Genomic DNA, 57,671 nt, shown 5'->3' on the forward strand with positions numbered 1-57,671 from the left:
TGCGCAAAGTGATCTACACGACCAACGCCATTGAAAGCGTGAACGCCCAGCTACGCAAGATCGTCAAGACGCGTGGGCACTTCCCGACGGACGAGGCCGCGACCAAACTGCTGTGGCTGGCCTTGCGCAATATCACGGCTGACTGGAGCCGTGCCGCACATGACTGGAAAGCCGCGATGAACCAGTTCGCGATCCTCTACGAGGATCGCTTCACCAGGCATCATTTGTAGAATGCAATTGACGACCTGTCAGACGGCAGGTTTTTATCTGCCTTGCACACAAAAATTCAGACACTCCCTCAACGTGTGCAGCCTGACCGAGGCTTATGGTAACGGCGCACCTTACTACTCCCGGTCGACCAATATGGACAAGTGGACTGATCCTCTGCCCATACTCGGCGCCCTCGACGGCGTAGTACTGTTTGGCGTTGTCCTCTGCGCATGGTGGTGGAGGCGCACCACTCGCCGGACATAGATTCGGACCAATGACGTTCAAGACAGACTCATCAGGTCTTCCCCGTCATATTCCTGCCGACCGCCGTCATGGCCGGCTGCTTCTGCGTGGTCGAGCGTGCCATGATGCCAGCGGACTGAAACACGAGGGCTAACCGCCAACCCCGCGTTACCGCCTATGTCGCCGCGCCGGCACCGTCGACACGACGTCTAGGCGGCTTCGACCACACCATGCGCCGCGCCGCGCTTACGACGCTCCAGCGTGCCGATACACACGAGCGAGACCCCGGCCAGAACACTATAAAACACCGCCAGCGGCCACCATGCGCCCGGATAACGATGCGCGAGCAACGTCCCGATCAGCGGCGTCAGGCCGCCGGCCAGCGCGGCACACACCTGGTACGACAGCGAAATCGCCGAATACCTGACGCGCACCGGGAACGCGGTTGACATGAACCCGGCCATCACTGCGTACGAACTCGACATGCACATCACCGCCAGCGCAATGCCGATCACGATCGCCACCGGCCGCCCGGTCGAAACGAGCGCGAACATCGGATAAGGCGAGAGCATCGCCAACGCGGCCGCGCCCTTCAGAAACCGCCCTGTGCCGATGCGTTGCGCGAACCAACCCGAGCCCAGTTGCGTGAACAACTGGATGAAAGCCACTACGAACAGGCAATCGAGAATCAACGAGCGGTCGAGGCCGAGCGTTTGCGTCGTGTAATTGAGCATGAAGGTGTTGACGAACCATGCGCCGGCCACGCCGATCACGTTCGCGCCGAGGCACAGCAACAGCGTGCGCCACGCGTCGCGCACGACCTCGGCGACCGGCAGCGCGGCCACCCGGCGTTGCGCCTTGAGCGCCTTGAACTCCGGCGATTCGTCGACGCCCGCGCGGATCAGCAGGCCGACCACCAGCAGCACCGCGCTCGCGAGAAACGGCAGGCGCCATCCCCAGCTGAGAAACGCGTCCTTGTCCATCGAGGCCACCGCGCGGAACGCGAGGAGCGACAGGATCAGACCCGCCGGACTGCCGAGTTGCGCGAACGACGCGAAGAACGTGCGCCGTCCTTGCGGTGCATGTTCGCTCGCCATCAGCACCGCGCCGCCCCACTCGCCGCCGATCGCAATGCCCTGCGCGACCCGCAGCAACACGAGCAGCACCGGCGCCCATACGCCGGCGCTCGCATAAGTCGGCAGGAAACCGATGCCGACGGTGCCGATGCCCATGATCGCGAGCGTCGCCACCAGCGCTTTTTTGCGGCCGATGCGGTCGCCCAGGTGGCCGAACACCAGCCCGCCGAACGGTCGCGCAAAGAAGCCGACCGCGAAGGTGCCGAACGAAGCCAGCGTGGCGAAAAACGGATCGCTGCCGGGAAAGAACAGCTTGCCGAATATCAGCGCGGACGCCGTGGCGTAGATATAAAAGTCGTACCACTCGATCGTGGTGCCGACAAAAGCCGCGGCTGCGGCGCGGGTCGGTTGCCGGCCGGCGGCGTGGTCGTCTTGCTCGCGATTCATGTCTCTGTCTCCAAGGTCTTTCTTCTGGATGTGGCGCGGCTTCTGCGTGCCGTCGCCGGGAACTGCGCGGTCTAAGCTTTGAGCACGCCCGCTTCGAGCAAACGCTGCTGGGTCGCGGCGTCGATGCCCAATTTATCGAGCACGTCGCGCGTATCGGCGCCGAGCGACGGCGGCGCGCTGCGATAGGTGGCCGGCGTGCGCGACAACTTGATCGGCGACGCGGTGCCGCGATACTCGCCCATCTCGACCACCAGCCCGCGATGCAAGGTATGCGGATGGCGCGCCACGACATCGACGGTTTGCACCGGTCCGCATGGCACGCCTGCGTTGATGAGCGCATGCGCGAGCGGCTCGCACTCGTGCGCGGCGAGCAGGCTTTCGAGCGCGGCCTTCAGCGGCTCGCGATGCGCGCAGCGGCTGCGGTTGTCGACGTAACGCGGATCGTCGGCGAGTTCGGGCGCGCCGAGATGCGCGCACAGTTTCGCGAACTGCCGGTCGTTGCCGACCGCGAGAAAGATCGGCGCGGTCGCAGTGCGATAGCTGTCGTACGGCGTGATGTTGGGATGCGCGTTGCCGCTGCGCTGCGGCGTGCGGCCCGAGCCGAAATAGTTGGGCAGATGCGGATGCAGCAGCGAGACGCCGCAGTCGTACAAAGCGATATCGATCGACTGGCCGCGGCCGCTCTTCGCGCGCTCGGCGAGCGCGAGCAGAATGCCGGCGAGCGCGTTCAGTCCGGTGACCATGTCGACGACCGGCAAGCCGACGCGCGTGGCAGGACCGTCGCGCTCGCCGTTCACGCTCATCAGGCCGGTCATCGCCTGAATCGCGGCGTCGTAGCCGGGCAAGCCGCCGAGCGGACCGTCGGGACCGAAGCCCGACACGGCGCAATGAATCAGCCTCGGGAAACGTTCGCGCAGATCGCGCTCGTAGTCCATGCCCCAGCGTTCGAGCGTGCCGGGTTTGAAGTTTTCGACCAGCACGTCGGCGTCTTCCAGCAGCTTCCACAGGATCGCTCGGCCTTCTTCACGCGAGAGATCGACGGCGATGCCCTGCTTGTTGCGGTTCACGCCCGCGAAGTACCACGCAGTGTCGCCGTAGAACGGCGGCCCCCAGCCGCGCGTTTCATCGCCGTTGGGCGGTTCGAGCTTGATCACCTGCGCGCCGTGATCGGCGAGCGCTTGTGTGCAGTATGGGCCGCCGAGCACGCGGCTCAGGTCGATGACCTTGAGGCCTTGCAATGCGCCTGTCGCACCATCATTTCGAAGCGATGCGGTCATTGCGCGCTCCCTGCCGGCAGTAGTTGCAGCGCCTGGTCGAGCGTGACGCCGCGGCCATTGACCAGCGCGTCGATCACTTCGCTTTCATCCGTCTCCGAATGCAATGCCAGCGGATCGGCTGGCAGCAGCTTGTGACGCACCACCAGATGAGCGAGCGCGAGACGCCGGTAATCCGGCGCGAGTCGTACGCCCTCACACGCCATCAACACGGCGGTGCTCGCGTGATACAACGCGGTGCCCGCTTGCCGGACCCATTCGTCACGGCCCGAATCCGCGACGCTCGCCAGCGCATCGCACGCACGCGCGAGTGTCGCGCGCAGCAACGCGAGACTGGCCGCCGGCAATCCCGCAGCGCCGAGCAGATCCTGCAGATACGTACGTAACGGTTCCAGCGCGCCGTCGCGTTTCGCGGCTCGCGCGATGTCGAGCGCGACGATGTTGCTGGTGCCTTCCCAGATCGAGCCGAGATGCGCGTCGCGCACGAGCCGCGCGTCGCTCCATTCTTCGATATAACCGGTTCCGCCACGCACTTCCATCGCGTCGCCTGTCACGCGGCGCGCGTCGCGGCACGCTCGGAATTTTATGAGCGGCGTGAGGATGCGCACGCACTTTGCCGCTTGCCGGTCGCCGGCGTCGGCTTGCTCCAGCAACAGCGCGATGCGCATGAACATCGAGCGCGCCTGCTCGGCAGGCAGCATCATCTTGAGCAGCTGACGCTGCATGAGCGGCATGTCGATCAGCTTGCGGCCGAACGCTTCGCGATGACGCGCGATATGCAGCGCCTCGGTCAGCGCGCGGCGCATCAAGCCCGCGGCGCGCACGCCGTTCGACAGACGCGACATGTTGATCATGTCGGCCATTTGATGAAAACCGCGCCCCACCTCGCCGATCAGATACGCGAGCGCGCCTTCCAGCACGATCTCGCCGCTCGCCATGGAACGGCTGCCGAGCTTGTCCTTCAGACGCACGATCCGGTAGCTGTTGCGCGAGCCGTCCGGCAGCGTCTTCGGCAACAGGAACAGTCCGAGTCCGTTGATGCCGGCGGGCGCCGTGTCGGGACGCGCGAGCACCATCGCGAGGTCGGCGTCGGCGTTCGAACAGAACCATTTGTCGCCATACAGACGCCACGTTTCGTCACCGTTCGCATCGGTTTCGAGCGACGCGCGCGTGGCAATGCGTGCGACGTCCGAGCCCGCCGCCTGCTCCGTCATGAACATCGCGCCCTGAAACAGCGTGTCGAAATCGCGCGAGGCGAGCATCGGCAAAAAACGCGCGACCAGTTCCGGCGCGCCGAATTTGCGCAGCGTGCGCGTGAGCGAATCGGTCATGCTCACGGGACAGCACAGGCCGAATTCCGCCTGCACGAACAGGAAGGTCAGCGCGTATTTCACGAGCGGCGGCGGCGATTTCTTGCCGTCGCGAGTCTCGTGGCTCATTGCGGCGAGTCCCAACTCCGCGTAAGCCACCCGTTCCAGCGCGACGTAATCCGGATGCTTGTCGATGCTTTGCAGCGCTTCGCCGCGCCGCGTGCGATGGTGCAATTGCGGCGGATTCTTGTCGGCGGACAGCGCCCACATGTCGAGTTCGCCGGAAGCGCGCTGGCCCAGCGAGACGAACTGGCTTTCGAGTTCGTGAAACAGCGTGTCGCCGAGATGCAGTTTCAGCAGGCGTTCGAAGTCGGGATCGCTGGTGAATAAATTGATGCCCCGGCTGTCGGGAATGTTGGACGAGCCGTGTGGCGGCTGCGCGCTGATTTCGCTCATGCGTGTCTCCTTGCTCTGCTGTGCACGTTCGTGCTTGTGAGAGGAGCATATGAGCGCCGTCGATAATCGTCTAATACAACTTATATCCGGTACGATAGACGCAGCTTATCGATAAGAAATCGGGAGACAGCCGTGGACCTGAAGCAATTGCGCTATTTCGTGGCCGTCGCCGAAGAGCTGCATTTCGGCCGCGCGGCCAAGCGGCTGTTCATTTCGCAGCCGGCGCTCAGTTTCGACATCCGCAAGTTCGAGGAGCAACTCGGCGTGCAGTTGCTCGCGCGCACCAACAAAACGGTGTCGCTGACCAATGCCGGCCAGGTGCTGCTCGGCGAAGCGCGCCGCCTGTTATTGCAGGCGAACGAGGCGGAACGCATGACGGTTCGCTCGGCGCACGGCCTTGCCGGCCGCCTGCGCATCGGCTTCGTGAACTCGATGTTGTATCGCGGCATGCCGCAGGCGGTGAAGCGTTTCGAGGCCGATTACCCCGGCGTCGAAATCGTTCTGAAGGAAATGAACACCAGCGAACAGGTACACGCGATCCAGCGCATGCAAATCGACATGGGCTGCGCGCATTGGGGCAATTTCCCGGCCGACGTCATTTCCACGCCGATCTTTTCCGAGCCGTTTCTGTGCTGCCTGCCCGCCGCTCATCCGCTGGCACGCAAACGCAAGGTCGATCTGCGCGCGTTGGCGCAGGAGCCGTTCATTCTGTTTCCGCGCACCGTGTCGCCGCATTATCACGATCTGATCATCGCGCAGTGCGTGGGAGCGGGATTCAGTCCGTTGATTCGCCACGAGGCGCGCTTGTGGCAGACCGTTGTGACGATGGTCGGCTTCGGCATGGGCGTGGCGCTGGTGCCGTACACATTGCGTCAAATGCAGGATCCGCGCGTCTCTTTCTTGCCGCTAATGAGCGAGACGCTGATGTCGCAAGTGCTGTTGTTGCGCCGGAGCGGCGACGCGGAACCCGTGGCGGACCGCTTCGTCGAGTATCTCAGGGACGCCGGCGGCAAGCCGCCGGGCACCGCTCACTCATCCGCTTCGCGGCGGCCTTCGTAAGCCGTCAATAGCTTGTGGGCGACCATGTCCACGGCCGGTTTGACGAGTCCGTTCTTGTCGGTCCAGACTTTCGGCGTCAAGGTGCCGCTCAGCGCGACACTGTCCGCGTCGCTCAATGCGAGCAATGCGGTTTGCACGTCGTCGTCGAAGGCGATTACGTTGACGAAAATCGTGTCGCCGTCGTTGGTGGCCGCACGCACCTTGCAGGTCACGAAACGCCTGCCGTTCTGCCCCGTGCGAATCTGCGCCTCGCCGTACAACCGCCCGCCCACCAGTCCATCGATCATCGCCCTGCTCCTCTTGTTTCGTACCGTGCGCGAGGCTGAATCGCCCGGCACGGCGCGTATGATCCCACGAGAAGCGGCTGCGGCTGCATAAAAAACGCCGCTCGGGCGCGAACCAACAGTACGAACATCACGCGCCGATCGTCATATCGACGCCGCGCACGAGGCGCTTCGCCAGCCGCGCCTGCCGCAACTGTTCGAGCCACCACTGCAAGGCGCGCCCTTCATGATCGCCGCGCCACGCGACGTACAGCACGTTCGGCTCGCGCGGGTCGGCCGTCGCCTTCTCGATTAGCTCGCCCTGCTTCAACAGCGACGCGACGCGCTGACGCGGCAACCAGCCCACGCCCAGGCCGTCGCGCTGCGCGAGGATTTTCGCGCGCATCGACGGCACGGCCAGCGACGCCTGTCCGCCGATCAAACCATAAGCACGCCCCGCCGTCGTACGCGATGAATCCGCCACCACCACCGCGCGATGTTCGAGGATCCGTTCGCGGCCGAGCGGCCCTTCGACGGCTGCGAGCGGATGGCGCGGCGACACCGCGAACACCCATTCCATCACGCCGAGTTCGAACCAGCGCAAGCCGGGAATCGCCGGCGGCTCGTTGGTCGCGCCCACGATCAGATCCGCGCGGCCGTCGCGCAACGCCTCCCACGTGCCGCTCAGGACTTCGTGCGTGAAGCGCAGCTTGACGCCGGAGTCGAGCGTATCGAATGTGCGCACCACCGGCATCAGCAGTTCGAATTCGATGATCTCGTCCGTGACGATCCAAAGACGGTCCTCCCAACCGCTCGCGATCTGCTTCACCCGCTGCGTCATGCGCGACATGTCGAGCATCAGACGCGCGGCTTCATCGGCGAGCAGTTGGCCGGCGGGCGTGAGTTGCAAGCGGTAGCGGCGCCGGTCGAACAGCAGCGCGTCGAAGCGCGTCTCAAGTTGCCGCGCGGCGTGCGAGACCGTGGACGGCGCCTTGCCGAGGCGCGCCGCCGCGCGCGACAGACTGCCGGTCTCGCGAATCGCGTCGAGTAAAGCCAGTTCGTCTTCCGACAACATGTTCCATTCCTTCGAACGAGTTCGACGGAACGATGGTACGGCAAAGCGCCGATGCTAGTCCACTATAGCGATATGGCGGCGGTTTTGGCTGCAAGCACAGTTGGCGTGTGTTTTCGCAAAAACCGCACGAGCCACCGATGAATCACCGCCGGCGCAGCCGGCGCCGCGCGTCTGGAACATTCATTGCACACGGTCGTGACACGGCAACGCACACGCACAAGGAGCAGCGACATGGGACTTTTAGTGGACGGGAAATGGCAGGACCGCTGGTACGACACTAAGTCGACCGGCGGCCGTTTCGTGCGCAAGGACGCGGCGTTTCGCAACTGGGTCACCGCCGATGGCTCGCCCGGTCCGAGCGGCAGCGGCGGCTTCGAAGCGCAAGCGGGACGCTACCATCTGTACGTGAGCCTCGCCTGCCCGTGGGCGCATCGCACCCTGATCGCGCGGGCGCTCAAAGGCCTCGAGGCGATGATCGACGTCTCGGTCGTGCACTGGCTGATGCTGGAAAACGGCTGGACCTTCGCGGACGGCCCCGGCGTCGTGCCCGACGGCGTCAATCATGCGAAGCTGCTCCACCAGGTCTACACCGCCGCAATCCTCACTACAGCGGCCGCGTCACGGTGCCGATCCTGTGGGACAAGCAACGGGCCACGATCGTCAGTAACGAATCGTCGGAAATCATTCGCATGCTGAATTCGGCATTCGACGGCATCGGCGCGAAGCCCGGCGATTTTTATCCGGCGCCGTTGCGTCCGCAAATCGATGCGATCAATGCGCGGGTCTATGACACGCTGAACAACGGCGTCTACAAGGCAGGTTTTTCCACCACGCAGCAAGCCTACGAAGAAGCCGTCACGCCGCTCTTCGAAACGCTCGACTGGCTCGACGCGCAACTCGCGACGCAGCGCTATCTGACCGGCGCCCAACTCACCGAAGCCGATATCCGGCTGTTCACGACGCTGATCCGCTTCGACGCCGTGTATGTCGGCCATTTCAAGTGCAATCTGCGCCGCATCGCCGATTATCCGAATCTGTCCGCCTACACGCGCGACATTTACCAGTTGCCCGGCATTGCGCAGACGGTCGATTTCGCGCACATCAAGCGGCATTACTACGATAGCCATCGCGGCATCAATCCGACCGGCATCGTGCCGCTCGGTCCGGTGCAGGATTTCTCCGCACCGCACGATCGGGCTCGCCTCGCGAAATCCGGCTCATTAAACGCCGCTGTTAGTTAGCAGCCGCATTCTGTTCAGGAGTAGAAGACATCATGCAAGACAGTTCCGGCGCACGGCCGCCCGTTCAAGGTTTGCGCCTCGACAACGTGGCGCTTGCCACCAGCGATCTGAATGCGTCGATCGCCTGGTACGAAACGGTGTTGGGCTTTACGGTAATCGAGCGTGGCCGCTTCGACGCGGTCGGCGCGGACTTCGCGATGATCGAAGCGGCGGGCGTGCGCATCGAACTGGTGTCGCGTCCTTACGCCGAGCATCAACGGGTGGATCGCACGGCGCCGCCCCATCATCTGGACGTGCTCGGCTATAAGGCCATCGTGTTCGAAACCGACGACCTCGCCGCCGCGACGGCCACGCTCAAACAACACGGTGTGGAATTGCTGTGGGCCGACCAGCCGCTCAACGCCGAACGCAGTTCGACCATGTTGCGCGATCCCGAGGGCAATCTGATCAACATCTTCGGCCCCCGCCGCGCGGCCACCTGAGCGAGCGCTTTCACGACGCGCCGCCTGTCGCTACCGCAGCCGCCTCGAAAATATCGCGCAGCCACTGCGCGAACACCCGCACCCGCGACGACAACTGACGGTTCTGCGGATACAGCACGGACACCGGCATGGCCGGAGGCGGAAAGTCGGCGAGGATGATTTTCAGCCGCCCTGTCGCCAGTTCGGCCGCCACCCGGTATTGCGGCACCTGCACGATGCCGAGCCCGGCAAGCGCCGAGCCGGTATAAAGCTCGGTGCCGGTCACCGACACCGCCGAGGGCAGGACCATCGACACCTCGCGGCCCGCCACGTTGAATTCGAGCGGCACGGCCTTGCCCGTCGCGCTCGACACGTAATTGACCGCCCGATGCGTGGACAGCGCCGACGGCTCGGCCGGCTCGCCATATGCTGCGAGATACGCCGGACTCGCGACCGTTACTTGCGGCAATTGCGCGACGCGCCGCCCCACCATCGACGAATCCTGCAGATTACCCGCGCGCAGCACGCAGTCGACACCCTCCCGCACCAGGTCGACGAGCCGGTCGTCTTCGCCGATGGTCAGCTCGATTCCGGGAAAACGCGCGAGAAACGCCGGCAGCGCAGGCACCACGAAGTGCCGCGCCAGCGTGCCCTGCAAGTTCACGCGCAACAAACCCTTCGGCGCGAGGTTCGAAAACGAGCCCTCGGCCTCCTCCATGTCGGCGATGAGACGCACGCAGCGGCGGTAGTACGCCTCGCCGTCGTGCGTGAGACGCACCGTGCGCGTGGTGCGTTCGAGCAGCCGCGCGCCGAGCCGCTGCTCCATGCGCTTCATCAGGTTGGTGACGGTGGCGCGCGGAATCTGCAAATCGTCCGAGGCGCGCGTGAAGCTTTGCCGCTCGGCGATCCGGATAAAAACCCGCATTTCTTCAAAGCGATCCATGGTTGCGGCCTGTCGTTGCCTGTCTGTGAGGCCGGTCGGACGGCCGACGCGCCAATTGTTAAAGTAAATGGAATGATGATGCTCAGTCTAACCCGATTATCCAGGCGCCGAAAGCGTCCATGATTCACCTCACCCATCCAACGCACTCAAGGAAACGAATCATGAACACGCTCAACAACGCCCAGGTCGCAATCGTCACCGGCGCATCGCGCGGCATCGGCGCGGCGGTCGCGCAACGTCTGGCCAAGGACGGTTTCGCCGTCGCGATCAATTACGCATCCAGTTCGGCCGAAGCCGATCAGCTCGTCGCCGAACTCACGGCGGCCGGCGCCAAAGCCATCGCGGTGAAAGCCGACGTGTCGAACGCCGACGACGTGCGCCGCCTGTTCGAGATCACCGAACAGCAGCTCGGCAAGGTGGACGTGCTGGTCAACAACGCGGGCGTGCTCAAGCCCGTGCCGCTCGCCGACACCAGCGACGCGCTCTACGACCAGACCTTCGACATCAACGTGCGCGGCACCTTCAACACCTTGCGCGAAGCAGCCGCGCGCATGAACGACGGCGGCCGCATCGTCAACTTTTCGAGCACCACGCTGGCGCTGAACATGCCGGGCTACGCGATCTACAACGCGACGAAAGCTGCCGTCGAAGCGTTCACGCACGTGTTCGCCAAGGAACTGCGCGGCCGCGACATCACCGTCAATGCCTTGGCGCCGGGTCCGATCGCGACGTCGCTGTTCCTCGACGGCAAGACCGAAGAACAGATCCAGACCTTCGCGAAGATGCCACCGCTGCAACGCCTCGGTCAGCCGTACGACATTGCGTCGGTGGTGGCGTTCCTCGCCGGTCCTGACGCGGGCTGGGTCAACGGCCAGATTCTGCGCGCCAACGGCGGTATTGCTTAAGGCGTTCGCTGCGCGTGTCGCGCAGCGTGCTTTCACACCCAAGCATGCTCACACCGCCTTCGGATTGCGCTCCACGAACCCTTCCTGATGCCAGTACGGATAAGCAGGACGCACGGCGCTCGCCGCGTCGAGCCTGGCCATCTGCTCGGGCGTCAGATTCCAGCCCACCGCGCCAAGGTTCTGCCGCAACTGTTCCTCGTTGCGCGCGCCGATCAGCACTGTCGACACCGTCGGACGCTGCAGCAGCCAGTTCAGGGCGATCTGCGGCACGGTCTTGCCCGTTTCTGCGGCGATCTCGTCGATGGCATCGAGCACGCGGAACAGATACTCGTCCGGCACCGGCGGGCCCATGTCAGCGGTTTTATGCAGCCGGCTCGAATCGGGCAGCGGCTGGCCGCGCTTGATCTTGCCGGTCAGCCGCCCCCAGCCGAGCGGACTCCACACCACCGCACCCACGCCTTGATCGACGCCGAGCGGCATGAGCTCCCACTCGTAATCGCGCCCGACCAGCGAGTAGTACGTCTGATTAGCGATGTAGCGCGGATAGCCGTAGCGGTCCGCCACGTCCTGCGATTTCATCAGATGCCAGCCGGAGAAATTCGACACGCCCGTGTAGCGGATTTTGCCCGCGCGCACCAGATCGTCGAGCGTTGACATGACTTCGGCGACCGGTGTTCTGGCGTCGAAACCGTGCAGTTGAAACAGGTCGATGTAATCGGTCTGCAAACGTTTGAGCGCCGAGTCCACGGCCTGAATCAGATGGAAGCGCGACGAGCCGACGTTGTTCGGGCCGTCGTCGAAACGGAAGGTCGCCTTGGTCGAGATGATCGCCTTGTCGCGCTTGCCCTTGAGCGCCTCGCCGAGCACCGACTCGGAAGCGCCGCTCGAATAGATGTCCGCGGTGTCGAACATGGTGACGCCCGCATCGAAGCAGATGTCGAGCAGACGCCGGGCCTCGGCGACGTCGGTCGCGCCCCACGCCTGGAAGAACTCGCCTTTGCCGCCGAACGTGCCCGTGCCGAAACTCAGCACCGGCACCTTGAAACCCGATGCACCCAGATGTCTGTATTCCATTGATGACTCTCCATGGCCTAGCCGTCGATAAACGGACGTTCAGTCTACGCGCGTCCGGGCGATCCCGTCGGCCAGCGCGCAGCGAACGTGGCGGGTGCGAACGGGATCGTTATCGTAGATGTACCGCTCCCGCCACCATTGCGTTCAGCGCATCACGCGCGGCCTGGATCACACTGTCCCAATCGCCGAGCACCGGTTGCCGGAACAACCGGGCACGCGGATACCACGGCGTATCCGTGCGTTCCAGCATCCACCGCCAGCAGGTGTCGAAGCGGTTCAGAATCCAGACCGGTTTGTCGAGCGCGCCGGCCAGATGCGCGGTGGACGTGTCCACGGAAATCACCAGATCGAGATTCGCCACCAATGTCGCGGTGTCGGCGAAGTCGTCGAGTTCTTCCGTGTAGTCGATCACATGTTTGCTCCGCACGTCGCTTTCGAGTTGCTGCGCCGCCGGTCCTTTTTGCAGGCTGAAGAACTGCACGTTCGGCACGTCGAGAAGCGGCGCGAGTCGTGCGAATGCGATCGAACGGCGCGCATCGTTCTTGCGAAGTTCGGCGACATGCGGACGGTTTCCGCCCGCCCACACGAGTCCGACTTTGAGACGCGCGTCTGCAGGCGCGTGAAGCCGCTCGCGCCATTGGCCAGCCGCTTCGGGGTCCGCGTAGAGATAAGGCGTTGTCGATGGAATGCTATCGAGACCGGTCTTGAATGCCAGCGGCAAACTCAGCAGCGGACAGTGACAATCGAACATTGGCAGCGCATGGCCGGCTTCGATCAACTGGTCCACACCGTCGAGCGTGGCCATGAGACGCATCAATTCGCGCGGCACTTCGAGCACGACCTTCGCACCGAGTTTCGACACCAGCGCGGCATAGCGGCAAAACTGCAGCGTGTCGCCGAGACCCTGCTCCGCGTGCAACAGAATCGTCTTGCCGCCGATCGAAAAATCGCCGAGCCAAAGCGGTTGCGCAAAACTGCGCCGGCTCGCCTTGATGCGGCTGCGCTCCCAGCGCCATTCATATTTTTGCCAGCCGGCTTCGAGCTGTCCCATTTGCAGCAGGCACAGCGATTCATTCCAATGTGTTTCCGCGCCATCGGGATTCACGGCCAGAGCGCGTTCGTAACTCACGAGTGCTTGCGCGTGCTGGTTGAGATCGATCTGCGTGAGGCCGAGGTTGTTCCAGGCGTCGGCGAATGCCGGCGCCAATTCCAGCGCGTGACGGTAGCAGCGCTGCGCTTCTTCCGGCTGGTTCAGGTCGCTGAAGGCATTGCCGCGATTGCTCCACGCGTCGGGATAACCCGGTTGCAGCGCGAGCGCGTGATCGCAGCTTGCGAGCGCGTCGGCGGGACGGCCCAGATCGCGCAGCACGCACGCGCGGTTATTCCAGGCCTGCGCGAAATCCGGATTCCACCCAATCGCGCGATCGAAGCTGCCGAGCGCATCGAGCGGCCGATTCAGGCCGGCTTGCGCGTTGCCGCGGTTGTTCAGTGCGTCGGGAAATTTGGGCTGCAAGGCGAGCGCCCGATCGGCGCTCGCGAGGGCTTCGTCGAAACGCTGCAGGACATTCAATGCATAGGCGAGATTGGAATGAAGCGGCGCCTGTTTCGCGTTGATGGCAAGCGCTTTTCCGAGCAACTCGACGCCCTCTTGCAGGCGGCCCGCTTGCAGCGCTAACGCGCCGAGCAATTGCAGCGCGTCGAAATGACGGGGCTTGAGTTCGAGGATCTCGCGATAGAGTTCTTCAGCGTCGTCGAATGCGCCGTTCTGCTGAAGCGCGACGGCTTGCCGAAGCATGTGGTCCAGCTGTTGCGGCAAATTGGCGGGCTTGCTCATGCGGGGAGCTTTGATCGAATGCGCGTGAAAACCGTGGGAGCTTTCGAGTTGCGGGGCGTCGCGCAAGACCAGCGCGCAGCGGACTCGAAAGAGCGAAGCCGATTATCGCCGAAAACCGCGCATCCGCACGCCCGCGCGTCACGCCGCAACGTGACGCGCGTTTAGCCGCTTACTGCGCGGCCGGCAGATGCTTACGCTTGGCAAGATCCTGCGCCATTGCGTAGTGTTCCTGGATCGTCGGCAATGCCTTCTTCGCCGCGTCCTTCAACTGCTCGTCACGGCCCGAGGCGATTTCCGCCTGGAATGCCGACAGCGCTTTCTGTTCGCCGGCGAGCGCGACCTGTTCGATATAGGCCTTGTCGAATTCGGCGCCACGCAGGTTGTTGATGCTCGCGAGCACCGCTGCGTCGGGATCGTTCTTCGGCACATCGACGCCGCGCGGGCTCGCCGCGCGCAGTGCGTCGGAGATTTTCGCATTGTCGGTCGAGACGCGCTCGGCGAACGCCTTGACGTCGCGGTCGGTCGAGCGCGAGGTCGCGATGCGCGCGGCGTCGCGTTGCGTCGCGACGGCCTTGGTGCCGTCCGCGATGAACGTCTGGTCGGCGGCATGCAGACGGCCGGCGTCTGCCGCGGCCGCCGCCGGCGTAGTTTGAGCGTTGGCCGCGCCGGCGACGACGAGCAGTCCAGCCATGCAGGCGCTGGTGATAGTGGCGAGAGGCAAGCGGATCATACGTTCTCCTTGAGGTGGAAGCGAAACGGCAGCGATGCGTGTGCGCCTCAGGCGTCGGGCTGACTGCGCGCTTTCCTTGCAGTCAGCTTGCGAGCCGCTGACGGCGCCACGCTTTAATCGCTGTGAATTCTAGGAGCCGTGTCCCGCGGCATGTGATACGACGCTGTCGCTTCTGTAACGTTAGGTAACCTTCATATGAATGCCTTGACAGGCCTGTATTGCGGCCAAATGTGCTCGTGCCGCCTCGCGCCCTCGGTATTGCTTGCGTGTTAACCAGAGCATGCGAGGAAAACCGTGCGGAAACGCTGAACTTTCCGTCCGCCGCGCCGATAACAGAAAGGTAAGGCGCGCGCCAGGATCGATTGACACGGTTGGGTGGCGCATCACACGCACCGTAATCCTGGAGAGATTCGATGGCAGTAGACAACCGCGCGAACGATGAACGCAGCAACCTGACGAGTTCCAACAAGTTCGAGTTGTTGCTGTACCGCCTGGGCTCGGTGCCCGGCAGCGACGCGCACGAGCTTTATGGCATCAACGTCTTCAAGGTGCGGGAAATCTCGACCATGCCCGCGGTTACGCCGATTGCCGGTTCGTCGCCGTTCGTGATGGGCGCCGTGGATATTCGCGGGCAGATCATTCCTGTGATCGACTTGCCGCGGTTGATGGGGTGTGAGCCCACGCGCGGACTGAATATCTTGCTGGTGACGGAGTTTGCGCGGTCGACTCAGGCGTTCGCGGTCGAGGAAGTCGACGATATCGTGCGGCTGGAGTGGAACCAAGTGTTGTCCGCTGAAGGTGCGGCTGGGGGCAATCTGGTTACCAGCATTGCACGGATAGATGGGAATACCGGGGACTCGCGGTTGGCGCAGGTGATCGATGTGGAGCAGGTGTTGCGCGATGTGTTTCCGTCACAGCATCCTAGTGTGGATCCGACTTCCGTTGGCGATGCGTTGGGGATTCCGCGCGGGGCGAAGATTCTTGCGGCCGATGATTCCGGGTTTGCCCGGAAGCTTATCGAGCAGGCTTTGAGTGCTATTGGCGCGGATTATGTGATGACCAAGACCGGGGAAGAGGCCTGGAATACCTTGCAGCAGATTGCGCGTGAGGCGCAGGCTAATGGGACTCGTGTTAAGGACAGTATTGCGCTTGTTTTGACGGACCTCGAGATGCCTGAGATGGATGGGTTTATGCTGACTCGGCAGATTAAGGCTGATGAGCGGACTCGGGATATTCCGGTCATTATTCATTCCTCTCTTACCGGGGCGGCTAATGAGGCGCATGTGAAGAATGCCGGGGCTAATGGGTATGTGGCGAAGTTTGCTGCGTCGGAGTTGGCGGATGCTATTCGGAATGCGATTGGGGTTTTGCCTTCCCGGGTTGCTGCTTGAGTGCGTTTTTTCCGGTAGTTGACCAGGCCCGCGGCGATCGCAAGATTGCCGCGGCAGATCGTTCCCGTCACACGAGGGGAATGTAGATATCGGTTTGCCACTGGTCCTGCGGCGTTTCTGGAAAGACGCTCAGGTAGTGAAAGAACAACGGATGGTCCCGAAGCTCCTCGCCGCTTGCGGGAAGCCAGTCGCGATAGATCGGATAGATTGTCTCGCCGACGTGCTCGGTCGATCCGATATGGCGGACCACTGCACATCGACCGCCCGGAATGACGAGTTCGTGGATACCGAGGACGTTCGACGCGACCGGCTCGTCAATTTCTCCGCAGATGTCGAAGCGAAATGCATCCGCCGGTGTCGTGTCCGGGTTATTGCGCGGGATACCAAAAGTTCTGCTCGATGCAATCGGAGATTGCCCGCTCTGCTTCCGCCAGTCAACGAACTTGCGCACGCTCTCGTTGAGGAGCCCACTCGGTCCGCAGTGTTCGAGCGCGGCGACGCGAGTTTCCGAAAAATCGACAATTTGTACTAGCATGGTGAGTTTCCTTAAAAGATAGGGGACGACAAAAGTCGCACTCCAGATCTGCCAGTTCGGATGCCGCCGAAACGAACTCGGCGCCGTGCCGAAAGCGCGCTTGAAAGCGCGACTGAAGGCTTCGGGGCTGTCGAAGCCCGCGTCGAACGCGGCATCGAGCACCGAGCAGAACTCACGCGAAGCCAGGCGATGGGCAGCCTTGCGCAAGCGCATCAGTTGCACGTAGCGTGCGACTGGCACTCCCACATAGGCGGCAAACTGCCGATGAAAATGGAACTTCGAGAAGTTCGCGATGCGACTTAGCGCTTCCACCGACAGGTCGCCCTCGATGTTCATCTCGATGTACGCGAGTACGGCATCGAAGCGCTTCGTGTAAGCGCGAGTGGCGTCAACATGAGCTTGCATGGTCTGGATATCTGGATCGTGCGACTGCGTTATGGTCGCTTAGGGTAGAGACATCGCGCCTAGCCGGTCTTGCTCAATCTCCAGACGGCCTGTCCGATAAGGCCTCGGCTCATCAAGCCAGTCTTGCGGAGGAGCCGGGTGCGCAGTGCTAAATCTCGTTTTGTCGAAGCTGGTGCGAGCGCGGAATCGATTGTCGATGATTTGAGCAGGAGTGTAGAACGACCGCTTCCGGCCTGGGTAGGGTGTTTGCTCTTGCACTGTGCGGACGCCACTTATGCGCCCTATCCCCGCTCGTCCCGAGCAACCACGGCTCCCCGTTTCTACCGAGCCAATCGACGCCGTGTGCGCCGCCAGGCTCACCACGCGGAAACGTCTCGTCGGGGCACGCCATGACTGAGTCACCGAACACCGATCGACTGGATGCTGTCGCCTCGCTCGACGCCGCGGTAATCCGCCTTGACCAGTTGCGCGCTTGCGGCATTGCTGAGCCTTGATGATGTGACAGGAGAGTTCAAAGGGCTCACGTTGCCGGAACAGGTGTCGATTTTTGGCCTCTTTGAGGTTGGACTCGGCGACGTGCATGCGGCGCTGACTCAGGATACGTTAGAGACAACACGCTGACCGACGGAGCGATCATTGACCGGACTTGCCCGTCCGCACATTGATCGTATTCCTTACTTTGTAGCCCATTTTTTGGCCCGCTTCGCGCGGGCTTTTCGTATGTGCGCTACTTCATGTCCCGTTCGCGCCCGATAGGAAAAATCCGATTTTGCTAAAACCGTTGCGTCTGTAGGAATCTTGAAGTTTGTTCATAGATTCGGTTCGGAATGTTCTGTAGGTTACCGACCTTTACCGTTTCAGCATCAGAACAAATGAACAGAAGAACATACAGGCTGGTGTACAGCCGACTGAGAAACATGCTTGTCGCCGTCGAGGAAACCGCCACGGCAACGGGAAAGAATTCCGGTGAGACCACCGTTTGCATGCGTGCCCCGGGTGTCGCCCGCACGATGCATTACACACTTCACCAGATCGCGTTTGCCGCGCTTGCGCTACTCGGCGCACTGCCCTCTTTGTCGTTCGCACAGATCGTGGCAGGCGGCTCGCACGCGCCCAACGTCATCCAGACGCCGAACGGTCTCGATCAGGTGAACATCAATCGCCCGTCCGGAGCGGGCGTGTCCGTCAACACCTACAACCGGTTCGACGTGCCGCAGCGCGGCGCCATACTGAACAACTCGCCGACGATGGTCCAGTCGCAACTCAGCGGGATGATTAATGGCAATCCGAACTTCGCGCCGGGACAGGCTGCGAAGGTCATCGTCAACCAGGTCAACAGCGCGAGCGCGTCGCAGTTTAACGGCGCGCTCGAAGTCGCGGGCCAGCGCGCCAACGTGATTCTGGCGAATCCGTCAGGGATTTCCGTCAACGGCGGGACGTTCATCAACACGAGTCGCGCAACGCTGACGACGGGCACGCCGAACTATGCGGCAGACGGTTCGGTGTCGGGCTTCAACGTCACGGGCGGCAACATCACGGTCAGCGGCACGGGCATGAATGCGTCCGGAGTGGATCAGGTCGATCTGCTGTCCCGTGCCGTGCAAGCCAATGCGGCGGTCTATGCGAAGAACCTGAACGTCGTGACCGGCGCGAACAGCGTCGACTACAACACGCTGAATGCCACGCCGATTGCCGGCGACGGCCCCGCACCGGGCGTCTCCATCGACCTGAGCAATCTCGGCGGCATGTACGCCAACCGTATTGTTCTGACCGGTACGGAGTCAGGCGTCGGCGTGTCGCTCAAGGGCATCACGGCGGCACAATCCGGCGACGTCGTGCTGACCTCGGCAGGCAAGCTGGTACTCGCCGGCCAGGCCAGCGCGAGCGGCAATATCGTCGCCAACGCGCGCGACGGCATCGACAATACCGGCACGACCTACGCGCAGCAGAACGCCAGCCTGAGCACGTCGGGCGCGCTGACGAACAGCGGCATGATTGCCGCGCAGCAGAACACGACGATAAGCGCCGGTTCCGTGAATTCAACCGGCACGCTCGCGGCGGGCCTGAACGGCGACGGCTCGCTGGCGCAGACCGTCGACCTGAATGTGAGCGCATCCGGCGCTGTCACGGCAACCGGCCGCAACGCGGCGGCCGGCAATGCAACCATGCAGGGTGCAGCGGTCTACCTTGCGGGCAGCAGCACGTCGGCGAAAAACAACCTTGTGCTGACCGCGACGGGCGGCGACCTGAACCTTTCGGCCGCGACGACAACCGCGGGCGGCACGCTGGCAGCAGGAGCAGCAGGCACGCTGACCAACGACAGCGGCGCGCTTTCGTCAGGCGGCGGGCTCACGGTCAACGCAGGCGCCCTATCAAACCGCAACGGCAAGATCGTATCGGGCGGCGCGCTATCCGAAAACGTCACGGGCGCAGTCTCCAACGCGGGCGGCACGATGCAGGCGGCGGGCGCATTGACGGCATCCGCGGGTTCCTTCGACAACACGGCCGGACACGTCGCATCGCTGAATGCCGACGGCCTGATCCTGTCCTCTGTCGGCCCGCTGAACAACGGCGCCGGCGGCATGATCGGCGGCAACGGCAATGTGACCGTGCGGGCCGGCCAGATCGCGAACGCCGGTTCGATCAGTGCTGTCCAGAACCTGATTGCGGCGGCGACACAGACGCTGTTCAACAGCGGCACGCTGGCGGCGAACGGCAACCTCAACGCGTCGGCAGGCACGACGCTGACCAACGCGAACCAGATATCTGCAGGCGGCGCACTGGCACTGTCGGCCGCGATGTTCGACAACAGCCACGGCACGGCGAGCGCCAGCCAGTTCACGCTGCATGCGGTGAATCTCGTCAACCATGGCGGCACAATTGCGCAGACAGGCAACGGCGCCACACTCGTCGACGTAGCTGGCACGCTTGATAACTCGGCGGGCGGCACGTTACAGACCAGCAGCACGGACCTGACACTCGGCCCCGCCACGTTCGATAACGACGGCGGCACGATCACGCACGCCGGGACCGGCACGCTGTCGATCAATGCGGGTAGCGGTGCTGGCGCGCTTTCCAACGTGGGAGGCAAGATTGCCAGTAACGGCCAGATCGCGCTTCAGGGCGGCACGCTCAACAATGCATCCGGTTCTGTCGCGGCACAAAACGCGCTGACCGCGACGATTGGCGACGCGCTCACTAACGCGAACGGCAAACTGCTTTCGAATACGGACACAGCCATTGCGAGCGGTACGCTGAACAACAACGGCGGCCAGATTGGTGCGGGTACGAGCGAAACCATCCGCACGGGGACGCTGACGAATAGCGGCGGCTCGATTGTCGCACCGAACCTCACGCTCACTGGCACGACGCTCGATAACAGCGGCGGCAAAATCGAAGCGAACCAGCTCACGCTGGGCGCCGCTAATCTCACGAACCACGGCGGGACCATTGTGCAGTACGGCGCGTCGGCGACCGCCTTCAATGTGAGCGGCACGTTCGACAATTCAAACGGCGGCACGCTGCAAACGAACAGCGCGGATTTCACGCTTGCCCCCGCCACGCTCGATAACGACGGCGGCACGATCACGCACGCCGGCAAAGGTAAGCTCACGATCACCACAGGCAACGGTACGGGTTCGCTGTCGAACGCGGCCGGCACGATTGTGAGCAACGGGAATATCGCGCTTCAGGGCGGCTCGCTCAACAACACAGCCGGGTCGATTACCGCTCAGAGCGGACTGGCCGCAACGGTGGGCGGCGCGCTGGACAACACGAACGGCAAGCTGCTTTCGAACACGGACACGACGCTCGCGAGCGGCACGCTGAACAACAATGGCGGCCAGATCGGCGCGGGCGCGAACGAAACGGTCCATACCGGATCGCTGACGAACAGCGGCGGCTCGATTGTCGCGCCGAACCTGGCGCTCACCGGCACGACGCTCGATAACAGCGGCGGCGATATCGAAGCAAACCAGCTCGCGCTCAATGCGAGCGACCTGCTCAATCACGGCGGCACGATCACGCAGTATGGCGCGTCGGCGACGGGCTTCAACGTGAGCGCCATGTTCGACAACTCGGCGGGCGGCACGCTGCAAACGAACAGCACGGATTTCAGGCTTGCGCCCGGAGCACTGAACAACGATGGCGGCACGATCCTGGATGCCGGCACGGGCACGCTCACGATTGCGCCCGGCAACGGTGCGGGCACTTTCTCGAACGTCGGCGGCAGGATCATCACGGCGGGCCAGATTGCAGCGCGCGCAGCGAGCCTGAACAATGCCAACGGCGTGCTCGCGGCACAAGGCAGGATCACGGCCAGCTTCGCGGGCGGCGTGAACAATGCGCAAGGCTCTCTGCGTTCGCTTTCGTCGATGTCGCTTGCAAGCGGTGGCACGCTGAAGAACACCAACGGGCAGATCCAGTCGGGCACAGGCACGGCGAGCGACGCGAGCACGCTCGCCATTCAGGCTGCCTCGGTCGACAACACGAACGGTCTCGTCGGCAATCTCGGCACGGGCAGCGCGACCGTGCAAGGCGGCAGCCAGACCGTGAACAGCGGCGGCGTGATAACGGGCAACGGTAATGTCGCCGTCAACACGTCGGCGCTCGTGAACACCCAGAACGGCGTGGTGAGTGGCGCAAGCGTCACAGTGCGAGGCGACACCCTCGACAATAGCGGCGGCCAGATCGGCACCTTCGCCGGTTCCGGTTCGGGATCGACCGGCGATGTCGCGATCACGACGACCGGCGCGCTCACCAACGCAAACGGCCAGATCGGCGCGACGCATGACCTGTCAGTCAACGCGGCTGCGCTGACTGGCGGCGGCAGCTACAGTGCGGCCAATGACGTCGCGGTGAGCGTCCAGGGCGACTTCACGCCCACGCCGGATATCCAGTTCAACGCTGGTCATAACCTGGCCTTTACCCTGCCGGGTACGTTCTCCAACGGCGCACTGCTGGAAGCGGCGAACAACCTGAACATCAACGCGGGCGATGTCCAGAACACGGGCACGATGATGGCGGGCGGCACGCTCTCCACGCATTCGGCCACGCTGGAGAACACGGGGACGATGGTCGGCGGCAGCGTCTCGCTGAATGCGACGCAGAGCCTGTCGAACCTGGGACCGACCGCGCTGATCGGTGCGACCGACAGCAACGGCACGCTCGAACTGCTGTCGAACGACATCGAGAACCGCGACGACACGACCGCGACCGACACCCAGGCCACCACCGCCATCTACGGTCTCGGCAAGGTGGTCCTCGCGGGCGGCAAGGACGCGAGCGGCAACTACACGAACGCCAGCCTGATCCGCAACCAGTCGGCGCTGATCGAGTCGGCCGGCGACATGGAACTGCACGCCGCCCAGGTGACGAACACCCGCACGACGATGACGACGACCGGCCTGAACCAGCCCGTCGATCCGGCGCTGCTGGCACAGCTCGGCATCAGTCTGTCGGGCTGTATCTCCCAGGCCATGAGTGCCTGCGCGCCCGACCATCCCTATGTCGGCTGGTTCGGGGGCCTTCCCGGTTTCATCGGCGGGATGCCGGTCGATCCTCCGCACGGCGGCCAGTGGAACAGCGGCTACCAGTACACGACCTACACGGGCGTGGCACTCGCGAACCTGATCGCCGGCGTCAGCCCGCAGGCGCAGATCATCGCGGGCGGCAATCTCGATACGTCGAATGTCGGCACACTCCAGAACTACTGGAGCGCGGTCGCGGCGGTCGGCAACATCGCCGCGACCGTGTCGCTCGACCAGAACAGCTGGCAGGGGCAGACGGCGCCTGGCGTGCAGGTCACGTACTCCGGCTACTATCACTACACGAACTACGACCACAGCATTGCGGACTGGACGCTGCCCTTCGGCGATGCGCCGTTCGCCGGCTCCCATCCGGGCGGTTATACCCAGGCGGCGCCCGCCGATATCCGCAACTACGCACTGCCGCCGTACGAGTCGAGCTTTGTCGCGGGCGGCACGCTCTCGGGCACGGGCATCAGCATCGACAACACGGCGGGCAACGCGGGCATTCCTTCGCTCGGACTCGCGCCCGGTCAGGCGCTGTCGGGCGTGAACATCAACGGCGTGAGCGGCAATGCGGGTGGCGCCAATGCGGGCGGCGCGTCGGCCGCACAGGGCAACGCGAGCGGCGCGAATGCGAACGCGGCTTCGGTCAATGGCGGCGCCAGCTTGGTCAATCCGGTCATCGCCACAGCGACCGCGCAGAACGTGCTGCAAAACCTGACGGTGCCCCAGGGCGGCCTGTTCAGTCCTGCAACCGCACCGGGCGCAACGTACCTGGTCGAGACCAATCCGGCCTTCACAAACCAGAAGACGTTCATTTCCAGCGACTACTACCTGCAACAACTCGGACTGAACCCGCAGACGACCGAAAAACGTCTCGGCGATGGCTTCTACGAACAGCAACTGGTTCGCAACCAGATCACATCGCTCACCGGCCGCGCGGTGCTCGGCCCGTACACCGATCTTCAGGGTATGTATGAGTCGCTGCTGGCGGCGGGCGCGTCGCTCTCGAAGTCGCTTGATCTGCCGCTCGGCATGAGCCTGTCGCCCGAACAGGTGGCGGCGCTCACCAGCAACGTCATCATCATGCAGACCGAGACCGTCAACGGGCAGCAGGTACTTGTGCCCGTCGTCTATCTTGCGAAGGCCAGCCAGCAGAACATGAACGGTCCGCTGATTGCGGCGACCGACATAGACATCCGGAACGCGCAGACCTTTACCAACAGCGGCACGGTGCAGGCAGGCAATACGCTGTCGATCCAGGGCAACCAGATCAGCAACGCATTCGGCACGCTGCAAAGCGGCGGTCTTATGTCGCTGACGACGAAGGGTAATGTCGATCTGACTTCGGCGACCTTGAATGCTGGCAGTCTTGCGCTGAACGCGGGCGGTGACCTGCTGCTGAACACGGCGGTCAGGACGGTCGACCAGGTCAGTGCAACGGGCGCCACGCGCACGACGGCCGCGCTCGGTCCCATCGCCAACCTGAACGTCGCCGGTAACGCGGTCATTGTCACAGGCGGCAACTTCGAGCAGAACGCGGCCAACCTGAACGTGGGCGGCAATCTCGGTATGGCCGTGGGCGGCAACTACGATATTGGCTCGGTACAGACGGGCGAGCACAAGGTCGTCGAGCGCGCAAACGGCGTGTCGAATACGGACATCAATCAGACGAACGGCAGTTCGATCAAGGTCGGCGGCGTGTCGCAGATTGGCGTCGGCGGCGATCTGACGGCGACCGGCACGAACATCAATCTTGGCGGCGGTGGCGTCGTTGCGGCAAACGGCAACGTAACCTTGCAGGCGGCGAAAGCGACTTCGACGACGGACAGCAACAGTTCGGGCAGCGACAGCCACGGCAGTTACTCGGAATCGCTTCACCGCTCCGACGATACGCTCACGGCCACCACGCTTAACGCGGGCAATTCGCTGACCGTGGCATCGGGCAAGGATATCAACGTCACGGGCAGCGCAATCAGTCTTGACAAGGGCACTGCAACGCTGGCCGCCGCGGGCAACGTCAACATCGGCGCGGCGACCGAAACGCATGTCGATAACGAGCAGGAACAGCACAAGCACAGTAACGTCGTCAGCGGCAAGGAAGTCGCGAGTTCGAGCAACAGCACCACCACGCTCTCACAGGGCAGCATGGTTTCCGCAGACGGCGTGACAATCGCAAGCGGCAAGGATATTAACGTCGCGGGCAGCACGATTGTCGGCACGAATGACGTGTCGCTCAATGCAGCGCATGACGTGACTATCACGACGACGCAGGACACACAGACCACCTCAAGCTACTACCGCGAGCGTCAGTCTGGCCTGGGTGCGGGCGGTGGCATCGGCATCTCGGTCGGCACGCAGACGCAGACCAATTCCGCGAACACGTCGCAGGTGAGCAACGCGGGCAGCACGGTCGGCTCGCTCAACGGGAATGTGAGCATCGTCGCCGGCAACGACCTGCATGTCACGGGTAGCGACCTGATTGCCGCGAAGAATGTCACCGGCATGGGTGCTAACGTCATCATCGACGCCGCGACCGACACGATGCACCATGACGAGACGCAGACTGTCAGCAAGAGCGGGTTCACGCTCGCGGTCAAGTCGCCCGTGCTCGATGCGATATCGAACACTGTCGGCCAGGCCCACGCGGCGAGCCACAGCCAGAATGATCGCGCGGCGGCTCTCCACAGCATGGCAGCCGCGAGCAGCGCGGTCGATGCAGCGAACGGGCTCGGCGCGCTGGCGAATGGCGCAGCGCCCGCGGTCAAGGTGGAACTGAGCTACGGCAGCAGCCACAGCAAGAACACGTTCACCGAGGATTCGACGACCAGCCGGGGTTCGAACGTGACGGCGGGCGGCACGGCGGCGTTCATTGCGACGGGCGACGGCACGCCAGGCAGCGGCAACGTGACGATTGCGGGATCGAACGTGAATGGGACCGATGTGATTCTCGCGGCGAAGAATCAGGTCAATTTAGTCAACACGACTGATACCGATTCGACGCGCAGCACAAACGAATCGAGCAGCGCCAGCGTCGGCGTGTCGTATGGCACGCAAGGCTTTGGCGTGTCGGCATCGGCATCGAAGGCGCACGGCAACGCGAACAGCGACACTGCGATCCAGAACAACACGCATGTAACGGCGGCGAACACCGCGACGATCCTGTCGGGTGGCGACACGAACATCATCGGCGCGAACGTCAGCGGGCGTCAGGTGAATGCCGATGTGGGTGGCAACCTGAATATCGCGAGCGTGCAGGACGCGATGACGAGCGCGGCCCACCAGGAAAGCACGGGTGGTGGTTTCACCATCAGCCAGGGCGGCGGCAGCGCGAGCTTCAGTCACACAAACGCGAATGCGAGCGGCAGCTACGCGGGCGTAAACGAACAGGCCGGCATTCAGGCCGGTGACGGTGGATTCAGTATCAGTGTCAAGGGCAACACGGATCTCAAGGGCGCGGTCATTGCGAGCGACGCGGACGCGTCGAAGAATACGCTTTCGACGGGCACGCTGACGTATAGCGACATACAGAACTCGTCCAGCTATAACGCGCATTCGGGCGGCATCAGCGGAGGCGTGACAACCGGCGACGGCGGCGCGAACTACAGCACGCACGGCAGCACGTCTGGAGTTAATGCGGGCGGTGTTGCGCCGATGCTGAGCCAGAATGACAGCAGCAGCGATAGCGCAACGACGAAAAACGGTATTAGCGCCGGAACCATCAGCGTGACCGATGTGGATCACCAGACGCAGGATATCGCGAGCCTGAGTCGCGACACGTCGAACACCAATGGCGCCGTCGCAAAACTGCCGGATGTGAACAACCTGCTTGAGTGGCAGGCGGACATGATGGCCGCAGCGGGTGCCGCCGGTGAAGCTGTCTCGCGGCGCATCGGTGATTACGCCGACTCGCAGGCCAAGGCAACGGGCGATCCTGCATGGGCCGAAGGCGGCGCATATCGCGCTGAAATGCAGGCGGCCGGCGCGGCGCTCGTGACTGGGCTCGCTGGCGGCAACGCAATCGGCGGTGCAGCCGGCGCAGGTATCGCATCGATCGCAGCGGGCCAGTTGAACAAGCTGGGTGGTGCCATTGCAGAGTCTAATCCGACGGCGAACGCCGACATGAACGAGGCGCTCGGGAATATCGTTGCAAACGCGATTGCGACAGGTGCGGGTGCAGCGGCGGGCGGCAATGCAGGTGCGGCCTCTGGATATGACGTGGACCGGTTCAACCGCCAGTTCGATGCCGATGGCAAGCCGGTGAAGCAGAAAGATCTGGTGGCGCAGGTGTGTCCCGCGGGTGCTCAGTGTAGCGATGCGACATTGAACGCAGCGATTAAGGCGCAGGGCGATCTGGCGCAGGCAGCAAATCAAACACCCATTATTGCTGCGATTTCGCCGAACTATGCAACTGCTGGCGCAGGCAGCTTATCAGGTACCGTTGGTGGAGCAGTGAACCTTTACGACGGCACGACGTATTTGTCGTATGGTGTTAGCCAGTCATTCCCGCCTGCATCGTGGGCACCGGGCGGAACCGCTTCGCTAGGTTGGATTTGGGGATCCCACGATGCTTCCTCGACTAACGCATTTATGAACGGAGACGGGAATCAAATCTACGTTTCTATCCCAGCGGGAAAAGTTAACATCATGGGTGCAATAACCCACGCGTATGGCGGTTCGACGGCATTTGAATTGGGTGTTACTACGCCAGGAGGTTTGACCGCAGGCGTCGTCCCTTGGAGCCATTCGGTTCCAGTCAATGACAAGAAGTAATTCAGGAGGATAAAGATGCGAGGACCAACGGATGAAGAATGGAAGGGTATGACGCCAGAACAAAAGCGAACCTACAAGATATTTGTTGGGGTCGTCGTTGCAATTCTGGTGTCACTCGCCATAAAAAAAATCTTTTTCTAGAACTAGGTGAAAGGGCAAACCCGGCCCTTGTCAGGTTTGCCGCGTGGCCTGCAATCCAATCACAAGTATTATTTTGAGTCGTTGGATGACGCCCTCTCAGTCCCGTCATCCCGAGCGTAGCATTTGTATAAATCAAGAGTAGGTCTTAGACAGCTATGAAATTTAAGGGGCTAGTAGGAACGTTGTTCGCATTTCTTTTGACGGCTTGTTCGTCTTTACCAGACACGCGAATGGAATGGATGAAGCCGAAATTTGTCGAGCACGAGACAGTTATTGAAGGCTCCGCAGCTACCAATCTCGCTGTGCTCTATGGAACGTATAAAGTGCTAGGTTCCCAAGGGCACAATAGCGGTATTTCGAGTGTCAAACTTATAAAAAGTGAAAAAGGGAATCCAATAATCAGGTTCTACGATAAAGGCGACCGAGAAATTGGGCTTGGATTCAGCCCCACAGTCTGTGCCGCGAATACGCGGGCAACTGACGCGCCTTCTTATGTCGTGTGTGGCAAGAACAGCATCCTCTTTCCGCAGCCGTGGTTCTTGCTGGCCGTTGAACCGACGGGACGGGTCATCAGACAGGGGAACGCAATATTCGGATACAAGGAAATGGTGATCGAAAAAGGTAACTACAGCATGTATTTTTCGTGGGGCAAGGACGACCACGGTGCTGACTATGCTCTCCAGCGGGTCGAGTAAAGCGCGGCATTGGATCGATAAATATGAAAATCAGAAAGAGCCTGGCGGCGCTGCCGCTAACGGCTTTGGTCGCGCTCGCGTCCAATGTGCAGGGGCAGAGCCTCGGCGGCATCGAAACCGAACAGAACCAGCAGCAACGACGCGATGCGCAGCAGCGCGAAGCCGCAGTATCGGCGCCTGCCGTGCGCTCCACCGTGACGAAGATCGAAGCCTTTCCCGCGTTGCCAGCCGAAACGCCGTGCTTTCGCATCGACCGGTTCGCGCTCGACGTGCCCGATACGCTATCAGCCGCAGCGCAGGCGAAAGGCGCATCCGCACTACCGCTCGATCCGTTCGCATTCGCACGTGAATGGCTCGACCACTACAAGGGGCAATGCGTCGGCAAGCAAGGCATCGACATACTGAGCAAGGGATTGCAGCAGACCGTGCTAGGTCGCGGCTATGTGACCACGCGCGTACTCCTGCCGCAGCAGGATTTGACGACTGGCGCGCTGTCGTTCGCGCTCGTGCCGGGCCTCGTGCGACAGGTTCGTCTGGCCGATCCTTCGATGTGGGGAACGTGGAAGAACGCGTTTCCGGTCAGCGATGGCGACCTGCTGAACATGCGCGACCTTGAGCAGGGTCTGGAACAGATGAAGCGCGTCGCGAGCCAGGACGTTGACATGAAGATCGAACCGACCGATATCCCAGGCGAAAGCGATGTCGTCGTGTCGATCAGGCGCGCGAAGCCCTGGACATTCGTCGCATCGGTCGATAATTCGGGCACGTCGTCGACAGGAAAATGGCAAGGTAATATCAGCCTTGGCATTGATAACCCGCTCGGGCTCAACGACGTGTTCACGCTCGGCGCCAATCAGGATCTGTCGTTCGGCAACAAATCGCTCGGCTCACACGGATTCAATGGCTCGTACTCGATTCCGTTCGGCTACTGGACAGCGACCCTGTCGGGCAACACGAACACCTACTACCAGAACATTGCCGGCGTGAACCAGACGTTTGTATCGAGCGGCAATTCACAGACCGCAGCGCTGCGCATTGCCCGCGTGCTCTCGCGCGGCCAGAGCGATGTGCTTGGCGGCTACGTGCAGCTATCGAAGCGATTCGGCGACAGCTTCATCGACGACACCACGATACCGACACAGGCGCGCAACAACACGTTTCTCGAACTAGGCGCCACCGACCGGCATTACTTCGGCGCGGCGCAGTTCGACGGCACGCTTGCGTACCGTCAGGGCGTCGGCGGATTCGGGGCAACGCCCAACCCGTACCCAGACGGCCCGACGTACCGCTTTCACATGGCTGTGCTCGACGCGAACCTGTCGGTACCGTTCGCCATCGCCACGCAGAATTTCCGCTATGTGACGACCGTACACGGCCAGTTCACCAACAACACGCTGTTCTATCTCGACGACCTGACCATTGGCAGCCGTTACACCGTGCGTGGTTTCGACGGCGAAACGATGCTCGCAGCAGAGAAAGGCTTCTATTGGCGCAACGAACTGCAATGGCCAGTACTCCAAACGGGACAGACTTTGTATGCGGGGATCGACTACGGGCGCGTGTTCGGGCCGAACACGGCGGCACTGGCGGGAACGCAACTGGCGGGTGCGGTGATCGGCATTCGCGGCGGCGTGCCGACGCGGTTTGTGGGCGTCTCGTACGACCTGTTTGCGGGAACGCCGATTTATAAACCAGTAGGATTCCCGACCGCTCGATTCACGGTCGGGTTTCAGATGACCGCGCAGTTCTAGTCGAAAGCACCGGACAATCCCTGCTTTACGTCAATGTGCCGAAAATTGTATTAGGGGTAAATAATTGCGCTAACCGCTGCACGTGCCGACCCATAAGGTTTGTGTGGAGATAATTACCTTGCCGCCACAAAAAAAGTAAGCAAAGAAAGCGGCTTCACACTGCCAGCCCATAAGCGGGTCCCGCGCGCAGCAACGGTAGTGGCGCATCTGGAATCTGTGTTCTCGCACACTCCACGCTTGTGGCACAGCAGTCATTCTTCCGGCGGCGCTGCGCGCGCCGCCTCGGTCGTTCATTCAATCGCGGCTTCCGGCGCGCGTTTGAGTGCAACCGAGAATGTTATCCGGCTCGTTTGGATACCCATTGTGTTCAACATCTTCGGCGCGTGGAACGCCGCGAGCTTCGCTCGTTGTTCCGGTGTCCCGATCTCCAGCAACGCGAGCAGTTCCGCTACCACCGCATACAATACGGCGACATTGCCATCCTCGATTTTCACCGCGAGGCCCAGCGCGCCTTGCGCGCCCGCCCTCTTCGTCTGCTCCGATGCCCGTACGCCTATCGCGTAGCTGCCGTCCGCGCCGACCTTGCCGACCAGCGCGCCGTCGAATGCCTGCATCAGCTGCGTGCAGAAGCGGCCCTCGCCCGCTACCCATTCGGGATACGTTGTCATCGCGCGGTAGATTCGGGCGAGCGCCGAAGTGCGCGATGTGACCGACTGTGCGTTCGACGATACCTCGTCCTCCGCGGCGGCCAGCTTCGCGAACAGGCGTGCGAGGCGATCGAGCGGAAAAGCCGGTGTCGGTAAATTGCAGCCGTCGGTCGCCCATTGCACTGCTTCGTCGGGCAGGTCGCAGACGTCCGCGACCGTGCGTTTGACTCGCACCTGCAACGGATGGTCCGGTCGTTCATAACCCTCCATCGACGCTCCGATCGATTGCGCGCCGGCCAGCATGCCCGCATGTTTGCCGGAGCAGTTGCTGCATACGCCGCCCGGCTTGAAGTCGCGTTTGAGCCAGTCGATGTAGACGGCGTCGGATAACGGCGGATGGCCGCCGCAGCGCAGATCGGCTTCGCTCGCCTGCGCCTTGGCCAGCATCTGGCGCGTGCGCTCGATGTGGCGCGCCTCGCTGCTGTGCGAGGCGCACATCAGCGCAAGGTCGGCTTCGTCGAAACCGAAACGCTCCAGCGCGCCGGTCTCCAACACCGCCAACGCTTGCGCGGGCTTCGCCGCGGAACGTGCCAGCGTCATGCGCGACGGGTCGCCGAATGAAGCCAGCAAGCGGCCGCTCGCATCGACCACCGCGACGTGCGCCACGTGCGTGTTCTCAATCGACGCGCCACGATAGACAGTCGCCGCAATCGGCCCGGTTTCGCGCGTGCTCATGCTGGTTCTCCTCGTGATCGATCGAATCGCTGGGACTGCATTGAATCATGAATTACGCGGGCAATTCCATTTTCGTCTCGCGCGCAGTGGTTCTCATGCGGTATCCAACGTGTCGTGCAGATGCTCGACGAGATAGTCGATCAATGCCCTCACCTTCGGCGGCAAAAAACGATTCGGCGGATACAGCAGCCACACCGAGCCCACATAGGCGCGCGCTTCGAGATTCCAGTCGGGCAGAACCTGCACGAGCGCGCCGCTTTGCAGTGAGTCTGCTGCCGCGAATTCCGGTACGCACGCAACGCCGAAGTCCTGCAGCGCGGCTTCGAGTCGCGCGCCGGCATGATTGGCGATGTAGCGACCTTTCACGTCGACGCTCTGTGTCTCCGTGCCGCGGCGAAAGCGCCAGCGGTTGTCGTCGGCGGTCTCGCCCAGGTAGATGCAGGCGTGCTTGTGCAGATCGCGTGGTTGCGCCGGTGTGCCGCGCTCGCGCAAATAGGCCGGCGTCGCCACCAGCAGCCAGCGCACCGCGCCCAATCGGCGCCCCGCGAGTCCCTGCGGTGGATGCTCGGTCAGGCGGATCACCAGATCGACATCGTCGGCGAGCGGGTCGACGTCGTGATCGGTGAACAGGAGTTGCAGGTCCACTTCGTCGTAAGCGCGCAGGAAGCCGGCGATGAGCGGGTGGATCACGGACCGCGCGAACTGGGTCGGCGCGCTCACGCTCACCTTGCCTTGCGGCCTGCCCGCCAGTTGCCCGGCGGCGTCGACCGCGCCCGACGCGGCGCTCACCATGTCGCGACAGAATCGCACCACCTGAGCGCCCGATTCCGTCACCCGCACGGTACGCGTGGAACGCTCGAGCAAACGTGTCGCCAGCGCGTCTTCGAGCCGCTTGATCTGACGGCTCACCGTCGAAGGCGTGCTGCCGAGTTGCCGCGCCGCCACCGAGAAATTGCCGGCGTCGACGACGCGCGCAAAAACCGCCATGTCCGGCAGCAAGGTGAAAAGCTCGTTTGGAGTCATCGTTCCGGGTCCGTGAGTGCGACCAGCTATTAATGCATTTGCGACATAAACGCTGTGCACCGATACCCGATTATCACGTGCGACGCAAAGTTCGACAATACGGCCTTATTAGCTCGAGGTCCGTCCATGTCGAAACAAGAACGCCTGCTCATGTTGTCCGATCTGATGCTGCTCGCCGTCGCCGTCGTGTGGGGCACCAGTTACGGCGTGGTCAAAAGCGCGCTGGTGTTTTATCCGGTGCTGGGTTTGCTCGCACTGCGCTTCGGCATCACTTTCGTGATCCTGTCGCCCGCCCTGCGCCACCTGCGCGCCGCCGACGCCCGCACGCTGCGCGGCGTGCTGTTCTCCGGCGCGCTGCTGCTCGGTATCTTTCTCTGTGAAACCTTCGGCATCCTGATGACGCGTGCGGCCAACGCCGCGTTTCTGATCAGCTTGTGCGTGGTGTTGACGCCACTCGTCGAATGGTTGCTGCTCAAGCGCAAGCCAAGCCGCGTCGAATGGCTGGCGGTGGCGCTCTCGCTGCTGGGCGCATGGCTGCTCGCCGGCGACGGTGAACTAAGCCTCAATCCCGGCGACGCGCTGATTTTGCTCGCCGCGCTGCTGCGCGCGCTAACGGTGTGTGTGACCAAACGCGTGATGCGCGATTCGGCGCTGCCGCCGCTGTCGGTGACTGCGGTTCAGTCTGGCGTGGTGGCATTCGGCAGCGCCGCGGCCGCCTGGCTGTTCGCACCGCAGCAGTGGCAGGCTGCGCCCTCGATTGCGGAACATGCGGTGTTCTGGGGCTATGTCGGCTATCTGGTGATCGCGTGCACGCTGTTCGCGTTCTTTGCGCAGAACTTCGCGATCAAGCGCAGCAGCCCGACACGCGTCTCGCTGCTGATGGGCAGCGAACCGGCGTTCGGGGCACTGTTTGCCTGCATCTGGTTGGGTGAGCGCATTTCCGTGACCGCGTGGGTCGGCGGCGCATTGATCGTCGCGGCATCGATTCTGGCGACCGTGCGATGGACCGCGTTGCGTGTGAGCGCCGCGCAGGCCTGAAGCAAGGTGTTGCGTCGATCAGGAGCTCGGCGCCAGTTCCTCTTCGCGCTCCAGCGAGCGCGTGCGCCTGAGTTCCGGGAAGAAGCGCATCCAGAGCAAGGCGACCGCGATGGTCGCCACGCCGCCCATCAGCACGGCCGGTTGTGCGCCCCACCAACCCGCCGTCAAGCCGGATTCGAACTCGCCCAATTGATTCGACGTCCCGATGAAAAGCGAGTTGACCGCGCTGACGCGTCCCAGCATTTCGTCCGGTGTGCGCAACTGCACGAGCGACAGACGCACGACCACGCTGATGGTGTCCGATGCGCCGAGCACCATCAGCGCGACGAGCGACACGAAAAATTGATGCGACAGGCCGAACACGACCGTGGCTGCGCCGAACGCCATCACGCCGCCGAACATCGCCGCGCCCGGCCGGTTGCGCAGCGGGAAATGCGCGAGCCAGACGGTGCCGGCGAGCGCGCCGATGGCGGTGCCCGAGCGCAACAACCCTAGCCCGAGCGGCCCCGTGTGCAGGATGTCGCGCGCGAAGATCGGCAACAGCGCGGTCGCGCCGCCGAACAGCACGGCGAACAGATCAAGCGACAACGCGCCGAGAATCACCGGTTCGCGGCGAATGAAGGCAATGCCCGAGAACACCGATTCAAGCGTGACAGGCGCGCGGTTCGCCGGCTTTGTCTGTAGCGAAATTCCCGAGACCGCCGCGGCCGCGGCCGCGAACGACAGCGTGCAGGCGAGATAGGCCGCGCCCGGGCCGATGCCGTAAAGCAGGCCGCCCAGCGCCGGGCCCGCGATCTGCGCGGTCTGATTCGCCGACGTGGCCCATGCCGTCGCTTTGGGCAACTGCCCGCGCGGCACGACGCCCGGCAATAGCGAAGCCACCGCGGGCGATTCAAAGGCGCGCGCCGCACCGACGCATGCGGCCAGCACATAAATCACGGGTGCGCTGATCCAGCCGCTGAAGGTGCCGACAGCGAATAACAATGCAGCGACGCTTTCGAGGCTTTGACAGATGGCCGCGATACGGCGGCGGTCGTAACGGTCGGCGACGTGGCCGACCACGAGCGTCAGCACGAACATCGGCAGAAATTGCGCGAGGCCGACGAGGCCGAGTGCGAAGGCGCTATGCGTGAGCGCGTAGATATGCCAGCCCATTGCCACGGCGAGCATCTGGAACGACAGCGACGAGAGGATGCGGGTGCACCAGAAACGTTGAAATGCGGGGTGTTTCGGCAAACTAACGGATGAGGAGCCGGGCGGTTCGGCGGGCGCTGGAGGCATGGCGTTCGTGCTCTTGACTGGGCGGACTTGGGCGGCCGCTAGTTTAGAGCAAGATGATTTGTTTTGGGTTACGGCCTTGCGCGGCACGCATCGCCGGCGGCGACGAATCGGCTCGCGGCCTTCAGGCGAGAACCGCTGGACGCGCCCGGGTGAATCGGGATTCGACGAGCAGATACGAGAGGCTGCCGAGCGCCGCCGTCATCACGACACCGGCCAGTACCGCGACCAGATACGCAAGCCTGGCGTCCGCGAAATTGCGTTGCGCCAGCAGCGCGATGGCGGGATAGAACGGCACGTGCCAGATGTACAGGCTATAGCTTGCGCGCCCTATTGCAGTAAGCGGCTTGAATTCCAGCGCGCGTACGATCGGCGAGCGCGCAGACGAATGGATGACCCGGTAAATCATCAACGCGACTGACACGGCTAGCAGCGTATAGCCGAACGTCTGAAGCCACGCCAAGGTTTTAAATGGGACATCTGAACATGCCAACGCTATCCAGATCGCCACGAACATCGCCACGCCGAGCACGCCTGCCGCCGCGGATTGTCTGGAACGAAGATGGGCAGGCACGAGTGCCAGCAGGCAACCTACTGCAATCGAGTCGATCCGGCAAAGCGTGAAGGTATAGATGCCGTTGTCGGAAATCCCGGCAAAATGGCACACCACTCTGAACGATATCGCCAGCAGCAGGAGCGCCACAGCTGGGCGAAAGTACGAATGGAAACGGGCGACGAGAATCGGGAACACGATATAGAAATGCCATTCCACGGCCAGCGTCCAGAAATGCGCCATGGTGAAATGTTGATCCGCCAGCGCGACCCGATCGCCGAATAGCGACTGCAGACTGGCCGTGAATGTCCATAGCAGGTATTCGTTTTTCAAGACCTTGCTATGCGGGTCGATCAGCAGCGCGACAAGCGTGAATATCAACAGGCTCGCGACGTAGGCTGGCAGCAAGCGGATTGCCCGACGCTGGATGAATTTCGCGTAGGACGCGACTGAATTGACGGGCCGCTTCAATAGCGTCGTGGTGATGAGAAAGCCCGAGATCACGAAAAACACGTCCACGCCTATCCAGCCGGTCGACGCAATACGCACGATGCCGGACCATGCGCCACCCAACTCCGAGAGGCGGGTGGAAAAATAGCTTGTGTAGTGGAACAGGACGACGAGCATCATCGAGATGGCTCGGAGTCCATCGAGGCCGGTCACGTAGCGCAAGGAGCTTGCGTCTCGGATGCTATGTGTTTCCATCCGCGCATTCTACAGATTACGGAATGTTTGCGGCGGTAAGGTTTGGCGGCTCGGGCTAGAAAACAAAAAGCCGTTGAATCCTTGAGGATTCAACGGCTTATCATTCGTTCCTGGCGGAGAGACGGGGATTCGAACCCCGGATAGGTTATTAACCTATACACGCTTTCCAGGCGTGCGACTTAAACCGCTCATCCATCTCTCCGGCGGGGAGCCGAATTATAGCAAACTTCGCGCGCCGCGCCACACCCATGCGCGAACCGGCTTAAGGATGCCGGATATAGTCCACCAGCGCCCGCGTGTAAGCGTCCGGTTTCCGGTCGATCAGGCTCACGCCGATCGCCACCAGAAATCCCGCCGGCACGCCGAATACGCCGGAACTGATCGGCTCGATCCCGAACCACCGTGCGCCGGCGAAACCGGTCATCTGCGTGAAGAACGGGTACGTGGAGACGATGTAATAGATGCACACCACCAGCCCCGCCACCATGCCCGCCACCGCGCCCAGCCGCGTGGTGCGCTTCCAGAACACGCCTAGCACCAACACCGGAAACAGACTAGAAGCCGCCAGCGAAAACGCCGCGCCCACCAGAAACAGAATGTTCCCCGTATTCAACGACGCTACATACGACGCGAACAGCGCCACCCCTAACAACAGAATCTTCGAGATCGTCACGCGCCGCTGGCTCGACGCGTTCGGATCGACCATGTGGTAGTACACATCGTGCGACAAGGCGTTGGCGATGGTGAGCAGCAAACCGTCCGCGGTGGAGAGCGCCGCGGCCAGCGCGCCCGCCGCGATCAGCCCCGACATCACATACGGAAGTCCCGCAATCTCCGGCGCGGCAAGCACGACCATGTCGGGCTGCATTTGAATCTCGCTCCAACGCACGATGCCGTCGCCGTTCGTATCGGCAAGACTGATCAGGCTCGGCTCGACCTTGCGCCACTGCATGAGCCACTGCGGCAAGTCCGAGAAATGATGGCCGACCAGGTTGGTCAATATCTCGTACTTGATCAAAACCGCCAACACCGGCACCGTCAAATAGAACAGCGCGACGAAGAACAGAGTCCATCCGACGGAGCGTCGCGCCGAAGCCACCGAGGTGGTCGTGTTATAGCGCGTCAAAATGTGCGGCAGGCTCGCCGTGCCGAGCGACAGGCACAGCAGCAGCGAAAGAAAATTACGTTCGTGGATGCGCCGGTCTTCATCACTCACGGCGGGGAACGGCTCATGCATCGGCACGGGTGCGGCTGCGCGCATCAGCATTTCATCGCGTCGCTGGGTCCACACGATCTGCGCGGCGGCGGCATCGCGGGGAAACTGTTCGAGCGAGCGCTCGCGCTCCTTGATCTCGCGCAGCGGGCCGTTATGCCGGCGCAGATCGGCGACTTCCTGTGTGAGACGCAGCTTCTCGTCGACAAACGATTGCGGCAAGGTGTCGAGCCGAATCTGCATCAACGCGGCACGGCGGCGATAATCGTCGCGCACGGTCTGTTCGAGCGGCTCCTCGCGCACCTGCTTCTCGAGGCCTTCGACACGCCCCATCAAGCGGCCGTAATTGAATTGCGGCACCCAGCCGAGGCCGTCCTTGTGCGCGATCATCGACACGGGAATCAGAATCGCCGCGATCAGGATGACGTACTGCGCGACCTGCGTCCACGTGACGGCACGCATGCCGCCAAGAAACGAACACACCAGAATGCCCGCCAGTCCGCAGAAGATGCCGACGGCAAAATCCACGCCGATAAACCGCGTCGCAATCAGTCCGACGCCCTGGATCTGCGCGACCAGATATACGAACGAACACAAGATCGCCGCCAGCGCGGCAAGGCCGCGCACGGCGTTGCTCGAAAAGCGCGTGCCGAGAAAATCGGGAATCGTGTAGCGCGCGAGCTTGCGCACATACGGCGCGAGCAGGAACGCGACCAGACAATAGCCGCCGGTCCAGCCCATCAGATAAGCGAGACCGTCATATCCGGTCGCATAGATCGAGCCGGCGAGGCCGATGAACGAAGCCGCCGAAAGCCAGTCGGCCGCGGTCGCCATGCCGTTGAAAGCGGACGGCACGCGCCGCCCCGCCACGTAGTATTCGACCAGATCGGAAGTGCGCGACAACAGGCCGATCACCGCATACACCGCGATCGGCACGAACAGGAACACATAGCCGATCCACACGCCAGGACCGGTGGTACGCTCGATGCGCCACATCACATAGATGAAGAACAGGAAGCCGAGCGTGTAAAGGGCGTAGGAACGGATCAGCCGGTTCGTGAGCTTCATCGGCTCAGCTTCCGCGCGCGACGGACGCATCGGCGGCGACGCTAGCGCTGGCGTCGGTATCCGCGTCAAAGGCGCGTTTGAGCTGACGGTCGGCGCGCTGCATCAGCACGATATACACGACGATGAGCGCCAGATAGATCAGGATCGCGCCCTGGGCACCGAAGTAGAACGGCAACCTGAAGCCGCCGACCCGCACCTGTGCCAGGGCGGGTGCCATCAGCGGCAACACGAACGACACGATGAAGCCCAAGGTCATCAACGTCGCAATCAACGCGAGGTTGAAGCGCCAGTATTTTTGATGCGCGCGCGCCATCGCTGCCGAGACCGCGGGCGGTTCCGGCAGGGGATTGAGCGTAGCGTGGGAGGAGTGGTGCGGCGCGGCCATGCGCCTATGTATCAAAAAGCCACCGGGCAGGCAATCGGGATTGTCCGCCCAGTGGCTTCAACAACGTGGCTTCACGATCAGCAATCTGCGTGGGACCAAGGATCCTGGTCCGGTACGCCCTTGCCCTTCACACAGGCCCCTGCAAGCTTAAAGCGACTCGCCCAGTTGATCGAGAATCGCCGGGTTCTCCAGCGTCGATACGTCTTGCGTGATTTCCTCGCCCTTCGCGAGCGAGCGCAACAGGCGGCGCATGATTTTGCCCGAACGCGTCTTCGGCAGGTTCTCGCCGAAGCGGATGTCCTTCGGCTTGGCGATCGGACCGATCTCCTTGCCGACCCAGTTGCGCAGTTCGTTGGCGAGCTTCACCGCTTCCTCGCCTTCCGGACGCGCGCGCTTCAACACGACGAACGCGCACACGGCTTCACCGGTCGTCGCGTCGGGGCGCCCTACCACAGCGGCTTCCGCGACAAGCGGGTTCGACACCAGCGCCGACTCGATCTCCATCGTGCCGAGCCGGTGACCCGACACGTTGAGCACGTCGTCGATGCGGCCCATGATCGTGAAGTAGCCGGTATCCTTGTCGCGCACCGCGCCGTCGCCCGCAAGGTACAGCTTGCCGCCGAGCTCCTCGGGGAAGTAGCTCTTCTTGTAGCGGTCCGGATCGCCCCACACGTTACGCAACATGGACGGCCATGGACGCTTCACCACCAGAATGCCGCCCTGCCCGTTCGGCACGTCCTGACCGGTTTCGTCGACGACCGCGGCCATGATGCCCGGCAGGGGCAACGTGCATGAACCCGGCACCAGAGGTGTGGCGCCCGGCAGCGGCGTGATCATGTGGCCGCCGGTTTCGGTTTGCCACCACGTATCGACAATCGGGCAACGGCTGCCGCCGACGTTCTCGTAATACCAGATCCACGCTTCCGGGTTGATCGGCTCGCCGACCGTGCCGATGATGCGCAACGTGGACAGGTCATAGCTCTTCGGATGCACTTTCTCGTCGGCGTCAGCGGCCTTGATCAGCGAGCGGATCGCAGTGGGCGCCGTATAGAACAGCGAGACCTTGTGCTTGGCGATCATGTCCCAGAAGCGGCCGGCGTTCGGATACGTAGGCACGCCTTCGAACACGACCTGCGTGCCGCCGAGCGTCAACGGACCATACGTGATGTAGCTATGGCCCGTGATCCAGCCGATGTCGGCGGTACACCAGAACACATCCGAAGGCTTCCAGTCGAAGGTCCACTTCAGCGTTTGCGCGGCCCACAGCAGATAACCGCCGGTGCTGTGCTGCACGCCCTTCGGTTTGCCGGTCGAACCGGACGTGTAGAGGATGAACAACGGATGCTCGGCGCCGACCCACTCGGGCGCGCATTGATCCGATTCGGCCTGCGTGAGTTCGTGCATCCACAGATCGCGGCCTTCGTTCCATGCGACCTTGCCGCCGGTGCGCTGATAGACGATCACGCTCGTGACTGCCTCGCAACCGCCCATTGCCAGCGCTTCGTCGGCGATGTTTTTCAGCGGCAAGGCTTTGCCGCCACGCATCTGTTCGTCGGAGGTGACGAGCGCGACGGCGCCCACGTCCACCAGCCGCTCATTGAGCGACTTCGACGAGAAGCCGCCGAACACCACCGAATGCGTCGCGCCAATCCGCGCGCACGCCTGCATCGCGACGATGCCTTCGATCGACATCGGCATATAGATCACCACGCGGTCGCCCTTCTTCACGCCGCGCTTCTTCAGCGCGTTCGCGAAGCGCGACACACGTTGCAGCAGATCCTGATAGGTGACGTTGGTGACGGTGCCGTCGTCGGCTTCGAAAACGATCGCGACGCGCTCGCCGTTGCCGGCCTCGACGTGACGGTCGATGCTGTTATACGACGCGTTGATCTGGCCGTCTTCGAACCACGTGTAGAACGGCGCGTTCGATTCGTCGAGCACTTTGGTGAAGGGCGTGTTCCAGCTCAGCGTCTCGCGAGCGAGGCGCCTCCAGAAACCTTCGTAATCGCGCTCGGCCTCGGCGGCCAGCGCGCGGTACGCGTCCATTCCGGAGATCGCGGCACCCGCCGCTGCTTCAGCGGAAGGAGGGAAAACACGGCGTTCGTGAAGAACCGATTCAATCGCAGACATCGACAACCCCTTGGTGAAGATGAAACGTAAAACCTGTGCCGGCGCGACTCGCGCGCGCCCTCTGTCTTGTTGACGCCGCAACGGGCGGCGTGCTGTCTCCAAGCCTCACGCATCGATCGCCGATCGATGCGCCGCGGCTCATCCGTCTGCCTGTACCACTCATGCGGCACCGCAACATGAATCCGCTCTCACGCTCAAACATAAACGCTGCAACTTACCGGCCACTTACGCGCAATGCGCCGGATTGCCAGCGAAAACCCTAATGCGGCTCATGCGACCGGATCGTCGAATGATGAATGCGGCGCGAAGCAACGCATGCTACGCGCTGACTGACGTTCATGTGTCTGAACCCACGCATGGATTGAGCGCGCTGCATACCGCGACGCCGTGCGAACCCCGCATGGCCGCGACGCGCCCTTACGCTGGCTCGCACGGCCTTTTACAATGCTAACTGAACTAGCCGTCTGGATTCCAGCTTGAATCGTTACTCCCTGCTTCTTATCGTTACTCCCTGCTTTTTGTCACCTCGATGCTGCTGGTCGGCAGCAGTGTCGGAATCGGTAAGTCGATCGTCGAGTTCGTCCCCGTCCCTTTGTTCGCGCTGCTGCGCTTCGTGATCGCGATGGCAGTACTGTGGCCGCTTCTGCGCATGTCCAGACTGCGCAGCGTGAAGCGCGGCGAATGGTTCAACCTGTTCCTGCAGGCTCTGTTCGGCACCTTCGGGTTTACGCTGCTGATGCTCGGCGGCGTGCAACGCACGAGCGCGGTCGCGGCCGGCGTGATCACGAGCACGATTCCCGCGGTCGCCGCGCTGCTCTCGTGGCTTATCCTCAAAGAACGTCCGAACGGTCGGGCACTCGCGTCGATCGCACTGGCGATCGTCGGCGTGGTCGTCATCAATCTCGCGCACGTGCATCGGAGTTCGGGCGGCGAAACGTCGTTCGCGGGCAACCTGATGGTGCTCGGCGCGGTGTGCTGCGAATCGCTTTACATCATCCTGTCACGGCGTCTCACGCAGACACTCGCACCGATCCACATCTGCGCGTACACGCATCTCTTCGGCCTTCTACTGATGCTGCCGGTCGGCGCGAGCGCGCTGCTCGACTTCGACTATCGCGCTGTGCCGCTCAGCGTCTGGACGCTAGTGCTGTGGTATGGACTGTCGGCCAGCATCTTTTCGTTCTGGTTGTGGATGAAGGGCATCCTGAAGGGCATCCGTCACGTGCCGGGCAGTCTTGCGGGCGTGTTCAGCGCCGTGCTGCCCGTGGCGGCCGCGATCTGCGGCATCGCGTTTCTCGGCGAGCGGCCCACCTTCGCGCACGGTATCGCGCTCGCCTGCGTGGTCACGGGGATCGGGCTGGCGAGCCTGAAGGTCAGACGGGTGCCGCCGGTGGCGTCGTGAGCGTTCAGGCCTCGCCGCCAGCCGCTGCCCTCAAGGTGCGCGGTCAAGCGCACCGCCTGTCGAAGCGGCGCCGCCTGCCCGCCGCAACGCAGCAAATTCACCCGACGCTGTACAATAGCGCGCCTGATGCGAGCTTTTCCGGTCTTCTCTGGCCGTGCGCCGCGCCGTCTGCGCCAAGTCTGCGTGCCTGATCCAACGCGTGCTTGCCATGTATATGCCGCGTACCATGCATGCCGCGCCGGCGCATTCAGTCCGCGCATTTAGTCCATGTTCCGTCACCTGCGTTTCGTCCGACTCTTGCCCATGTCCGCTCCGCGATCCGACTCCGCCCATCAGCGCCGCCCGATGCGCCCGATCCCTTCCATCATCTTCATGAGCCGCTGGCTGCAGTTGCCGCTCTATCTGGGTCTGATCGTGGCCCAGGCGGTCTACGTCGTGCTGTTCCTCAAGGAAGTCTGGCATCTCGTCACGGCCTCCATGACGCTCGACGAAACCAACATCATGCTGGTCGTGCTCGGTCTGATCGACGTGGTCATGATCTCGAACCTGCTGATCATGGTGATCATCGGCGGGTATGAAACGTTCGTGTCGCGCCTGGGCGTCGAGGGTCATCCGGACGAACCGGAATGGCTCGACCACGTGAACGCCGGCGTGCTCAAAGTCAAACTGTCGATGGCGCTGATCAGCATCTCGTCGATCCATCTGCTGAAGACCTTCATCAGCCCCGACCAGAATTCGACGCATACGATCATGTGGCAGGTGATCATCCACGTTGCGTTCCTCGTCTCGGCGCTCGTGATGGCGGCGGTCGACCGGCTCACCACGCACACGCATCCCAAACATTTCGAAGAGCCCGCCGTCCTGCACGCCGTGGGCTCCGTTAAAGGTTCCACTCCCCTGAAGGCGCACGACTGACCCGCCCTGCCCGGCGAGTCCGACAACAAGCGCCACCGTCCCCACTGAGCTAGCCATGACCGTCATCAAACAGGAAGATCTGATTCAGAGCATTGCTGATTCGCTTCAGTACATCAGCTACTACCATCCGCTCGACTACATCCAGGCACTCGGCCGCGCCTACGAGCTCGAACAGAGCCCCGCCGCGAAAGACGCCATCGCGCAGATTCTCACCAACAGCCGCATGTGCGCCGAAGGCAAGCGCCCGATCTGCCAGGATACCGGCATCGTCACGGTGTTCGTGAAGGTCGGCATGGACGTGCGTTGGGACGGCGCGACGATGGGCGTCACCGACATGATCAACGAAGGCGTGCGCCGTGGTTATCTGAACCCGGACAACGTGCTGCGCGCGTCGATCGTGAGCCCGCCGGAAGGTGGCCGCAAGAACACGAAAGACAACACGCCGGCCGTGATCCACTACGAGATCGTGCCGGGCAATACGGTCGACGTGCAGGTCGCGGCCAAGGGCGGCGGCTCGGAAAACAAGTCGAAGTTCGCGATGCTGAATCCGTCGGATTCGATCGTCGACTGGATTCTCAAGACCGTGCCGACCATGGGCGCGGGCTGGTGCCCGCCGGGCATGCTCGGTATCGGTATCGGAGGCACCGCTGAAAAAGCGATGGTGATGGCGAAAGAATCGCTGATGGATCCGATCGACATTCAGGACGTGATCGCACGCGGCCCGAAGGACTGGATCGAAGAACTGCGTGTTGAACTGCACGAGAAGGTCAACGCGCTCGGGATCGGCGCGCAAGGTCTCGGCGGTCTCGCCACCGTGCTCGACGTGAAGATCATGGCCGCGCCGACGCACGCCGCGAGCAAGCCGATCGCGATCATCCCGAACTGCGCGGCGACGCGTCACGCGCATTTCACGCTGGACGGTTCCGGCGTTGCCAAGCTCGAAGCGCCGTCGCTCGACGCATGGCCGAAGGTGCAGTGGGAGCCGGACACCGAGAAGAGCAAGCGCGTCGATCTGAACACGCTTACGCCGGAAGAAGTCGCCGCGTGGACGCCGGGCCAGACGCTGCTGCTGTCGGGCAAGATGCTGACGGGCCGTGACGCGGCTCACAAGCGCATCGCCGATATGCTGGCCAAGGGCGAGAAGCTGCCGGTCGACTTCACGAACCGCGTGATTTACTACGTCGGCCCGGTCGATCCGGTGCGCGATGAAGCCGTCGGTCCCGCAGGCCCGACCACGGCAACGCGCATGGACAAGTTCACCGAGACGATGCTGTCGCAAACCGGCCTGATCTCGATGATCGGCAAGGCGGAGCGCGGCCCGGTCGCCATCGAGGCGATCAAGAAGCACAAGGCCGCGTATCTGATGGCCGTGGGTGGCGCGGCGTACCTCGTGTCGAAGGCGATTCGCAGCGCGAAGGTTCTCGCGTTCGAAGACCTCGGCATGGAAGCGATCTACGAGTTCGACGTGCAGGACATGCCTGTAACGGTGGCCGTCGATTCGAACGGCACTTCCGTTCATCAAACTGGGCCGAAGGAATGGCAAGCAAAGATCGGCAAGATTCCGGTCGCGACAGTTTGAAATATTGACATCCGCTGAATGATTCAAAGCCGGGGCCTCAAACCCCGGCTTTTTTATGATGAAATGAGAACGGTACGCATCACGCGAAAAACCCTCTGAAATCAAGCGAAAATCTGATTTTTTGGCTTGGCTTTTTGCGTTTCGCCGTTTATTGTTCTGGGAAATTCAAAGCCCCTATAAGGACACACCATGCAAGGCGACAAGAAGGTCATCGAGTATCTCAACTCGCAGTTGAAGAACGAACTGACCGCCATCAATCAGTACTTCCTGCATGCGCGGATGTATAAGCACTGGGGTCTCGAGAAACTCGGCAAGCACGAATACGACGAATCGATCGGCGAGATGAAGCACGCCGACTGGCTCATCGAACGCATTTTCATGCTCGACGGTCTGCCTAATCTGCAGGACCTGCACAAATTGCTGATCGGTGAGGAAACGAAAGAAATCCTCGAATGCGATTTGAAGCTCGAACAGATTTCGCAGAGCACCTGTAAAGAAGCCATCGCGTATTGCGAAACGGTGCGCGATTTCATCTCCCGTGAAATCTTCACGAAGATTCTCGACGATACCGAAGAACATATCGACTGGCTCGAAACGCAAATCGACCTGATCGACAAGATCGGCATCCAGAACTACCAGCAATCCGCAATGGGCTCGGTCGAGTCCTGATCGATCCACGCCGCACCCACCCGCGTGCCGGTCATGGCTCAGCTTATTTGCGATGATCTGCGCCGCGCGGGCGATATACTTGCGCACCGTCCCGTTTTTCCGAGTATCCCTTGAGCGCCGTGCCGCACGCGTCCTCGCCGTCTATGCCCGCAGAATCCTCCTCCGCGAATACAGGAATCTTCACGTCTGGCGCCGGAGCGCGCGCACCGGTCGGCATTTTCGATTCGGGGCTGGGCGGTTTGTCGGTGTTGCGGGCGGTCCGGGCGCAACTGTCTGACGAGGCGATCCTGTATGTCGCCGACTCGCTCTACGCCCCCTACGGCGAGCGCGACGACGACTTCATCGCCGACCGCACGCTCGCGATCGGCGAATGGCTCGTCAAGCAAGGCGCGAAAGCGTTGGTGGTCGCCTGCAATACGGCCACCGCGCAGTCGATCGCGCTGGTTCGCGAAAAGCTGCCTATTCCTCTGGTTGGCGTCGAACCCGGCGTCAAACCCGCCGCGCTGCAATCGAAAACCCGTGTCGCCGGCGTGCTCGCCACACAAGTGACGCTGCGCAGCGCCCGCTTTCAGGCGTTGCTCGAACGCTACGCGGCGGATTGCCGCTTTCTCTGCCAGCCGGGCCACGGGCTCGTGCAAGCGGTGGAACGCTGCGACGTCGGCTCCGCCGAGTTACGCGCGCTGCTGCGCGGCTACCTGCAGCCTATGCTCGACGCGGGCGCGGATACGCTGGTGCTCGGCTGCACGCACTATCCGTTTCTCGATGCGGCGATTCGCGATATCGTCGGCGACCGGCTGATGCTGATCGACACCAGCGTTGCCATTGCGCGGCAACTGGAACGCGTGCTCGACCAACACGGTTTGCGCGCGGTGCCGGAAAGCGCGACCACTGTTCCGCCCCGCTTTTTTTCCACCGGCGACGGCACTCATCAGCAACAATTGGCCGCTACCCTGCTGCATATCGACGCAATGGTCGAAACGGTGTCGATCCCCTCGCGCCGCACGGCAGCGCCGGATTCCCAAGCCGCATAAACGGCTGCCCAAGTGCCGTTTTTGGCCCACCACACGGACTTTAGCGAGCTGTTCAGGTCATTTTCCCGCGCCGGCCGCCAGCTGCGCTCGCTACCGCCTCATAGACGAAACCCTTCTAAGAGTCTGGTTTTGTTACAAAAAATCACGCAGGACGCTTGCCAAACGACCCAAACAAAATGATAATAATTCGCATTAACGTTAGCTATGACGCCCGCCATGATTGTCTGTGTCTGCAAGTCTGTTTCTGACCGAAAGATCCGTGCTTCGATCGAGGAAGGCATGGATTCGTTCGACGAGCTCCAGTTCGAGCTCGGCGTCGCATCCTGCTGTGGCAAGTGCGCCGATTCCGTGCGCGACGTCATGATGAAAAGCGGCGTCTGCGCGAGCCGCTGTGGTTTTGAACATCACCCGCAAGCTGTTCCGCTGACGTTTTACGAACGCAAGGCGGCCTGAGTCAGCTTTTCAAAGCGCGGCTCACTCCGCGCTTCGGGCGCTTCGGGCATTTCGCGCCCAATGCCGTTCTCGCTGTTCAAGCGTTATCCCACTGCCGTCAGCAAGCCAGTATTCGTACCAGCCAGCTACCCGCTCACCCGTCACAGGAGTTCGAGATGGAATTGCTGATTGGTTTCGTGACTACTTTGTTCATTTCGCTGCTGATTTTTCGAACATGACGATGTCCTGTCTGACGCGCTGCATCGACAGCGCGCCACCACGCTAACATGCCGGCCTCGCCTACCGTTTCAGCCAGCGCCATGCCGGCTTCGCCTACCCGAACGAACTCCCGCGTCCTGACCGCAACCGCCGTGGTTGCAGCGATTCACGTCGCGCTGCTTGCCGTGGTGATGACCTTGCGTCACGACCCCGTGCAGCCCGTCCTCGAATCGCGCGTCATGACCGCGCAGTTGCTGCCGCCAGCGCCGGTTGCCGCACCGGTCGCGATTCAATCGATCGCGCCGCCGCCGCCCACGCCGACACCGCCGGTTCGTACCAAACCGAAGGTCCAGCCGAAACCGACTCCGACGCCCAAGCCGGCGCCTACGCCGCTACCGGTAGCCGCCGCGCCGTCGCCGACGCCCGTCGCCGCACCTGATCCGACGCCGCCCGCGCCTGCCGCACCGGTTGCCCCGCCCGCACCTGCTGCGCCGGCGATCGGCCGTCAGACGATGGAGATCAGCGCGCCCAAAGACATGTCGCACCTCTCGTGCAATGTGGGCCAACCTGACTATCCGCCTCTGTCCAGGCGCCGCGGCGAGACTGGCACGGTGATCGTGAGTCTCGTGGTCAGCGTGACCGGCAAGATTGAAAACGTCGCGCTGAAAAAGAGCAGCGGTTTCAGCCGCCTCGACGACGCCGCTCTCGACGCAGTGCGTTCGAGCGCCTGCAAACCCTATCTTGAGAATGGGCAGCCGGTACGGGTCCCGACCAACCAGCCTTTCGTCTTCAATCTGAACGATTGAGGCAGCTTTTAAAAACAAGGAATTGCAATGCAAAACTACGGACTGGCGCACGTCTGGGCGCAAGGGGATTTCGTGACGCGCGGCATCGCGCTCACGCTGTTGATCATGTCGGTGCTGTCGTGGAGCGTGATCGTCATCAAAGGCTGGAATGTGATGCGCCTGAAGCGCCTCACGAAAAATGCCGAGCAGGCGTTCTGGCATTCGGACGATCTCGCCGATGGCGTGAAGAAGCTCGGCGCCGGGTCGTCGACGCCGCATGACAATCCGTTCCTCGCGCTGGCGCTGTCGGGCCAGGAAGCGGCCGATCACCATCATCAGACGCAGCCGCATCTGCATGACCGCATGGATGTGTCGGACTGGGTCACGCGCTGCCTGAAAGACACGATGGACGAAAGCGTCGCGCGCATGCAGAGCGGTCTCGCGATTCTCGCGTCGATCGGCAGCACGGCGCCGTTCGTCGGTCTGTTCGGCACGGTGTGGGGCATCTATCACGCGCTGCTGGCCATCGGCGCGAGCGGCCAGTCGTCGATCGACCAGGTGGCCGGTCCGGTCGGAGAAGCGTTGATCATGACCGCGTTCGGCCTGTTCGTCGCGATTCCGGCGGTGCTCGGCTACAACGCACTGACGCGCGCCAACAAGGCCGTGGTCGCCAAACTGAGCCGCTTTGCGCATGGCCTGCATGCATTCTTCGTGACGGGCGCGCGCCTGTCGTCGTCCAAGCGCGGCGACGGCCTGCGTCTCGCCGCTCGCGCGAACTGATCGACGAGGCACTCCAATGGCAATGAGCCCTTTCGCCGGCGACGATGACGACGGCCTGATGAACGAAATCAACATGACGCCGCTCGTCGACGTGATGTTGGTTCTCCTGATCGTCTTCATGGTGACGATTCCCGTGATTCGACACGCTGTCAAAATCGATCTGCCGCACGCGAGCAGTCAGAAAGAAGACACCAAACCGGCGCAAGTGACGGTCGCGGTCGACGCGGACGGCAACGTCACGTGGGACGACAAGAAAGTCGACGAAGCCGCGCTGAACGCGAAGATCGCGCAAGCCGCGCAAGCGAACCCGCAACCCGAACTGCATCTGGACGCGGACCGCAAGGTTGCGTACGAGAAAGTGGCGCAGGTGATGGCGGCCGCACAAGCCGGCGGCCTCACGAAGATCGGCTTCGTGACCCAACCGAAAAGCAAGTGATGCGTTGAATAGGCCTTGAAACAGGGGCCAAAAAGTAAAAGGCCTTCATCGTCAGATGAAGGCCTTTTTTTGTGCGCACTCGGCGCCTTCGGGCGGCGGGATCATTTGCCATCGGTCGAAGATTGATAGCTACTCGAATCACCGCATGCGACAGCCGTGATCGACACGGACAGCGCGGTCAGCCCTATCAGGCCGGCTATGATAGCGGCCATGAGTTTCCGCATAAGAGACTCCTTAGCGAAGGGATTTCACTATAGGCCCGCGAGCTCGCGCAATCAAGCAAACGGCCATTGAAAGTACTCATGACAGGCCACGCTTAAATGCTAAAAGCGATGCCGCGGCCCGTAAGAAGTGCTATGACGCGATCGCGTACATCGGCTGCGCGACAGCGACCTTTTCCTCGCGGGCGGGACACTCGCCCATGATGTGTTTGCCGTCGTCGGGATCGAGCATCTCGACCAGATAATCGACAAACGCGCGCACGGCCGGCACCATCCCCTGCCGCGACACGAAGACGGCGTACAACTGCGGCGTCGGAAAGGTCCAGCCAGGCATCACCGGCGACAATTGGCCGGCTCGCAGCGCGGCGCCATACATCATCTCCGGCAGCGCCGCGATACCGACGCCGGCGAGCACCGCTTCACGAATCGTCATCAGATCGGCGGTCACGAGGCGCGGCTCGTGTTCGTGCGCATGACGCGTGCCGTCGGGCGCGATCAGGTTGTAGACGTGGCGTCCGTCGCCGGTCGGCACGTCGAGCGTTTCGAAACCGTTCAGATCGGCCGGCAGCAACGGCGGCGCGTTCTGTTGCAACAGGCTCGGCGCGCCGACGAGCATCTGCTGCGTGCGCCACAGCGGCCGTACGACGATGTTGGCGTTTTCCGGCGGATCGGAGCGCACCCGCAGCGCGACGTCGATCGAATCCTCGAACAGATCGACCACGCGGTTCGTCACGCGCATCACTACACGCACTTCCGGATAACGATGCATGAATTCGGGCAGGATCTGCGACAGAATGGTCTGCGAGATCGTGACCGGCACGCTGACGCGCACCGTGCCGCGCGGCGACGAGCGCAGCTGCTGGACGACGTTGACGGCTGCCTGCGCCTCGCTCAGCATCGCCTGACAATGCTGGTAGAACAGTTGACCGGCTTCGGTCAGCGCCAGCTTGCGGGTGGAGCGCTGCAGCAGCCGCACGCCGAGCGACGCCTCGAGCTCGGTCAGCCGGCGTGACAGGCGCGACTTGGAAATCCCCAGCACGCGTTCGGCGGCGGAAAAGCCGCCATGTTCGACGACCTGCGAAAAATACATCAGGTCGTTCAGATTGTGTGAATCGATCTTCATCTCATCGTTCCAGTAATAGAACAATCCATTGCGTGAGGACGGCTGGCACCCCCGAAAACGGTCCCTATAATAGCTCCATGTTTCAAAAATAACGCTATTCCCGATTTTTTGAGGTGACTTTGATGAGCACGACCCGCACGATCGAACGTACGTTTCCGGCCGTTCGCACGACCGAGGGTGGCGGCTTTATCGTCCACCGCCCGTTTCCGACCCGCCTGTTGATGGACTTCGATCCGTTCCTGCTGCTCGACGAAATGGGCCCGATCGACTATGCGCCGGGCGAGGCAAAAGGCGCGCCGGATCATCCGCATCGCGGCTTCGAAACGGTCACGTACGCGCTCGAGGGCGAGTTCGGCCACAAGGATTCGGCCGGTCACTCCGGCACCCTGCGCGCCGGCGACGTGCAGTGGATGACCGCAGGCGCGGGCGTCGTGCACAGCGAGATGCCGGACCCGTCGTTCGTCCGTACGGGCGGACGCGTGCACGGCATCCAGCTGTGGGTCAATCTGCCGCGCCGCGACAAGATGATCGCGCCGCGCTACCAGGAAATCCCGTCGGCGAGCATTCCCGTGGCGACGTCCGTGGACGGCAAGGTGCGCGTCAAGGTGATCGCCGGCGAAGCGCTCGGCGTCAAAGCGGCGATCGAAACGCGTACGCCGATTCTGTATCAGCATTTCTCGCTGCAACCGGGAGCCACGATCCAGCAACCGGTGCCGGCGGACTATCGCGTGTTCGCGTACAGCTTGTCCGGCAGGGGCTTCTATGGAGAAGGCGAAGCGCGTCAAGAAGTCGACGCGCGGCAAATGGTCGTGTTTCAGAACGATGGCGACGCCGTGACGCTCACGGCCGGCGCGGAGCCACTCGAGGTGCTGCTGTTGGGCGGCGTGCCGTTGAAGGAGCCCGTGGTGCGCTACGGCCCGTTCGTGATGAATACGGAAGACGAGATTCGCCAGGCCGTCGTCGATTACCAGGCCGGGCGCATGGGTGCGATCACGCATTGATTCGCCAGCCGGCGCGTCGCAACCCGGGGCGCGAAGGCCGGTGAATTCGTTCACAATAGCAATTCAGGCCGCGCGCCACGCCGTTCACTTATAACAGGCCGTGGCGGGCGGCAATTTCCGTCCCTGTTCAGGAGCGCGCATGGCAGAGTCCACCGTCACCGCCCATATCGGCTCGACGAATTTCCAGGTTCTTTTCGACGACGGCAAGCACACCTGGCTTGCCGACGAACCCGAATCGCTCGGCGGCGGTGATTGCGGGCCGACGCCCGTCTCGCTGCTGCTGTCAAGCCTCGGCGCGTGCACGTCGATTACGCTGAAGATGTACGCCCAGCGCAAGGACTGGCCGCTCGCCGACGTGCGCGTGACGCTCTCGCTCGAAACCGGCGACGCGGGTACGACCATCGACCGTAAGATCGTGCTCGAAGGCGACCTGTCCGACGAGCAGCGGGAACGGCTTTTGCAAATAGCCAATCAGTGCCCGGTTCACAAGATCCTCACGCATTCGATCACGATCCGTTCGGGGCTCGCCGTCGCTTAAACGCTTTCATAGGAAGCCGTCGTTTTGAATTTCGAACACCTTATCCAGATCAACGACCCGTTGAATCCGTTTGTCGAATCGATGACCCGCGCGCAATTGTGGGAAGGTCTCGTGCTGCGCGCCGAACAGCCGCAGCTGTTCGTGATCGGGCTCGACAGTTGCACGATTCTTTCGCGCGAAGGCAACGTACTCGAACGGGAATTGCACTACGGCCAGGCCACGGTGCGCGACCGCGTCACGCTCGAAGAAAGCCAGAGCGTGCGCTACGACATTCTGCCGACGGCCGACTACGTTGGCGGCTCGCTCACCATGACCATCGAGCAACCGGACGAACTGCAGCTGTTCCTGCGCTTCGAATACGCGACCACGCTGCCCGAATCGACCGATCCTGATGCGCATCAGACGCAGGAGATCGTGAAGTCGGCGTATCGGGAGAACGATATCGATACCGTTCGGCTGATTCGCCAGTTTGTGCAGGCGAAGCAGGAGCCCGGCTCGCTGCATTGAACATCGCGCGGGCGCCCTGCCCGCCATCGAGCGCAAGACCGCCGCGGCGATCAGGCGGTCGTTCTCCGGAGTCCCCTCCGCCTTCAAGCCTGCCTGACTATCGAAATTCAAATCCGATCAATTTCTCTTCCTTGTAAATGGGAATAGTTATCATTTAGAATTAATCCATCGAATCGACCAACAGCAAAAACGAATGACCGATCTCACGCGCCCTTCCACGCTCAGCCTGCGCCGTCCGGCGGCCGCGCTGACCAGCCGTCCGAAAACGTCGACGGCAACGGTAACCGGCCAGAAGCCTGGCGCGGACCGCACCAACGGTTCGGGCGAGACGTCGGAGCGGGTCGTTCACAGCGACGCCTTGCTGCAGGGACATAGCCACGTCAGCATCATGCATAACGGCGAGACCTACCAGTTGCGGGCCACGCGCTTAGGCAAGCTGATCCTGACGAAGTAGGAACGAATAGCAGTTAGTACCGGGTATTGTGGGGACCACCTCCCAGAGAGGTGTTAGGCAGTAGCCAGCCACGACGGCTTGCACGTGAGAACTAGACCCCTTCGTGCAGACACCAAGCCAGCCGTCGCAGCAAGCCAGGCCGCTTTTTTTGGTTCTCACTCGATACGGCGACACGCTCGACGTGCGTCGATCATGCGGAAAATGAAAAAGCCGTGGGATGATTTCATCTCCACGGCTTTTTGTTTGACCAAGCGCGGACTAGTGCATCCGCGTTAAAAGCGCCGAGTACGTTACTTCGAAGCCCAGCCCCAGAACATCAGCCACCACGCGCTATCGACCACGGCCAACGCCGCGGCGAACCACACCATCGCGAGGCCGCGTTGAACGAAACGCTCGCTATAGCGGCGCGTGACGAGCCAGGCGAGCCAGGCGCTCCACAGGTTGGCAATCGCCAGAATCGCGATGCGCATATCCGACGCCCACCACAGCGACACATGCTCCGCGCGCAGCAGCGACAGCGTGGTCGCGGACAGGCCGAGAAACACGCCCGCGCCGGCAATCGGAATCAGCCCTTGCGTCAAATGATGCAGACGCACGCCATTGAAGCGCCCCAGCATGCGCGTCGCGCCCATCAGCAGCACCAGCAGCACGGTGCCGTACACCAACGCCGTGGCGAAGATGTAGCCGATCACCATCGTGCCGTCGAGCCACGAAAACACGTCGTTCTGCTCGGGGTAATGCGTGAACAGGAACCACGGCGCGTTGGTGTCGAGCGGCCACGTGATGTCGTGATCGACCAGCCAGTTCGCGAGGAAGATCTTCAGATCGACAAACCAGCGCGACGCGGTCCAGTGGAACGCGCCGATCGCAATGCCGAGCAGGCCGTACAGGATCAACGCGGTATCCCACGGGTTGGCCTGCTTGTCGCCCAACTGCACCACTTCCGACGACGGCGCGCGCCACGTCAACGCAATCGCGTCGCGGTGGCCGCTGCAACGGCCGCACATATGGCAGTCCGATGCGCCCTTCATGTTGCGCAACGGCACGAGCGGCGCGCAATTGATCGGAATTACGCGATGCCCATGCTCGCCGTTCTTGTACGAACGGCGCCATGCCTCTTCATCGACTTTGTAGTGAAACGGCGCGAGCCGCGCCAGAAGCGAAAAAACCCCGTTGACGGGGCAGAGGTATTTGCACCAGACGCGCTTCTCGCGTCCGTATAACAAGCCGATGATCATCGCCGCGAAGGTCGAGCCGCCTAACACCAGCAGCACGGCTTTCGGATACTGGTAGACGCTCACCATCTGACCGTAGATCGTCGTGATGCCGAACGCGACGAACGGCCAGCCGCCCCAGCGCATCCAGCGCGGAATCGCCCAGCCTCGTCCGTACTTGCTGGCGAATTCGGCGAGCGCGCCTTCGGGACACAGCACGCCGCACCAGACGCGGCCAAGCATGACCATCGAGAGCAGCACGAACGGCCACCAGATACCCCAGAACACGAACTGCGCGGCGAGCGTCAGGTTGTTCCACAAGTGCGCCGTGTCGTCCGGCAGCGGCATCACCGCCGGCACCAGAATCAGAAACGCGTACACCGCCACCACGACCCACTGAATGCCGCGAATCGCGGCACCGTGACGCTGCATCCACTGCCCGGCCGCCGCGAGGCGGCCCGGGCGAGTCATTACCGTACTCATGCCGTGCGCCCAGCGGCTTGCCGTGCCGGCTTGCGATTCGCGCGGCGCAGCAGCAGATAAACCACCGCCCAATACGCCGCATAGGCGATCAGATTCATCAGCGCCGGGTGAGCGCGATAGCCGGTGAGCGTGGCGACCAGCGAACCGAAAGTGCTCGAATCGTCGAGGATCGCCGACGAATTCCACATCTGATCGACGAGGGTCGGCAGGATTTCCTTGTCGATCAGCTTGTCCACACCGGTCTGGAACAGACCCGCGCCGAGAAACAGCAGCATGATTTCCGTGATGCGGAAAAAGAGCCGCCACGAGAAGATCTTGCCGCCCAGCTGCAGGATATAGAAGGTCAGGAACGCGAGCGCCAGACCGATCACGACCGCGAGCATCTGGCTGGCGCCCACGTGACCCGATTGGCCGAAGCCGAGGCCGTACAGAAAGATCACCGTCTCGCTGCCTTCACGCGCGATCGCCAGCGCCACCAGCAACGCGACGCCCCACCAGTTCGAATCGCGCTGGCTCTTTTGCAGCGACTGTTCCATGTCGCGCTTGAGCGTGCGGCCGTGCTGCTTCATCCACAGCACCATCTGCACGATCAGCACGCAGGCGACCAGCACCATCGCGGTCTGGAAATAATCCTGCGCGTCGCCGGAGAGCACTTCGGTGAAACCCACCAGCGCGGCGCCGAGCGCCACCGCCGCAATCAAACCGGCTGCCACGCCGCCCCACAGGTACGGCAAACCGCGGCGCGCGTCGTCGTCGCCATTTTTCAGCCACGCGTACAGGATGCCGACGACCAGCAACGCCTCGACACTTTCCCGCCACACGATGAATAGAATCTGACCCATCAAGCTCTCCCTTCTTCTGGTCTGGCGAGCGCGCGACCCGTCGACGCTCTGCGCTCGCGTCCCAAGTCACTACTTCGCGACGATGACGCCTTGCGCCTGCTGGTGAAAATCGTCGAAAAACTTGTACTCGCCCGGCTCGAGCGGCGCGATCACGACGAACGAATCCGCGCCCGGCGCCAGCACCTTTTCCTTACGCAACTGCACGCTTTCGAATTCGGCCGCGCCTTTGCCCGTGTTGCGCACTTCGATCTTGATACGCTGTCCCGCCGGCACTTCGATGCGGGCCGGATTCAGCTTGCCGTCGTTCATTTCCAGCTTGAAGGTCGGCAGGTCGGCGGCCTGCGCCGCGCTCGCCAGCAAAACCGTGGCGGCGAAGATCGCGATCTTTCGGTTGATTCTCATTAGCCCTTCCGGAAAACGCGGCGCGTTGGAGGTCAATCGCCAACGCGCCGTATGCTGCACTGGCTCGTTCGGCCTCATTCGGCCATCCATTCAGCCGCTCATCGAGCCATCCATTCACGCGCGGCCACGCGGCAAAGCGTGCTCACGCGTGATGATGCGCGGCGATCAGTAGCCGCCCTTCTTGCCGATGCCGGCGTACGCGAAGTCGTATTCGAGGGTGATCGGCTTGAACCACGGACCTACGCCGGTTTCCTTGTCGACGTGGCGGCCGAACGCCATGTGGCCCGATTGCATCGGCGCCTCGACAACCATCTTCAGGTGGTACTTGCCCGGGCCTTGCAGCTTGACGTTGTCGCCGTAGTGCGGGCCGTCGTTGGCGACCATCGGCATCAGGTCGCCCTTTTGCGTCTGAGTCGAACCGGCTTTCGTCAGTTCGTAGTGCACTTGCAGATACGGCATCCAGTCGCCTTCGGCGAAACCGGTCGGGTTGTTCTTGACCGCGTGAATGTCGGCTTCCAGATGGATGTCCGAATCCGAGGCTTTGCGCATCATGCCTTCGGGTTCCATCGTGATCGGCTGCAGATAGACCGCATTGATTTCCATGCCGCCATGGATCTGCTGCTTACCGATCGGATATTCCGCCGCCGCTGCCGAGAAAGCCGCGACTGCGGCGACCGCTGCTGCGCCACCACGCACAAATGAAGAAATCCGCATTGAAACTCCTTATTTTTATCAGACTGGAATCGAACCCATTGGAACAGTGCGTCGCGCATGCCCTGCGATGCAGCGGTCGCGGCGCTTGCACGCCGCGATGGTCGCCGGCGGGCGGCATTACGAACGTTAATGCGAACCATTCTCAATATTGGTCGAGTTTATCATTGATCGCATGGGAGAACAAATGAGAAAGCGCGGCAAGCCTTGTGGCAACAGGGTCTTAAGGCGGGCTTAAGGAAGCGCTGGGGGAGGAGGTGATGCGATGCCGGGCGAGTGCCCGGCATCGCCCGACGGGGCGCAGCGCATCCCCGCACCCCCAAGTGCACGGACGACTTAATCGACGCCCGACACGTGATCGCCGACGTTCGCGCCGAACACGCGCTGGCGCAGCAACGCGAGCTGGTCGCGGGTCTGCGCGGCCTTCTCGAATTCGAGGTTTTTGGCGTGCTCCATCATCTGTTTTTCGAGGCGCTTGAGTTCCTTGGCAAGCTGCTTCTCGGACATGTCCTCGAATTTCGCGCGCGCCTGCTGTTCTTTCAGTTCGGCGCGGGCGTCGTCGACGTTGTACACGCCGTCGATAATGTCGCGAATGCGCTTGACCACCCCGCGCGGCGTAATGCCGTTCGCGAGGTTGAAGGCGATCTGCTTGTTGCGCCGCCGCTCGGTTTCGTCGATGGCGCGGCGCATCGAGTCCGTGATCTTGTCGGCGTAGAGAATCGCCTTGCCGTTCACATTCCGCGCCGCCCGGCCGATGGTCTGGATCAGCGAGCGCTCGGCGCGCAGAAAGCCTTCCTTGTCCGCGTCGAGAATCGCGACCAGCGATACTTCCGGAATATCCAGCCCTTCGCGCAACAGGTTGATGCCGACCAGCACGTCGAAGGTGCCCAGACGCAGATCGCGGATGATTTCCACCCGCTCCACGGTATCGATGTCGCTGTGCAGATAACGCACCTTCACGCCGTGGTCGGCCAGAAACTCGGTCAACTGTTCGGCCATGCGCTTGGTCAGCACCGTGACCAGCACGCGGTCGCCCACCTTGACGCGCTCGTTGATCTCGCCGAGCACGTCGTCGACCTGGCTGCGCGCGGGGCGCACCTCGATTTCCGGATCGACGAGGCCGGTCGGACGCACCAGTTGCTCGGCCACCTGCCCTGCCGTCTTCTGCTCGTAGTCCGCCGGCGTGGCCGACACGAACACCACCTGACGCATCTTGCGCTCGAACTCGTTGAACTTGAGCGGCCGGTTGTCGAGCGCCGACGGCAGACGGAAACCGTAGTCGACCAGATTTTCCTTACGCGCGCGGTCGCCGTTGTACATGCCGTTCAGCTG

Annotated in this window: 45 protein-coding genes, 1 tRNA gene and 1 pseudogene (1 of these 47 running past the window's edge); 23 read left to right on the plus strand and 24 right to left on the minus strand. The window is 62.5% G+C overall.

Annotated elements, in window-relative coordinates; all coding sequences use genetic code 11:
- Window positions 1–230 (plus strand): transposase (locus tag ACFSNN_RS36995; RefSeq protein ID WP_377779214.1); only part of this gene is annotated, 230 nt, incomplete at its 5' end.
- Between the two features lie 432 nt (window positions 231–662).
- On the opposite strand, the gene ACFSNN_RS37000 is transcribed toward ACFSNN_RS36995, so the two are convergent.
- The 3 genes from ACFSNN_RS37000 to ACFSNN_RS37010 form a co-directional block, all read right to left on the minus strand.
- A complete protein-coding gene (locus tag ACFSNN_RS37000) occupies window positions 663–1,976 on the minus strand; it encodes an MFS transporter (RefSeq protein ID WP_134456564.1) in 1,314 nt (437 codons plus the stop codon).
- 71 nt (window positions 1,977–2,047) lie between these two features.
- Window positions 2,048–3,253: a CaiB/BaiF CoA transferase family protein gene (locus ACFSNN_RS37005; protein ID WP_134456566.1), complete on the minus strand. Its 1,206-nt coding sequence runs from the start codon at window positions 3,251–3,253 to the stop codon at window positions 2,048–2,050.
- The gene (locus ACFSNN_RS37010; RefSeq protein WP_134456568.1) at window positions 3,250–5,016 is read right to left on the minus strand and encodes an acyl-CoA dehydrogenase family protein; all 1,767 of its coding nucleotides are present in this window, start codon (window positions 5,014–5,016) and stop codon (window positions 3,250–3,252) included. Before ACFSNN_RS37010 ends, ACFSNN_RS37005 begins: the two co-directional genes overlap by 4 nt.
- 132 nt (window positions 5,017–5,148) lie before the next feature.
- Here ACFSNN_RS37010 and ACFSNN_RS37015 point away from each other — a divergent pair, with 132 nt between their 5' ends.
- Window positions 5,149–6,075, plus strand: a complete 927-nt coding sequence (locus ACFSNN_RS37015) for a LysR family transcriptional regulator (protein ID WP_134456569.1) — start codon at window positions 5,149–5,151, stop codon at window positions 6,073–6,075.
- On the opposite strand, the gene ACFSNN_RS37020 is transcribed toward ACFSNN_RS37015, so the two are convergent.
- A complete protein-coding gene (locus ACFSNN_RS37020; RefSeq protein WP_106285001.1) occupies window positions 6,045–6,362 on the minus strand; it encodes a single-stranded DNA-binding protein in 318 nt (105 codons plus the stop codon). The genes ACFSNN_RS37015 and ACFSNN_RS37020 overlap by 31 nt on opposite strands.
- A gap of 127 nt (window positions 6,363–6,489) precedes the next feature.
- Complete coding sequence (locus ACFSNN_RS37025; RefSeq protein WP_134456570.1) at window positions 6,490–7,413, minus strand: LysR family transcriptional regulator; 924 nt, start codon at window positions 7,411–7,413, stop codon at window positions 6,490–6,492.
- A gap of 231 nt (window positions 7,414–7,644) precedes the next feature.
- On the opposite strand from ACFSNN_RS37025, the pseudogene ACFSNN_RS37030 reads away from it, so the two are divergent.
- Window positions 7,645–8,654 (plus strand): annotated as a pseudogene (locus tag ACFSNN_RS37030) (glutathione S-transferase family protein).
- A gap of 32 nt (window positions 8,655–8,686) precedes the next feature.
- A complete protein-coding gene (locus ACFSNN_RS37035) occupies window positions 8,687–9,136 on the plus strand; it encodes a VOC family protein (protein ID WP_134456572.1) in 450 nt (149 codons plus the stop codon).
- A gap of 10 nt (window positions 9,137–9,146) precedes the next feature.
- Here the strand turns inward: ACFSNN_RS37035 and ACFSNN_RS37040 are convergent, their stop codons facing one another.
- On the minus strand, window positions 9,147–10,058 hold the full coding sequence (locus ACFSNN_RS37040) for a LysR family transcriptional regulator (protein ID WP_134456574.1): 912 nt from the start codon (window positions 10,056–10,058) through the stop codon (window positions 9,147–9,149).
- Between the two features lie 161 nt (window positions 10,059–10,219).
- Between ACFSNN_RS37040 and ACFSNN_RS37045 the strand changes: the two genes are divergently transcribed.
- Complete coding sequence (locus ACFSNN_RS37045) at window positions 10,220–10,963, plus strand: SDR family oxidoreductase (RefSeq protein ID WP_134456576.1); 744 nt, start codon at window positions 10,220–10,222, stop codon at window positions 10,961–10,963.
- Window positions 10,964–11,011: 48 nt separating this feature from the next.
- On the opposite strand, the gene ACFSNN_RS37050 is transcribed toward ACFSNN_RS37045, so the two are convergent.
- From ACFSNN_RS37050 to ACFSNN_RS37060, 3 genes are all read right to left on the minus strand, one after another.
- Window positions 11,012–12,037, minus strand: coding sequence for an aldo/keto reductase (locus ACFSNN_RS37050; RefSeq protein WP_134456578.1), 1,026 nt, complete (start codon window positions 12,035–12,037; stop codon window positions 11,012–11,014).
- A gap of 109 nt (window positions 12,038–12,146) precedes the next feature.
- The gene (locus tag ACFSNN_RS37055; RefSeq protein WP_134456579.1) at window positions 12,147–13,871 is read right to left on the minus strand and encodes a tetratricopeptide repeat protein; all 1,725 of its coding nucleotides are present in this window, start codon (window positions 13,869–13,871) and stop codon (window positions 12,147–12,149) included.
- Window positions 13,872–14,040: 169 nt separating this feature from the next.
- Complete coding sequence (locus ACFSNN_RS37060) at window positions 14,041–14,601, minus strand: DUF4142 domain-containing protein (protein WP_134456580.1); 561 nt, start codon at window positions 14,599–14,601, stop codon at window positions 14,041–14,043.
- Between the two features lie 413 nt (window positions 14,602–15,014).
- Between ACFSNN_RS37060 and ACFSNN_RS37065 the strand changes: the two genes are divergently transcribed.
- Window positions 15,015–15,992: a chemotaxis protein gene (locus ACFSNN_RS37065; protein ID WP_134456582.1), complete on the plus strand. Its 978-nt coding sequence runs from the start codon at window positions 15,015–15,017 to the stop codon at window positions 15,990–15,992.
- Between the two features lie 67 nt (window positions 15,993–16,059).
- Here ACFSNN_RS37065 and ACFSNN_RS37070 read toward each other — a convergent pair whose 3' ends face one another.
- Entirely contained in the window at window positions 16,060–16,932 is an 873-nt protein-coding gene (locus tag ACFSNN_RS37070; RefSeq protein WP_134456583.1) for an AraC family transcriptional regulator, read from the minus strand.
- Between the two features lie 872 nt (window positions 16,933–17,804).
- Here ACFSNN_RS37070 and ACFSNN_RS37075 point away from each other — a divergent pair.
- The 3 genes from ACFSNN_RS37075 to ACFSNN_RS37085 all read left to right on the plus strand — a co-directional run bounded on the left by ACFSNN_RS37075 (window position 17,805) and on the right by ACFSNN_RS37085 (window position 29,820).
- Window positions 17,805–27,233 carry a hemagglutinin repeat-containing protein gene (locus ACFSNN_RS37075; RefSeq protein ID WP_166799238.1) on the plus strand — a complete coding sequence of 3,143 codons (9,429 nt, stop codon included), beginning with the start codon at window positions 17,805–17,807 and terminating at the stop codon, window positions 27,231–27,233.
- Window positions 27,234–27,604: 371 nt separating this feature from the next.
- Entirely contained in the window at window positions 27,605–28,069 is a 465-nt protein-coding gene (locus ACFSNN_RS37080) for a hypothetical protein (RefSeq protein WP_134456585.1), read from the plus strand.
- Between the two features lie 23 nt (window positions 28,070–28,092).
- The gene (locus ACFSNN_RS37085; protein ID WP_134456587.1) at window positions 28,093–29,820 is read left to right on the plus strand and encodes a ShlB/FhaC/HecB family hemolysin secretion/activation protein; all 1,728 of its coding nucleotides are present in this window, start codon (window positions 28,093–28,095) and stop codon (window positions 29,818–29,820) included.
- A 290-nt stretch (window positions 29,821–30,110) separates the two neighbouring features.
- Here ACFSNN_RS37085 and ACFSNN_RS37090 read toward each other — a convergent pair whose 3' ends face one another.
- Window positions 30,111–31,202 (minus strand): asparaginase, encoded by a 1,092-nt coding sequence (locus ACFSNN_RS37090; protein WP_134456588.1) that lies wholly within the window; start codon window positions 31,200–31,202, stop codon window positions 30,111–30,113.
- A gap of 93 nt (window positions 31,203–31,295) precedes the next feature.
- Window positions 31,296–32,225, minus strand: coding sequence for a LysR family transcriptional regulator (locus ACFSNN_RS37095; protein ID WP_134456589.1), 930 nt, complete (start codon window positions 32,223–32,225; stop codon window positions 31,296–31,298).
- 126 nt (window positions 32,226–32,351) lie between these two features.
- On the opposite strand from ACFSNN_RS37095, the gene ACFSNN_RS37100 reads away from it, so the two are divergent.
- Window positions 32,352–33,263, plus strand: coding sequence for a DMT family transporter (locus ACFSNN_RS37100; protein ID WP_134456591.1), 912 nt, complete (start codon window positions 32,352–32,354; stop codon window positions 33,261–33,263).
- Window positions 33,264–33,281: 18 nt separating this feature from the next.
- Here ACFSNN_RS37100 and ACFSNN_RS37105 read toward each other — a convergent pair whose 3' ends face one another.
- The 6 genes from ACFSNN_RS37105 to acs all read right to left on the minus strand — a co-directional run bounded on the left by ACFSNN_RS37105 (window position 33,282) and on the right by acs (window position 40,595).
- Entirely contained in the window at window positions 33,282–34,544 is a 1,263-nt protein-coding gene (locus ACFSNN_RS37105; RefSeq protein WP_134456593.1) for an MFS transporter, read from the minus strand.
- Between the two features lie 121 nt (window positions 34,545–34,665).
- On the minus strand, window positions 34,666–35,799 hold the full coding sequence (locus ACFSNN_RS37110; protein WP_134456594.1) for an acyltransferase family protein: 1,134 nt from the start codon (window positions 35,797–35,799) through the stop codon (window positions 34,666–34,668).
- Window positions 35,800–35,910: 111 nt separating this feature from the next.
- Window positions 35,911–36,001, minus strand: a tRNA-Ser gene (locus ACFSNN_RS37115).
- 60 nt (window positions 36,002–36,061) lie between these two features.
- On the minus strand, window positions 36,062–38,080 hold the full coding sequence (locus ACFSNN_RS37120) for a sodium:solute symporter family protein (RefSeq protein WP_134456596.1): 2,019 nt from the start codon (window positions 38,078–38,080) through the stop codon (window positions 36,062–36,064).
- 4 nt (window positions 38,081–38,084) lie between these two features.
- Window positions 38,085–38,465 carry a DUF4212 domain-containing protein gene (locus ACFSNN_RS37125; RefSeq protein WP_208949474.1) on the minus strand — a complete coding sequence of 127 codons (381 nt, stop codon included), beginning with the start codon at window positions 38,463–38,465 and terminating at the stop codon, window positions 38,085–38,087.
- Between the two features lie 147 nt (window positions 38,466–38,612).
- Window positions 38,613–40,595 carry an acetate--CoA ligase gene (gene acs / locus ACFSNN_RS37130; RefSeq protein WP_134456598.1) on the minus strand — a complete coding sequence of 661 codons (1,983 nt, stop codon included), beginning with the start codon at window positions 40,593–40,595 and terminating at the stop codon, window positions 38,613–38,615.
- A gap of 511 nt (window positions 40,596–41,106) precedes the next feature.
- Between acs and ACFSNN_RS37135 the strand changes: the two genes are divergently transcribed.
- From ACFSNN_RS37135 to ACFSNN_RS37175, 9 genes are all read left to right on the plus strand, one after another.
- Window positions 41,107–41,997: a DMT family transporter gene (locus ACFSNN_RS37135; RefSeq protein ID WP_279631148.1), complete on the plus strand. Its 891-nt coding sequence runs from the start codon at window positions 41,107–41,109 to the stop codon at window positions 41,995–41,997.
- Window positions 41,998–42,300: 303 nt separating this feature from the next.
- Complete coding sequence (locus ACFSNN_RS37140; protein ID WP_012432445.1) at window positions 42,301–42,912, plus strand: TIGR00645 family protein; 612 nt, start codon at window positions 42,301–42,303, stop codon at window positions 42,910–42,912.
- Window positions 42,913–42,967: 55 nt separating this feature from the next.
- The gene (locus ACFSNN_RS37145; RefSeq protein WP_012432444.1) at window positions 42,968–44,491 is read left to right on the plus strand and encodes a fumarate hydratase; all 1,524 of its coding nucleotides are present in this window, start codon (window positions 42,968–42,970) and stop codon (window positions 44,489–44,491) included.
- A gap of 189 nt (window positions 44,492–44,680) precedes the next feature.
- A complete protein-coding gene (gene bfr, locus ACFSNN_RS37150; protein ID WP_012432443.1) occupies window positions 44,681–45,160 on the plus strand; it encodes a bacterioferritin in 480 nt (159 codons plus the stop codon).
- 143 nt (window positions 45,161–45,303) lie between these two features.
- Window positions 45,304–46,191 (plus strand): glutamate racemase, encoded by an 888-nt coding sequence (murI, locus tag ACFSNN_RS37155; RefSeq protein ID WP_134456602.1) that lies wholly within the window; start codon window positions 45,304–45,306, stop codon window positions 46,189–46,191.
- Between the two features lie 216 nt (window positions 46,192–46,407).
- Complete coding sequence (locus tag ACFSNN_RS37160) at window positions 46,408–46,644, plus strand: (2Fe-2S)-binding protein (protein WP_012432441.1); 237 nt, start codon at window positions 46,408–46,410, stop codon at window positions 46,642–46,644.
- Between the two features lie 266 nt (window positions 46,645–46,910).
- Window positions 46,911–47,648 (plus strand): energy transducer TonB, encoded by a 738-nt coding sequence (locus tag ACFSNN_RS37165; RefSeq protein ID WP_134456604.1) that lies wholly within the window; start codon window positions 46,911–46,913, stop codon window positions 47,646–47,648.
- Window positions 47,649–47,675: 27 nt separating this feature from the next.
- Window positions 47,676–48,407: a MotA/TolQ/ExbB proton channel family protein gene (locus tag ACFSNN_RS37170; RefSeq protein ID WP_134456605.1), complete on the plus strand. Its 732-nt coding sequence runs from the start codon at window positions 47,676–47,678 to the stop codon at window positions 48,405–48,407.
- 16 nt (window positions 48,408–48,423) lie between these two features.
- The gene (locus ACFSNN_RS37175; RefSeq protein WP_134456607.1) at window positions 48,424–48,843 is read left to right on the plus strand and encodes an ExbD/TolR family protein; all 420 of its coding nucleotides are present in this window, start codon (window positions 48,424–48,426) and stop codon (window positions 48,841–48,843) included.
- Window positions 48,844–49,197: 354 nt separating this feature from the next.
- Here the strand turns inward: ACFSNN_RS37175 and ACFSNN_RS37180 are convergent, their stop codons facing one another.
- Window positions 49,198–50,187: a LysR family transcriptional regulator gene (locus ACFSNN_RS37180; RefSeq protein WP_134456609.1), complete on the minus strand. Its 990-nt coding sequence runs from the start codon at window positions 50,185–50,187 to the stop codon at window positions 49,198–49,200.
- A 122-nt stretch (window positions 50,188–50,309) separates the two neighbouring features.
- Between ACFSNN_RS37180 and ACFSNN_RS37185 the strand changes: the two genes are divergently transcribed.
- From ACFSNN_RS37185 to hemP, 4 genes are all read left to right on the plus strand, one after another.
- Window positions 50,310–51,188 carry a pirin family protein gene (locus tag ACFSNN_RS37185; protein WP_134456611.1) on the plus strand — a complete coding sequence of 293 codons (879 nt, stop codon included), beginning with the start codon at window positions 50,310–50,312 and terminating at the stop codon, window positions 51,186–51,188.
- A 139-nt stretch (window positions 51,189–51,327) separates the two neighbouring features.
- On the plus strand, window positions 51,328–51,726 hold the full coding sequence (locus ACFSNN_RS37190) for an OsmC family protein (RefSeq protein WP_134456613.1): 399 nt from the start codon (window positions 51,328–51,330) through the stop codon (window positions 51,724–51,726).
- 24 nt (window positions 51,727–51,750) lie between these two features.
- Window positions 51,751–52,233 (plus strand): SRPBCC family protein, encoded by a 483-nt coding sequence (locus ACFSNN_RS37195; protein ID WP_134456615.1) that lies wholly within the window; start codon window positions 51,751–51,753, stop codon window positions 52,231–52,233.
- Between the two features lie 193 nt (window positions 52,234–52,426).
- A complete protein-coding gene (hemP, locus tag ACFSNN_RS37200) occupies window positions 52,427–52,687 on the plus strand; it encodes a hemin uptake protein HemP (protein WP_134456616.1) in 261 nt (86 codons plus the stop codon).
- Between the two features lie 290 nt (window positions 52,688–52,977).
- On the opposite strand, the gene ACFSNN_RS37205 is transcribed toward hemP, so the two are convergent.
- From ACFSNN_RS37205 to uvrB, 5 genes are all read right to left on the minus strand, one after another.
- Window positions 52,978–54,384: a 4Fe-4S binding protein gene (locus tag ACFSNN_RS37205; RefSeq protein ID WP_134456618.1), complete on the minus strand. Its 1,407-nt coding sequence runs from the start codon at window positions 54,382–54,384 to the stop codon at window positions 52,978–52,980.
- The gene (locus ACFSNN_RS37210) at window positions 54,381–55,226 is read right to left on the minus strand and encodes an FTR1 family iron permease (RefSeq protein WP_134456620.1); all 846 of its coding nucleotides are present in this window, start codon (window positions 55,224–55,226) and stop codon (window positions 54,381–54,383) included. The genes ACFSNN_RS37205 and ACFSNN_RS37210 overlap by 4 nt, the downstream gene beginning before the upstream one ends.
- 69 nt (window positions 55,227–55,295) lie before the next feature.
- Window positions 55,296–55,628: a cupredoxin domain-containing protein gene (locus ACFSNN_RS37215; RefSeq protein WP_012432429.1), complete on the minus strand. Its 333-nt coding sequence runs from the start codon at window positions 55,626–55,628 to the stop codon at window positions 55,296–55,298.
- A 165-nt stretch (window positions 55,629–55,793) separates the two neighbouring features.
- The gene (locus ACFSNN_RS37220) at window positions 55,794–56,342 is read right to left on the minus strand and encodes an iron transporter (protein ID WP_134456621.1); all 549 of its coding nucleotides are present in this window, start codon (window positions 56,340–56,342) and stop codon (window positions 55,794–55,796) included.
- Between the two features lie 333 nt (window positions 56,343–56,675).
- On the minus strand, window positions 56,676–57,671 hold the 3' portion of the coding sequence (gene uvrB / locus ACFSNN_RS37225; RefSeq protein ID WP_134456622.1) for an excinuclease ABC subunit UvrB. Its footprint extends 1,098 nt past the window's final position; 996 of the gene's 2,094 nt are visible here — the last part of the coding sequence; the start codon falls outside the window, past its right edge; the stop codon is at window positions 56,676–56,678.

Origin of the sequence: Paraburkholderia dipogonis (assembly GCF_042680985.1) — a bacterium.
Taxonomy (GTDB): domain Bacteria; phylum Pseudomonadota; class Gammaproteobacteria; order Burkholderiales; family Burkholderiaceae; genus Paraburkholderia; species Paraburkholderia phytofirmans.

Excerpts from the sequence above, each read along its gene's own strand:
- ACFSNN_RS37000 (WP_134456564.1), bottom strand. The coding sequence starts at position 1,976 with ATGAATCGCGAGCAAGACGACCACGCCGCCGGCCGGCAACCGACCCGC.
- ACFSNN_RS37005 (WP_134456566.1), bottom strand. The coding sequence starts at position 3,253 with ATGACCGCATCGCTTCGAAATGATGGTGCGACAGGCGCATTGCAAGGC.
- ACFSNN_RS37010 (WP_134456568.1), bottom strand. The coding sequence starts at position 5,016 with ATGAGCGAAATCAGCGCGCAGCCGCCACACGGCTCGTCCAACATTCCC.
- ACFSNN_RS37020 (WP_106285001.1), bottom strand. The coding sequence starts at position 6,362 with ATGATCGATGGACTGGTGGGCGGGCGGTTGTACGGCGAGGCGCAGATT.
- ACFSNN_RS37025 (WP_134456570.1), bottom strand. The coding sequence starts at position 7,413 with ATGTTGTCGGAAGACGAACTGGCTTTACTCGACGCGATTCGCGAGACC.
- ACFSNN_RS37035 (WP_134456572.1), top strand. The coding sequence starts at position 8,687 with ATGCAAGACAGTTCCGGCGCACGGCCGCCCGTTCAAGGTTTGCGCCTC.
- ACFSNN_RS37040 (WP_134456574.1), bottom strand. The coding sequence starts at position 10,058 with ATGGATCGCTTTGAAGAAATGCGGGTTTTTATCCGGATCGCCGAGCGG.
- ACFSNN_RS37045 (WP_134456576.1), top strand. The coding sequence starts at position 10,220 with ATGAACACGCTCAACAACGCCCAGGTCGCAATCGTCACCGGCGCATCG.
- ACFSNN_RS37050 (WP_134456578.1), bottom strand. The coding sequence starts at position 12,037 with ATGGAATACAGACATCTGGGTGCATCGGGTTTCAAGGTGCCGGTGCTG.
- ACFSNN_RS37055 (WP_134456579.1), bottom strand. The coding sequence starts at position 13,871 with ATGAGCAAGCCCGCCAATTTGCCGCAACAGCTGGACCACATGCTTCGG.
- ACFSNN_RS37060 (WP_134456580.1), bottom strand. The coding sequence starts at position 14,601 with ATGATCCGCTTGCCTCTCGCCACTATCACCAGCGCCTGCATGGCTGGA.
- ACFSNN_RS37065 (WP_134456582.1), top strand. The coding sequence starts at position 15,015 with ATGGCAGTAGACAACCGCGCGAACGATGAACGCAGCAACCTGACGAGT.
- ACFSNN_RS37070 (WP_134456583.1), bottom strand. The coding sequence starts at position 16,932 with ATGCAAGCTCATGTTGACGCCACTCGCGCTTACACGAAGCGCTTCGAT.
- ACFSNN_RS37075 (WP_166799238.1), top strand. The coding sequence starts at position 17,805 with ATGAACAGAAGAACATACAGGCTGGTGTACAGCCGACTGAGAAACATG.
- ACFSNN_RS37080 (WP_134456585.1), top strand. The coding sequence starts at position 27,605 with ATGGAATGGATGAAGCCGAAATTTGTCGAGCACGAGACAGTTATTGAA.
- ACFSNN_RS37085 (WP_134456587.1), top strand. The coding sequence starts at position 28,093 with ATGAAAATCAGAAAGAGCCTGGCGGCGCTGCCGCTAACGGCTTTGGTC.
- ACFSNN_RS37090 (WP_134456588.1), bottom strand. The coding sequence starts at position 31,202 with ATGAGCACGCGCGAAACCGGGCCGATTGCGGCGACTGTCTATCGTGGC.
- ACFSNN_RS37095 (WP_134456589.1), bottom strand. The coding sequence starts at position 32,225 with ATGACTCCAAACGAGCTTTTCACCTTGCTGCCGGACATGGCGGTTTTT.
- ACFSNN_RS37100 (WP_134456591.1), top strand. The coding sequence starts at position 32,352 with ATGTCGAAACAAGAACGCCTGCTCATGTTGTCCGATCTGATGCTGCTC.
- ACFSNN_RS37105 (WP_134456593.1), bottom strand. The coding sequence starts at position 34,544 with ATGCCTCCAGCGCCCGCCGAACCGCCCGGCTCCTCATCCGTTAGTTTG.
- ACFSNN_RS37110 (WP_134456594.1), bottom strand. The coding sequence starts at position 35,799 with ATGGAAACACATAGCATCCGAGACGCAAGCTCCTTGCGCTACGTGACC.
- ACFSNN_RS37120 (WP_134456596.1), bottom strand. The coding sequence starts at position 38,080 with ATGAAGCTCACGAACCGGCTGATCCGTTCCTACGCCCTTTACACGCTC.
- ACFSNN_RS37125 (WP_208949474.1), bottom strand. The coding sequence starts at position 38,465 with ATGGCCGCGCCGCACCACTCCTCCCACGCTACGCTCAATCCCCTGCCG.
- acs (WP_134456598.1), bottom strand. The coding sequence starts at position 40,595 with ATGTCTGCGATTGAATCGGTTCTTCACGAACGCCGTGTTTTCCCTCCT.
- ACFSNN_RS37140 (WP_012432445.1), top strand. The coding sequence starts at position 42,301 with ATGTCCGCTCCGCGATCCGACTCCGCCCATCAGCGCCGCCCGATGCGC.
- ACFSNN_RS37145 (WP_012432444.1), top strand. The coding sequence starts at position 42,968 with ATGACCGTCATCAAACAGGAAGATCTGATTCAGAGCATTGCTGATTCG.
- bfr (WP_012432443.1), top strand. The coding sequence starts at position 44,681 with ATGCAAGGCGACAAGAAGGTCATCGAGTATCTCAACTCGCAGTTGAAG.
- murI (WP_134456602.1), top strand. The coding sequence starts at position 45,304 with ATGCCCGCAGAATCCTCCTCCGCGAATACAGGAATCTTCACGTCTGGC.
- ACFSNN_RS37160 (WP_012432441.1), top strand. The coding sequence starts at position 46,408 with ATGATTGTCTGTGTCTGCAAGTCTGTTTCTGACCGAAAGATCCGTGCT.
- ACFSNN_RS37165 (WP_134456604.1), top strand. The coding sequence starts at position 46,911 with ATGCCGGCCTCGCCTACCGTTTCAGCCAGCGCCATGCCGGCTTCGCCT.
- ACFSNN_RS37170 (WP_134456605.1), top strand. The coding sequence starts at position 47,676 with ATGCAAAACTACGGACTGGCGCACGTCTGGGCGCAAGGGGATTTCGTG.
- ACFSNN_RS37175 (WP_134456607.1), top strand. The coding sequence starts at position 48,424 with ATGGCAATGAGCCCTTTCGCCGGCGACGATGACGACGGCCTGATGAAC.
- ACFSNN_RS37180 (WP_134456609.1), bottom strand. The coding sequence starts at position 50,187 with ATGAAGATCGATTCACACAATCTGAACGACCTGATGTATTTTTCGCAG.
- ACFSNN_RS37185 (WP_134456611.1), top strand. The coding sequence starts at position 50,310 with ATGAGCACGACCCGCACGATCGAACGTACGTTTCCGGCCGTTCGCACG.
- ACFSNN_RS37190 (WP_134456613.1), top strand. The coding sequence starts at position 51,328 with ATGGCAGAGTCCACCGTCACCGCCCATATCGGCTCGACGAATTTCCAG.
- hemP (WP_134456616.1), top strand. The coding sequence starts at position 52,427 with ATGACCGATCTCACGCGCCCTTCCACGCTCAGCCTGCGCCGTCCGGCG.
- ACFSNN_RS37205 (WP_134456618.1), bottom strand. The coding sequence starts at position 54,384 with ATGAGTACGGTAATGACTCGCCCGGGCCGCCTCGCGGCGGCCGGGCAG.
- ACFSNN_RS37210 (WP_134456620.1), bottom strand. The coding sequence starts at position 55,226 with ATGGGTCAGATTCTATTCATCGTGTGGCGGGAAAGTGTCGAGGCGTTG.
- ACFSNN_RS37215 (WP_012432429.1), bottom strand. The coding sequence starts at position 55,628 with ATGAGAATCAACCGAAAGATCGCGATCTTCGCCGCCACGGTTTTGCTG.
- ACFSNN_RS37220 (WP_134456621.1), bottom strand. The coding sequence starts at position 56,342 with ATGCGGATTTCTTCATTTGTGCGTGGTGGCGCAGCAGCGGTCGCCGCA.